Origin of the sequence: Verrucomicrobium sp. BvORR106 (assembly GCF_000739655.1) — a bacterium.
Classification (GTDB): domain Bacteria; phylum Verrucomicrobiota; class Verrucomicrobiia; order Verrucomicrobiales; family Verrucomicrobiaceae; genus Verrucomicrobium.
Genome location: NZ_BATR01000151.1, coordinates 1 through 40,374, shown reverse-complemented (window position 1 = coordinate 40,374; position 40,374 = coordinate 1). Strand labels below are relative to the sequence as shown.

The following is a 40,374-nucleotide window of genomic DNA, read 5'->3' as shown; positions in this document are numbered from 1 at the left end:
GGGTCGGCCGAGTGGAACGAGGACTACCCATGGTCACCGCAATAAGGAATTCTACCGCGGAGCGGTAGGCCGATCGGGTCCAAATGACGGACGGGGGGTATCGCGGGGATGGCGTCTGGGGTTCGGCAACACGATGGGCCTACCGCTCCGCGGTAGCACGTGAGCGGGTGACAACCACGGGTAGCCCTCGCTAGGCTCGGTCGACCCGTGGCTACGCATGGTGAACCCTCCGGGTTCGAAACTCTGATGGCAACCGATCGCTGTATGAACTTGGCTTAGTACCTCTGAACCCGCTACCTCACAGACGAAGGTCGATCAATCCTTGGTCGCCACTGAAGGGACCGTTGAATTTTGAACTTTGAATTTTGAAGTTTTTTCCCACCCTTCTACCTCGTCACCCCACAAGCCAGAGTCAGTTGCTCTGTCATTTCCTCGAGGTCGAAGAGGCCTTCGCCGAGGGGGACGCGTTCGGTGAGGAGTTTGAGCTCGCGCTCGATCCAGGCGTGGTCGGGCTGGAAGTCGTGCTGGGTGACTTCATGAAGATGCAATCGGGCGGCCTGGCGGAGCTGGGCGGGATCGCAGCGTGGGGTGCCGAGTTCACCCATGGCGACGGCTTCTTTCATGAACTCGGATTCCTCGGCGAGTCGCTCATGCTGCGCCTGGAGGAGATCGGGCAGGGCGGCCAGGGGCGAGGCGAATGTTTCTGCGAGATCCCGCTGGCAGAAGAGAGCCACCTCTTGGGCATACTTGCCGGGTTCGAAGGCGGGATCGATCTTGCCGCTGCCCTCTGCTGCGGCCTGCATTCCCCAAGGAGTGGGGGCGACCATGCCGTCGATGGTGCCTGCTTCCAGACCCTTTCGCAGAAGCTCCATGGGCAGGACCTTGAAAGCTGGGGGATCGAGGAGTTTCCCCGCGACCTGCAACTGCCAGGTGAGGATCTGATAGCGGGTGAGGGAGCAGCGGGCCTCAATGCCGAAAACCAGTCGCTTGGAGTCTGACGAGGCCTTGCGATTGCGCGGGGGATAGACGGTCTTCATGGCCTTGGGCGTGAGCACCAGTTCCATGGGGCAGGCATGCACGATGAGCGGCACCATCCACTGGCCTTTTTGACCAGGCTTGGTGACGAGCTCGGTGATGCCCAGTTCCCAGGGGATGAGTCCGGCGGCGAGTTCACCGGTGAGGAGGTGGCGGATGATCCGCCCGTAACTGGGGCAGGGGTGCATGCGCCAGGGGCTGCCGACGGCCCGGGTGGAAGCCAGGAGGGGAATCGCCTCCAGCGAGGGGACAAAGCCAGTGGAAAGGGTGAGAGGGGCGTTCATGAACGAGACCGTCTGGAGCTGGTTTGTGCGTGGTCATGGGCGTGGACTGTGAGTACGAGTCTGACCGTGAGACACGCGGGGACGGAGGACATGAGCTGCCGATCCTTTTGCCTGAAAAAGGCCGGTTGCTATGCGAGGGGGTTGTGAGGTGAGTGAGGTGCCTTGCGGTTGAGTATCAACTCCAAGTGCGCCGGGCAGGGAAGCAGGGGGCGTGCCGCGGAAACGTGACTCCCGTATCTGGTAGCGAGAATCCATGGCGGCATGGAGAAATATTGTGCCGTGAGGAAATCCAATGAACACGTTGGGCTGGTGATTTCCCCGTACCTATGGACAAAGACCGTCCTCTGGATGCGTAAGGGTGACAGGCGGGGCATCTCAGGCAGGCAGCCTGGGGACCTGGCGCCGCTCATACCCTCCCTTTGGTCGCGATGGCTCCTCAACGACGTGATTTCCTCCGTACCACGGCGACTGCTGCTGGCAGCATGGCAACCGCTTTGGTGACTTCCGCAGCGCCGGAGAAGACGACTGCGAAATCGGGGCTGAATCCCGTACAGGTGGAAAATGCCCGGGAGGGCGCGAGAGACTGGCAGTTGACCCGGGTGCGCCTGGACAGCGCCAAGGGCTTCCGGTCGCCGATGATCGAGGGGTACTGCTCCCGACAATCGGTGAAGCCGGGCGAGACGCTGGACATCATGGTGAGCACGAGGCCCGCGTGCCCTTTCAAGATCGAGATCTTCCGCACTGGCTACTATGGCGGACGCGGGGCGCGGTTAATGGCGACCTACGGCCCAATCGCGGGCAAAGTGCAGCCGGATCCTGAGGTGGGTCCGCGTCGGCTGCGCGAGTGTCGCTGGGAGCCCTCGCTCTCCGTGGCCATACCTGAGGATTGGCTGAGCGGGGTGTATCTGGGGCGATTGACGACGCTGCCGGAAGGCAAGGACCAGCCGTGGTGGCAGAGCTACGTGATCTTCGTTGTCAAAGACGATCGCAAGGCGGACCTGCTCTTCCAATGCAGTGACAACACGTGGCAGGCCTACAATCGCTGGCCAGACAACTACTCCCTCTACACGGATCCCCGGGCAGCTCATGCTTTTGACGTGGCAGTGAGCTTTGACCGTCCATATAGCAAGTACGCCCAGATCTTTGACGCGCCTCAGTCGGTCGGTTCAGGGGAGTACCTGCTCTGGGAGTATCCTGCTGCGTACTGGCTGGAGCAGCAGGGGTACGATGTGACCTATGGCTCCAATCTGGACACGATTTCGTCGGACCATCTCTCCCGTTGCCGGGCGTTTCTGAGCGTGGGGCACGACGAATACTGGGATGTAAAACAGTATGACGCGGTGGCGAAGGCCATCGCGGGAGGAGTCAGTGCCCTCTGGTTGTGCGGGAATTCCGTGTTTGCGGTCAGCCCGTTCGAGCCTTCGGCCAAGGGCGTGGCGGGGCGAATCATCAGCCGGGCCGGATTGTTTGCGGGCCTCACCGATGCGGAGATCGAAGCCGAGCGGAAGGTGTTCCCCAAGGAGTTGGTCCGTCTGGGGCCCGACGAGAGCCTGATCATGGGAGCGCGTTCCATTGTGCCATTCAACGGCGGTGGGGACTGGACCTGCACCAAGCCGGAGCACTGGGTGTTTGCCGGAACGGGGATGAAGGCGGGGGACAGCATCCCGGGGCTCGTGGGCTGGGAGCACCACGGGGCTCCGGCCAAGTTGCCGGGCCTGGAGGTGATCGCAGAGGGCACGTCCTGGCGCGGGGGGAGACTCCGGCGCACTGGTCGGCCACGGTCTTTCCTGGGCCGAAGGGGAACATCGTCTTCAATGCCGCGACGATCTACTGGCCTCAGGCGTTGAGCAGTCCGCCTGGGCACATGCTGCCGTGGTCGCACTGGAGTCGGCCCCATGGGGTGGACGACCGGGTGCAGCGGATCACGGAGAATGTGCTGGCCCGGGCGTTGGGACGGGAGAAGTGAGGGGGGCTCGGCTGCATCCCGGAAGGCGAGCTGGGTGGTGAGCGCCTCCTCGGTGATTCTTGCCAATCCCTCCGCTGCCAAACCGACGGGGACCGTCGGACTACTCCCGCAGCGTCGCGTCGGGTGTAGTCCGGACGTGCCGTCCGGCTCAGTCCCGGTGGGAATGCAGGTTTGCGGCGTCGATTGGTTGCCAGTGACTGCTTTGTTAGGTGGGATTGTGAGTGAAAATTAACATCTGGAGTGGGGAAACCGCCTCCAGGGCCGGGGTTGACTTTGGGCAATTGTCACGCAATCGTCACCCGGACCGTTTGAGATAGACTCCCGCCCCCCCAGATGAGCAAGACTGCGGCGCCCGCCGCCCCCCCAACCTCTCGAAAGGAGATCAGCCGCAAAACGGTTTTTCGTTTCGTCGTTCTGACGGTGTTGGCCACGCTGGTGGGCCTGTATGTGAACGCCTTGCTGACTTTCGCTGGCAACACCTACTCGTTTAACAACCGGTTCACGGAAGTGGCCATGGTGGACCACTGGTTTTACCTGCTGTGGAGCAACGTGGAGGTGCTCAAGGGCTACCTCCTGGTGGCTCTCGTCTACGTTCTGGTGATCTATCCGCTGGTCTTGGTGTGGAAGCGGTTCAAGACCTTTGGCCGTTGGGGGGTGGTCTGGCGCACGCTGCTGTTCTCGGGGGTGCTCTACGGGTTCTTCATCTTCCGGCTGATGATGAACAAGCCCTACTTCGGTGACTTCAGCTACTTCGACCAGGGTTACCGGAAGTTTGGAGAGTGGTTTGGCGGCGCCATCCAAGGGGGAGCCCAGTTCTTTGTGCTCTACATCTTCCCCACGGTGGCTCTGTCCGTGTGCGTGGTTTTTTATGCGCTGGAACTGCGGAAGGCGTGGAAGAAGAACCCGCGTTTCTTCCCGTGGCCGGTGATTGGGCCGATTGCGATTCTCGTGGCCTTTGTGGTCTCCGGTCATGGCTTTGTGAAAGACCCCCCGCCGGTGGAGGAAGTGGGTCCCCCCAAGCTGAAGCCCAAGAACATTCTGATCATCGCCTCGGACTCCCTGCGCGCTGACCGCCTGAGCTGCAATGGCTACTTCCGGCCTACATCACCCAGCATCGACAAGCTGGCTGCCGAAGGGGTGAACTTCTCAAAGTGCTTCACGCCCATCGCCTCCACGCTGGAAAGTCTGACGACGATGTTCTCGTCGCAGTATCCGCATACCCATGGCATCCAGCACATGTTCCCCAACAAGCAGCAGGTGGATGAGGCGAACGCCAAGATGCCGGCGCTGGCGGCCACACTGAAGGCCCAGGGCTATGACACGGCGGTGATCGGGGACTGGTGCGCCTGCGGGTTCAATGAACTGCCCATGGGGTTCAAGGACGTCATCGTGTCCGACTTTGACAACTTCAAGGTGTACATGAGCGAGGTGGTGTACCTGCACCACCAGATCCTGCCGCTGTTCTTTGACAACCGGGTGGGGCACTGGCTCTTCCCCAAGCTGAAGTCCTTTGCGAACTTCATGACGCCAGACGTGGTGACCAATCAGGTCATCGAGCGGCTGAAGAGCCGCGAGAAGGATGACAAGCCTTTTGTCATCTTTGCCTTCTACTCCTGCACGCACCTGCCCTACCGCACTCCGCGGGAGTACGCAGAGCTCTGGACGGATCCCAAGTACGAGGGCCCGCACAAGCACATGCTGGGGCTGAACGTGGACGAGTTCATCGGTGACGTGGACATCGGCAAGAAGTGGGAGAAGCTGCCCCAGAAAGAGGTGGACCAGATCAACGGCATCTATGACGGCTGTGTGCGCATGTTTGACGACTGCGTGGGCAACATCGTCCGGGCGCTTGATGCTACCAAGCTGAAGGACAACACGGTGGTGATGATCACAGGCGACCACGGGGATGACCTTTTCGAGCCCAACGTGACGTTTGGTCACGGTCTCACATTCAACGGCGGCGACCAGAGCAACAACATCCCTCTCGTGATACGCGTACCGGGTCTGGATCCCGCTCTGACCGGTCGTACGGTGGACAAGTTGGTGCGGACGGTGGACTTCGCCCCCACGCTGCTGGATCTGGTGGGACAGCCTGCTGAAGCCCGGTTCGAGGGCAAAAGCCTGGTGCCGTACCTGAATGATGCCAAGGCGGATCTCTCCCTGGCCTGGTATGGCGAGACCAGCTACCTCTTCTTCCGCCGGAAGATCCCGGGGGAAGAGCCGCTCTACATTCCGCCGATGGATGAGACGACCATGATCGATCCGGACTTCGACTTCCACTTTGTGCTGAAGGACAAGTACCAGGAAGACGTGCTGAAGACCAAGGAGCGGGCGCTGCGCACGGAGCGCTTCAAGCTGGTGATGACCCCTGGTGAGAATGGACCGATCTACCGGTTGTTCGACCTGAAGTCTGACAAGTTCTGTGAGCGGGATGTGAAGGCCAGCTTCCCGGATGTGTTCACGACGATGAAGGGGGCATTGGGGCGCTTCACCGAAGAAAAGGCGGAGATGACGATCAAGGACATCTTTGCCGGGCAGGATGAGAATGCCATTCAGCCTACGGTGAGGTTGTGAGCTGGAATTGGGGTGCGCAGGGAGTAGCTCTCTGCGACCCCTTCGAGGTCGGGGGCTCCTCTATCGAGTGGTGCGCCCGTCGTCGCGGCAGCGTATTTGAGTAGGGTGGCTCGACACCGTTTTCGCCAGCCGACGAGACGACCTGAGGAGGTGATTATTCCGCCTGCGGATGATGGGGGGAAGCGTTGGACTTCGCTCAGGCCACTGGTTGCAGTATGTCGGTCCCGGCTAGAAAACGGTGTCGAGCCACCGTACTCCAAGACGCTTCGCGTTTGTTGGAGGTGTTGGAGAGGTTGGAGCGGTGGGGAAGTTTGTTGCCTTTAACTTGATGCGTGCAGGTCGACTGCGCCGCTCTTCACTTGCACTCGGCGATGGTGCGCCTCATCGAGTGGGGCGTAGGTCGTCGCGGCAGCGTCTTGGAGTACGGTGGCTTGACACTGTTTTCGCCAGCCGACGCGACGACCGGAGGAGGTGATTTTTCCGCCTGCGGATGATGGGGGGGAGCGTTGGGCTTCGCTCAGGCAGACGGGTATGTAGTACGTCGGTCCCGGCTAGAAAACGGTGTCGAGCCACCGTACTCCAAGACGCTTCGCGTTTATTGGAGGTGGTGGGGAGGTTGGAGTGGTGGCGGAGGTTGTTGCCTTTGTTGACCGCCGCAACTCCTTCAGAGTAGGAGGTTCCGAATGAGGTATGCCCGACGTAGGCTCGCTGAAGCTTGCCAACGTCGGGCTTGTGGCTGAATCCTCTCGAGGAAGCGCTTCAACCGAGCATCCAGGCTGGGTAGGATTCCTGGTCGCCAGCCTGAGCGTGCGGTCGGTTTGTTCTCCTCAAGGATTCTCGGCAATGAAGGCCTTCAATCGGCTGAGGGCGGCGTACCATTGGCGGGATACGGCTTCGAGGTAGGTGCTGAGATCGCGCATGGGGCCGGCATCGAACTCGTACAGGCTCTCGCGGCCGGAGCGGACGCGGTGGAGGATGCCGGCGCTTTCCAGTACACCCAGATGTTTGGTGATGGCCTGACGGGTGAGGGGATAGCCTTCGCTCAGTTGGGCAATGGAACGCGGCTGGCCATCGGCCAGCCGGTTCACGAGCGAAAGGCGGGTGGCATCACCCAATGCGGCGAAGACGGAAGCCCGGAGCTGATCTGCGGCAACGGGGCGGTCAGGGGTGGGCGGCGACATGGCGATGGATGTTCTGCACCTGCTCTTCCCAGCCGCCCTCGTTCATGCGGAAGGCTTCCAGACGGCGGTGAGCGGGCACTTTGTCGAAGCCGGACTCCGTGACCGTCAGGCGTGTGCCGCTGGCAATTTCCTCGAGCCGGAACTCGACGAGGGTGGGAACTTCGTCCGAGTAGTCCACCTCTGGGTCGACGGCATAGGGATGCCAGGTGTAGGAGAAGAGGTGTTCGGGTTCGATCTGCTGTACCACCACCTCCATGATGACGTGCTCGTAGCCGGGATAGAGGATGTGACCTCGGGCGGTTTCGCTCACGGCGAAGGGGGCTTCCAGTTTTACCCGGAACCATTCGCCGAATTCACGGTGGTCCGTGAGGGCGCGCCAGACTCGGGAACGGGAAGCGGGGATATCGATTTGTTTTTTGATTTGGTCAGGCACAGGCAACCTTTCGGTTGCGTAATGGTCTAGGGTGGATCGATGTGCAACCCTTTAGTTGCCTATGGCGCCGGATTTCTATCTCGACCGTCCGCGAGGATGGCCAGAATCGTTGCCGTTGCTGCTGCCTGAATTGCTGTTGCTCGCATTGCTGCGCACTTGGGACAGTTCCGACTCCAGGCAGCGGATGCGGGCTTCCAACTGGCAGATGGTGGAGCGCAGTCCACTGATGCAGGAGTTCAAGTTCAGGACATCGGACAAGAGTTGATTGTTGCGGCTGCAGAGGTCGCGGTTTTGACCTTCCAGATGGGCCACACAAGACTGGGTGCGTTCCAGCTCCTGCTGGAGATTCCGGTTGTCTCCGGCCAGTTGGCGGGCGTTGGCTTCCCATTCTGCCGCGGTGTTTGCCAGGTTTTGATTCGCCTGGGAAAGTTGCGTGGTCTTGGTCTCCAGGGTGGTGAGTTGCTGGGTCGCTTCTTCGTGTTCAGAATCACGCAGTGCATTGGTCTGCTGCACAACGTTGGCCAGTTGATCGCCGTAGGCCGCCCAGGAGGCGACGGCTTTGGTCTTGTCTGCCACTTCCTGACCGACACGCAGACGCCAGTTGTCGGCATCATCGCGCAAGTCTTCCTGTTTGAGGATGGAGTGGCGCAGGGCAGTGATCATGGCACCCCGTTCTTCTTCGGCAACGCTGAGGCTGGCCTGGGTGCCTTCCAGCTTCTTAAGGTGGTCACCCAAGGTTGCCTTCAGGGAGGTGACTTCATGGGTGAGTGCCGCGGTCTGGGTTTGTGAGGCCTGGAGCTTCCAGGCAGTGGTCCCCAGCAAAGTGGCGGCGACTACCCACGCCGCGATGTTGCAGAGGGTGGCGGTGGCGGGTCTCTTGCGAGAAGGGCCACGTGGGATGTCGCGGTGAACCTTGCGGCGAATCGGCGGGAGAGGCTCGTCGTCGCGACTGGAAATGCGGTACACGGCATTCTCGGGCAGAGGATTCCAGGCGGTGACTTGGCCCCGGCCGGTGCGCGCAGTGGAAGAGAGGTCCATGCCGTTCAGACGAACGGCATGGCGCATTATTCAAGGAGCTGTGCGTGAAAATGCCGGGTCACTTTCTCCCTTACGCGGGCTCAGGTGGGGCACCTTGGGACTCGTCGAGGACCTTGGCACCCGAGGCATCGCGAGGCGGCGCCAGGAGCAGCCAGCTCCGGTATGCCAGCACCACGGCTGCCACACCCAGGCCCGCCGCGAGGCCGGTCCACATGCCTTCTGCACCCCAGCCGCACCGCAACCCGAGGAAATAACCCAGGGGCACGGCCACGATCCAGTAGGCAGCAAAGGCGATCCAGGCCGGGAGACGCACATCATTCACCCCACGGAGGGCAAAGGCGGAAACCACCTGGATGCCATCTACAAGCTGGAAGAAGCCTGCCACGATGAGCAAGCGTGCGGCGATGGCCTGCACCCCGGTGTTATCGCCAAAGAGGGCGGCAATTTCCCGGCCAAAGGTGAAGAACAGGATCATGGAGCAGGTCATGAACGCGGTGGAGAAGAACCAGCCACCGGCCAGGACGCGGTGAAGGCGGGCCTGCTGCCGGGCCCCCACGATCTCTCCCACACGCACCGTGATGGCCATGGCCACCCCGAGCGGGACCATGAAGGCGAAGCCTGCACAGTTGATGGCCACCTGGTGAGCGGCCAGGGGGACTGCGCCCAGGGTGCCAATCAAGATGGTGCACGCGGCGAAGGCACCGACCTCCGTCAGCAGTTGCAGGCTGGCGGGGAAGCCAATGGCCAGGAGGCTCTTGAACGTGGCCCGCTCACACCTCGCCCACCAGAGTCGGGGCGTCCAGGCATTGACCTTGGGCGAACGGCGCAGCCACTGGTAAAGACCGATGGTAGTGAGCACACGGGCGATCAGCGTAGAGATGGCGGCCCCTTCCATGCCGAGCGCGGGCATGCCCCAGTGCCCCCAGATGAGCAGCCAGTTCAGCCAGATGTCCAGAAACACCCCGCCGAGCATGATGTAGAAGGGTGGCCAGGGGTGATTCAGCGCATCCGCATGATTCTTCCACGCCATGGTGATGAAGGCGGGGATCAACGACGCGGCGATGATGACAAGGAAGGTAGGCGTGAGCTGGATCACCTCCGCAGGCTGGTTGAGCCAGCCTAGGAAGGGGATGATGGCGATGGCGCTCAGAAGCGTGAGCACGCCGAAGACGAGCGACATCCAGGTGCCATGGCGGACGGCGCGACGCGCGTCTTCCGGCCTGTTTGCACCGTGGGCCTGGGACACGCGGACCGAGATCGACGACAGGAGACCGATGCCCAGCACAAAGGGCACGATGACAAGGGTGTTCGCCAATGTTGCGGCACCCAGTTCATTCACGCCCAGGCGACCGATCATGACGGTATCTGAGATGCCGAGGAGCATCTGGCCCACCTGCCCGGCGATCATGGGGCTGGCCAGGGAGAACGTTGCCAGAAGCTCCTTGGCAAACGATGGCCAAGGCGGGCCAGGTTGCAGGCTGGTATGAGTTGATGAAGGGGAAGCGGGTAACATATGCGACTGCCGTGAAGTTTTTTTGAGAAGGGACTGGGGAGAAATGCCGACGGCAGGCACAAAAAAACCCACCGCCCTGTGATCTGGGGCCGGTGGGAGAGAAATCGCGAGACGACGAAATGCGCCAACTAGAACTCCCATCCAGGCTCCATGATGCCGACCGGCTTCGTGGCCGGGGAGCGATCATGACGGAGGCGGGAGGAGTTCATGGAGGTTTCTAGATACTCGCAGTGAAGTAGGGTGTCAAATACAACGCGCCTATCGGGAGTGGCGCGGGCCTTCATACAGGGGAGGAACGGCGGCGACGACGGAGCGTGAGGGCGGCGAGACCGCCGAACGTCAGCAGCATCCGTGAAGGCTCCGGAGCCACGTAGATGATCCCGTCGGAGATGAACTTGTCCGTTGCCCAGAAATTACCGTCAGACAGCGTCATACTAGAGAGGTCGAGACTGGCCAGGGTAAACGGTCCGGCGTTGTCGGGACCGTCGCCATTGAGGTTCAGGATTGTCCAGTCGAGGAGGTTGAAGACATCTCCCCATCCTGCGGTGTAGCCACTGCCATAAGTGACACGGATGAGAGTGTTGTCATTCAGCCCCAGCGTGCCGTTCACCTGGAGGGTGTCGTAGAGGCCACCAGAATCGGCAGTGGAGAAATAGGAGGCATTGCCGGCGGCGAGAGGATTGCCGAGGTTGCTGGTGGTGCCGCCGAGTTGCATCTCCAGGCGGGGCGTTCCCTGGGCGAAATAGGGGTGGATGATGACGTTCTCAAATGTTAACTCACCGAACCCTGCGCCCGCATCCGCTGCCGTGCCGCCTGCGCCTGTGCTGCCGGGGCGGATGACGCTGGTCCCGCGCACAATGAGTGTGCCCTCGACCCTGCCGGTGCCGGAGATCACCTTGTTGATCATCTCATAGTTTCCGCTGGTGCGGCCGGTCAGGCTGAGTGCTGCATTGGAGTCGATTTGCACCCAGGTACTGCCGTCGATGTTGCCCGTGCCGCTCAGGGCCAGGGTTCCGCCAGCGACTGTGGTCTTGCCCGTGTAGGAGTTGGTCAGGGCCTGCGGTTGGGTCTCCAGGGTGAGTTTGCCTGTTCCTGTCTTCACCAGGTTCAGGGATCCAGTGATCTCGCCGTAGTACACGCGGTCGGTGGTCTGGTTGACCGTGAGGGTGGCGACGTTGCCGGAGCTGTTGGTCACCGTTGTCTTAAAGGCAGAGTTGGAGGTGTTGCTCCTTTGCTCGCTGCTCAGTCCGCTCACCGTCTGATTAAATCCGGCCAAGTCGAACGCTGCCATGTCCGTCGTGAGGTCCGAGGAATGAACGTTGAGGACCGTACCGGTGGGCAGGGCATCGTGGCGACCGAGACGCAAAGTTCCCCGCACAACGCTGGTGGATCCGGCATAGGTATTGGCTCCTGAAAGGATGACAACGCCGTCTGTGGTGTGAGCGGAGATCCCGAGATTGTTGCCTAGACCACTCTTGATCGTGCCGCTGACAGTGAGTTGACCGTATTCGGCGGTGCCTAACCGCGCATTGTCATTGTTGATGGTGATGTCCCCGGCCCAAGTTGCACGAGTGACATTCTCCGTGGTGCCCGCCACGGTCTGTAGATTCCCATTGTTATTGCTTCCTGTACCTGAAATGGTGAGTGCTTCACTGGCGATCGTCACTCCGTTGGACAGGCGGAGGATGGCAGCGGAAGAAACAAACGTGCCTCCTTCGGTTGTACCCAGGGCCAGATTGTGGCCAGCAACGAGCGTGCCCACGCTTACATTTGTGATGCCAGCGTAAGTGTTGGCTCCATTCAGTGTCAATGTGCCGGTACCATCCTTTTGGATGGACCCAAGGCCGCTGATGATGCTGTTCACACTGGCGAGGAAATTCTGCGTGTCGAAGATGCTCTGGGCTTCCAGAAGCACGCCCCGATTTGCGGAGAGGGCGAACGATGCCCCCCACTGAAGTATCGCTGGGCCCGAACCCGCTGCTGGAGCACCCAGAACGATGTTTGCAGCGGCGGCGGAGACTGGCACCGCACCCAAACTGCCGTCTCCCATGATGCGGACCGTTCCAGAAGCGATCGTGGTGGTGCCGGAATAAGTATTGGTTGTGCTGGCAAGAACGAGCAGACCTCCATCCCGCTTGAAGACGGACACTTTTCCGGTGCCGTTGTCCACGATGTCTGAATTCACCGTGATGACCGACTTCGTTGAGGGGTCGGCAGCCGTGGTGCGGTTGATAAAGATCAGTTCGCCATCCGTGTCAGCTGCTCCGCCTGCCGTGAGCTGGCTGTGCTCCGTAGGGCTGGAGCCAATCGTGAGGTTGCCTGCATCAAGCGAGAGCATGATACCACCTGAAGCGCCCAACCGGAGGATTTTGTTTGCGGGCGAGCCTCCAAAGCTGATGGTCGCTGAATTGGTGGCAGTCTGGTACAGAGTGTTTATTTCAGTGATCCCCAGTGTGCCGGTGTCAGCCAGGGTAATGGCCCCGCCGGTTCCTCCGGCAATGATCTTTACATTGGCTCCCGCGTTGTCAGGCAAGGGGGCGAGAGCTCCTGCTCCAGAGCCGAAGTTGGTAATGTTCGTGTAGCCAGAGTAGGCGACGATATTGCCATTCGAGACGGTGGCCCAATCTCCTCCACTCACGGTTGCCCATGCTCCGAGGATGCCGTTGACGTTTGAGGACGTGGTGCGGTACCCGTTGGTGGCGGACTGGGTTCCGGAGGGCAAGACAAAGTTGATGGCACCTCCCGTACGGTTGATTGCGCCGAGATTGAGCAGATTGTTCTGCGGGCTTCCTGAGCTGGTTTGGAGCAAGATCTCCGAGGTGCCTTTTGTGACCTGCAGCCCGTTGAAGGTCTGGCTCACGGCATGGTCTGTGTTGCCATTGACGATCAAGAGACCTCCCGCCGCCACCAGGGTGGAACTGGCACTGATGATGTCAGAAACGGGGGCGCTCGCCGCACCAAATTGCAACTGCAGAGTGCCGCCCGCGAGGGTGGTGTCCCCAGTGTAAGTGTGCGCGGTATTGAGATTTTGCGTTCCAGATCCGAGCATCGTCAGGCCCAGTCGGCCTCCGGCCGCATTGTCACGAAGCAGCCCGCTGAACGTGGTTGAGACTGACCCCGTTCGGACCAGGGTGGCATTCTGACCGGAAGCGTTCTCCACGACGGACGCGCCTGTGCCGCCCAGAGTGCTAAGAGCCCCTACCCGAACGACCGGGTTGGCGATGACCACCGTCTTGTCACTAGCTGTCGCGGCAAAGGTGAGGGTGATGGCTGTTTTTGCGTTGAGGGCACTTTCGTGAGCCAGGATGAGGGTGCCGGCGCTGATCGCCACGCCGCCTGTGATGGCATTGTTGCCGCTCAGAGTCCAGGTGCCAGTGCCGAACTTGTTCAGGACAACGGTGTTGGAGATGACCCCGGAAATTTGCCCGGTGGACGCGCCATCGAGGCTGAAGGTGTGGTCGACCCCATCCACAGACGAGGCATTGACGTTGCCCGCGACCAGCAGATTTCCGCTGGTGGCCTCGAAAGTGAGGGTGGAGCCCACCGCGCCGCGCACGTTCCCCGTCCAGGTGTTGTTTCCTTCATTCCCGATCAAGTGGGGAACCGAAAGATTCTCGCCTGTAATCGTCACTCCACCACGCAGTTCCAGGTGTGCTCCTATCAGGACGTTCGTTTCTCCGGCAGTGGAGCCCAGCGCCTGGTTGTGACGTACGCTCAAGGTGCCTGCCGCAACGCGGATCTCTCCTGTAATGGTGTTGGCGCTATCCAGGGCGAGGGTGCCGGTACCTGCCTTTGTAAACACGCCCGAGCCGGAGATGGTTCCGCTGTAGATGCTGTTGTTTCCTGCGGTGTCGAGCGTGCCGCCTCCAGCTTGAATCAGCAACCCGCGATTGGCATGCAGGTTGATCGAGGTGGCCAGTTGCAGGGTGCCGCCATTGAAGGTGAGATTGCTCGCGGAAAAGGATGCCGGGGGGGCTCCCAGTGAGCCGTCTGCGGCGATTCGCAGCACCCCGCCGTTTAGGATGGTCCCTCCTGTGTAGGTGTTGGCTGTGCCAGTCAGGATCTGCCGTCCAGATCCTTCTTTCACAAGAGTCAATGCGGCGCTCGCCGCGCCATCTGTGATCACCCCTGCGTAGGTGAAGTCATTCGAAGGCAGAACGGTATTGATGGTGAGGCGCGCCGCCGTGGTGCTGGAATTCTGTACCGTGATGGTGCCGGTGCCGCCGCTGCTGGTGAGACCACCGGCAACCGTGTTGGTTCCGTTGAGGGCGAGTACTTTGCTGTTGGTGTTGTTGCTGAAGATCACCAGGTTGGGTGCACTGGAATTGAGGGCGCCCGTGCTGCCCATGCGCAGCGTGCCGGCCACAATCTCCACCCCGCCTGTAAAGGTGTTGTTTCCTGAGAGCACGACTGTGCCGGCAGTGTTGTTCGTGTTGATTTGCAAGGTGCGGCTGCCTCCGGATTCACCTATGTTGCCGGAGAGGGTGGCAACCACGCCGACGGACCCTGTCGAAATCCCGGTATTGCCAGCCAGAGTGATGGGGCCGCTGAGGGTACGGGACTGGTCCACGCGAACTGCACCGCGGGAACTGGTGCCGATCCCTGAGAGAGTGAGGGCAACGTTCAGGGGAGATGCGCTTCCGTAGTTGATGACGAGTGTGGCGGTATTTCCCACATTGATCGAAGACAGGGTGGAGACGCTCGCCAGGTTTTGGATGTCCACAAAGAACGAGCCTTCCAGGGATAGGGTGCCGGTCCAGGCGTTCGCGGCGCGGAACTGGATGAGTCCAAGATCCGTGGCCCCCACAGATCTGCGCAGGGTGATGTTGTTCCCGGTAATGGCGGAGTTTACATCAATCCGGTAGTTCGTGGCGGTGTTTGAGGCGCTTTGACCGACCTCAATGAATCCACCATTGGCGATCTGAATGGTGCCGCCCGAGAGCTGGTATGCATAGTCTGGAATGCCCGAAAGCTGAATCGCCCGGAAAGCCAATCCTGCGGTGGTGACTGTGCCGTCCACAGAGATGGTGCGCGTGCTGCTGCTCAATGCGCCACCGGCTCCAAAGATCGCGATGGTACTGCTGCCCGTAGGATCCTGCGGCCAGACTTGGTTGTCTGTGCTGGGGCTGGAGACGGTGGGCAGCCAGTTGATCCCTGTGCCAGCCTTCCACGTGCCGCCGCCATCTTGGGCAGCGTCTGCCGAGGTATTTGCATCCCAATACAGTGACTGGCCATGCAGGAAGGGAGCAAGTGTCCACGCCAACACCATTCCCGTGATGGAAAGCAGCGACGGCAGCCTGGCGAATGCGCCGCTGCAGGGAAATCGGTGCTGAGGTCGGAGAGTGTCTGGCGAGAGCTGAGACTGGGGGGGATTTGAGGGAAGAAGCTTAAGCACGAACCGGGGGCGGTAAGGGACAAAGAGAGAGGCGCGGCCGCTGTGAGAGCAGGGGGCGCTTAGTGGGGGAGCCCGACAGTCTATATGTCTCCAGTCCGATGTGGAAATGGCTCGAAATGCTTGTTTTTAGATAGGGTGTTGGATTATGTCTGTAGGTGTATTTACGAATTGGATTCCGCGAACATCGCCCTCCTTGGACGGAGGTATGAGGGCTACGGTTTCGGAGTCTTCACATCCAGGCACACCACATCCCCGGCATTGTTTTTGCACAGAAGGCGTCCTTGGCTGAGCACGGGCAGGACGTAGCCCTTGCCGGGCAGCACCTGGGCGCGCTGGAGGACGTCCAGCTTTTCGGGCAAGGGCTTGGCCAGCACGAGCTCGCCGGTGCTGGTCAGGATGATGAGGTGATCATCACTCAAGATGGCCGTGCCTTTGTCGATCTCCTCACAGATCCACTTGGGCTTGCCGGTGGCCATGTCCACGCAGCGGAGATCTTTGACGCCGCGCTTCTGGTCGTTGAAGACGATGAGATGCTTCTGCCAGGGGACGCCTGAATTGAACAACAGGCCGAGGTCTCGCTCATTCCACGTGGGGGTGAGGGTGTTGTTCTTGAAGTCCAGTCCGGTGCTGCCCTCAGCCCCGGTGTGGGAGACGAAGATGGTGTTGCCCTCCACAAACGGGGTGGCGCAGTTGCTGAAGTCACGGGTGGTCGTGGCGTGGCGGGCCAGCTCTTTCCCGGTGATCGGCTCCAGGACCACAAGGGCCTCTCCCTTGTACAAAAGCATGACGTCCTGATCGCCCAACTTGGTGAAGACGGGCATGGAGTAGCCAGCCTCTCCTTTGCCCTCCCACCAAAGGGGTTCACCTGTTTTCGCTTTCACGCAGACAGTGGACCCGGTGTCTCCTCCAGCATCGTAGAATGCGTATCCGCAGGTCACGAGTACGCTGCTGGCATAGCCATACACGGGACGCTTCCCGCCGAAATCCTTGAGCAGGTTCTTCTGCCATACCACTTTTCCCGTCTCGGCATTGAGGCACAAGGCATCTCCCTCACGGCTCAGGGTGTAAACCATGCCGCCCACCACGGTGGGGGTGGCAGCGGGACCGAAGGGGACGATGGGCATGAGGTGCGCCGCGGTTTTGCATGGGTATTGGTGCTTCCAGACCTCCTTGCCCGTCTCCAGATCGAGACACCAGACGGTGTCCGTATCGGCACCGTCATTGCCCGCGGTGTAGGCGCGGTTTCCCACGACGGCAAACGAGGCCAGACCGCGGCCGACGTTGAGCTTCCACAATGTGGCTGGCCCATCGGCAGGCCAGTCCTTGTTCCAACCAGTTTCTGGAGAGGTGTTGTTGTGGTTGGGACCATGAAACTGCGGCCAGTCTGACTCAGCAGCCCATGCAGGGAAGGCGGCCAGAAGAGAGAAAGCGAGGCCCGAGACGAGAGTGGGGAGCAGGCGCATGGCGATGGGGGTGAATGAAGCGGGGCCGCCGGGCAAACAATGCCGGGGCCCCGGGTGGGATAGCGGTGGGGGAATGATAGGGGATTACTTGGCCACCTTCAACAGCAGGGAGGCATTGTGGCTGACCGCATCATAGGCAGCGCCACCGGAGTATCCTTTGGTTTCTTCCCGCTGGTGTTTGCAATAGAGGAGGTAGTTGCCGGGCTTGGAGGCGTCGATCTTGAGTTTGCCTTCTTTGTCAGCGGTGAGCTCGGACTCCACGCCGCCAGGGGGCACCACATTGACCTTGGCTTCGGAGACGGGCTGGCCGCGGAAGAACACCTGCACCTCGCCCGCATTGGCGGTGGGGACGATGTCAAAGGTCAGTGCCGGAGTGGCGGCACCGGCCTTGGCGTGATGCCAGCGGGCGTAGAAGATGGGCTTGCGGGCGGGGGTGTCGCCACGCTTCATGACGGCAAAGGCGGCCTCGGCCTGGGCACCGTTCTCGGGCTTGGCATCCACCAGCAGGTAGTGGTCGGACTTCTTCTGCACCTCAAACGCCTTGGGCTTGCCGTCTTCACCGGCGGTCCAGGCTTCCGGAGTCTTCAGGGAGTCGAGGTGACCGGGGGACTTTTCGTATTCTTCGCCATACTCGGCAAAACGGACGACGAGTTTGCCATCGGTTGTGTCCTCGATCCATACTTCATGGGCGGGGAGGGATGCGGTGAGGGCGGCCAGGGCGAAGGTGAGGCTGTAGGGGAGGAGGAAGCGCATGGGGTGGGACAATTATGAATTATGAATTATGAATTATGAATTATGAATGCGGAATGCGGAATGCGGAATGCGGAATGCGGAATGCGGAATGCGGAATGCGGAATGCGGAATGCGGAATGCGGAATGCGGAATGTTGGGGGTGCTTTACCTCTAACCGGGGTTTAGTCTGCTTTGCCGACGGTTTTGGTGGGTTCGGGGATGGTGACGATTTCGACGGTGTTGAGAGGTTTGTCACCGGTGGTGCCGCCGAGGGCGATGACGCTGTGGTTCCAGGGTTCGAGCTGGTGGAAGAAGCGGGAGCCGGAGAGTTTGGCGACTTCGGACCAGGTGTTGTCGGTGCCCAGGGCAAAGATCTTGCCGCCGCGGGGGCTGGCGATGACCCGGCCATCCAGTGAACAGGCGGCGACGGCGAAGGATTTCACTTTGCCCTCAGCAGGCAGGTCCTGGATCTTGCTCCAGGACTTGGAGGCCACGTCGTAAACGTCCACCGCGTTGCTGAGCTCGTTCTTGGCATCCATCCCGCCGATGGCGTAGAGCTTCCCGCCATTGGGCACGAGCGCGAGGGCGCGACGCTCGAAGGGCTGGGGAAGACTCTGCCATCCACTGGAGGGATTGGCCAGATCCAGCACCAGCGCGGTGTTGTGGAACGCTCGGACCTCATGGCGGTCATCGGCTTCCTTGTCGGGGGCATCCTTGGAAGTGTCGAGCGGCCATCCGCCTACGACGTAGAGTTTGCCATCCAAGACGGCGATGTCGTGGCTGGAGCGGGCCGCGGGCAGTTTAGGAAGATCGGTCCAGGTCTTGGCAGCAGGATCGTAGACCAGGGCGTGATCCAATGACTTGAGGACGGCCGGTTTGCCCTTCTCATTCTGTGGCTGCATGCCGCCCACAAGGTAGATCTTACCATTGGCTTCGGTGAGGCCAGGGCTTTGGACCGGCGGGCCGCCGGGGAGCTCCACCCAGGTGGTCGGCTGCTGGAGATCCAGCGCACGGAGTTTGCCGCTGGTGGTCTCCAGCGACCAGGAGTGTGCGCCTGCGAGGTGCCCGCCATACGTGTAAAGTCGGCCTTGGGAGATCACCCCGCCAAAGCTGGTGACCGCATCTGGCAGGGGCGGGAGTTCTGCGGCAGGGGCGAGCGTAGCCGTGGCTGCGGCCAGCGCGCATAGGCGAAGGAGGAAGGACATGGAAAAAAATTGAAACGGATGGGGATGAAAAGGCAACCACGATGAAGTGGTTGCCCGTTTTTTGTGGATCGTATCTGGGAGGATACGTGCGGGTTGAGGGGGGGGGTAGCGGGGGTTTTTTTGACTGAGATTGCCGGGGACTAGTTCATCACTGATTTCGGGGCAGCGCGTCGGCGACGAAAGACCATGGTGATGAGCCCTCCCAAGAGAAGGACGGCCCGACCGGGTTCGGGGACGGCACCGGCGTAGTTCAGCACGAGGTTGTTCCCGCTCTGAGCAAGGCTGAAGGAGCCTCCGGTGTAGCTGTTGAGAAAGGCCGTCGTATCCAGATTGAAGTCGGTGGCTTCAAATCCGCTGATGCCGGTGGTGGTGGTGACGATGGTCCAGGAGTAGTCCGACATGAAGTCGAACCCATCCAACAGCCCAGACTGGCTGTCAGCGGTGAGCGAGGTGATGTCGATATCGAACGCACCGGCGGTGAGGGACGTGAGGTCCAGCGAGCCGTTGATGGCCAGAACGTCCCAACCCGGATCCTGTCCCATGTTGGAACCGCTGAGGCCTGTGGCATTGATCTCCCAGAGGAAGGTGCCGCCTGTGGTCCAGGTCTGGCTGCCCGTGGTGAGGGTGCCGGGACTGTTGCCAGGAGCCAGCACGGCGATCTTGCCTGCGCCAGAACCGATGGTGAAGGAGTTCTCCATGTTGCCGGAGCCGGTAAGTTTGCTCCCGGAGGCGAAGACCAGGTTGCCTGCGCCCCACATGAAGCCGTCGATCTGCAGCGTGCCACCCACTTCGATGGAGCCAACGATGTTCAAGTTGGCCCCTTTGCGCACGATCAGGTCTTCGCCGCCGGTGTGGCTGCCATTGAGATAGAGCGTACCTGCGTTGACGATGGTGTCTCCCGTGTAGTTGTTGTTGGCCGTGAGCGTGAGGCTGTTGCTGCCCGCCTTGACCAAGGACACCTCGCCAGTGCCGTTGTTGCTGATGGTGGCCGAGATTTCGGTGACGCCGTTGGCGACGACGATGAGTTCACCGTCAGTGTTGTTTCCTGTACCTGCGGTGAGGGTGCCCTGGCTGATGACCAGCTTGCGGGAGGTGTTGCCGCCACTGGTGAGGATGCCGCCGCTTTCCACACGGAGGGTCTGGTTCCCCAGATTGAGCGTGTTGGGCGTCGAGCCGGAGGTCGGGGCAACCATGTTCAGGGAGTTCACCTGCCGGGAGGCGGTGAGGGTGACGGTGGTGGCAGTGGTGTTGCTGAACTTCACGTTGTCCGCCGCTGTCCAGGTGGATTCACCGGTGGTGGTGTAGGAGGTGAGGGCGGTGACGCCATACGTGCCGTAGGTGGCCCACTCATTGCCCGCGGTGGCCCAGCCACCGAGGATGCCGTTGTCCAGGGTGGGGGCGCTGGCGAACTTGATCTGGTTACGGGAATCTACGCCGACACTGGTGCCGTTGAAGTTGACCGTGGCACCGCCGTCGCGGGTCAGTTGGTTGAGCATGAGCACCGCGGTGCTGCCGTCTGCGGCGCGACTCGTGGTGACCACGTTGGCTCCTCGTTCCAAGTCGAGCGTTCCGATGGTCTCGCTGAAGGCCTGGATCGTGCCGGTGGTGGCGTTGTTGAAGTTCAGGATGCTGCCGTTGAGCTGGACGGTGGCCGAGTCTTCTACGCGGTTTGAGTTGGCTGCGACCTCCGTGTTGGTGAGCTGGAAGGTGGCGCCTGCCGCGACTTCGACATCGCCTTTGACCGAGCCAGCCGAGCCAGCCAGGGCCAGCGTGCCTTCCTTGACGGTGGTGCCGCCGGTGTGGGTGTTGGCAGCGGTAGATTCCAGGGTACCCAGGCCGGTCTTTTCAAAACCGCCGCTTCCGCTGACAGCACCCGTGAGGCGGGCGTCGACGACGGCGCTGCCGTTGTTGACCTGGACGGTGCGTGTCGTTGAGCCGAGGGCGATCGGGTTCTCGAATTCCACGGTGTTGTCAGAGACGGTGGAGGACAAAACCAGTTTCAAGTTGTCTCCCAGGAATCCATTGGCCCCCCAGGTCACGTTGGCACCTGCGCCGCCGAGGTTGACCTTGCGCACGGCACCGTAGGCCGAGAAGCCGGTGTTGCCGGTGAGTTGAACTTGGCCAGCACCGGTTCCGAGTGAGCGGGTGAAGTTCCCGGCGGCGAGTTCCAACACGCCACCTGAGAGAAGCAGGCGGCTGGAGCTGGAGAGGGCGGTGGTGCTGCTGAGGCGCAGCACGCCTTCCTGCACGATGGTATCGCCCACGTAAGTGCTCACCCCACCCAGGACCTGGGTGCCAGAGCCCTTCTTCACAAAGGCCAACTGATTCTCGTTGGAGCCAGCGCCACCCAGGCTGCCCAGGTAGGTGAACAAGGAACTGCCCATGACGTTGGCCGTCAGCGTGGAGATGGCGGCATTGCCACCCGTGATGCTGGAACTGGAGACGGCGTCATTGGAGGTGGTGCTGGTCGCAGTCTGGAAGACGACTGTCGCCTCGGCGCTGATGCCGCCCACCGTTTGATCCACTTTCCCACTGGCGTCACCCAAGACAAGATGGCCGCTCTCTACAGTCACAATGGTGGCATCCGTCATCACCCGGCGGCTGACGAGATCCACACTGATGTTGGAACTCAGGCGATTGTCGCCGCCGATCAGGTGCACGATGCCTTTCTTGACCTCAAACTCCAGGGTGCCCGTTCCCGCGTAGGTATTGACACCGGACAGGTAAACTTCGCCACCGTTGACGATGACGCGGTTTTGGCTGTTTTGGAGCAGGGTGTTATTTCCTGAGAGTCGCAGTGTGCCGTCGCCGCTCTTGTAGAATCCAGGTGCGGTAAGGTTGCCGGTCACATTCAGCTCCAATCCAGCGTCCACTGAAATGATGTTGAGCTGTGAGGAGAACACCATGGGTGCGGAGATACTGTGAGTGGCCGGGGCGCTGCCCGTGACAGTGATGCCGGCTTCGCCCACCGTGAGCACGGCACCGCCCTGACTGGTGAGGGAGAAGGCGCCGGGGCTGTTGATGGTGACGCCTTGGACGGTTTGATTGGCGTCCAGGATGGCACTGGTGCCAGCAGAGAACTGGACTGCCTTGCCGGTCAGGGGCTTGGTATTGTTGTTCCAGTTGGCCGTGTCTGACCACACCATGCTGCTTCCTCCGGCATCCCAGGTGGAGGCGGTGGCGAAGACGCTGGTGGTGTATTTGTCGGTCGATTGATCCAGCTGCAGAGCATACAGCTGGGCATGCTGCACCCCGGTGAAGGAGAGTTGCAGGGAGGTGATCGTGTCCGTGATGCCGCTCACGTCGAATTGAAGGCCCCAGGTGTTGCGGTACAGGTCTTCGTAGCCGGTAGGCATCAAGATATCCCCCGTGTAGATCTGGAGCAGGAGCTGGGATTGGGCGGGATCCAGCGTGTAGAGGGTACTGCCACCGGCGAGGGTGGTGTACTGGAGGATGGGCAGTTTGTGATTGTAGAAGTCGTATCCCGTGGCCTCGCCGATATCCACCTGGAAGGCTACCGTCTTCACGCCGGTGAGAGGCGTGGTGTCCACCACGCCGAGTGTGCCACCGTTGACGTTGGCATTACCGGAGAAGCCACCAAAGTAGATGGAACCAGTCGCGGGATAGGGCCCTCCATCAGTGCCATTGCTGATCTTGTACAGGAGAGCATCCCCAGAGCCGACAGTATTGGAACCGATGGCACCCACGGCTGCCGCGCCGCCTGCACCATCGGGATCGTAGGATGTCCAGGCTCCTGTGGTAGGCCAGGCCCCGCTGCCGGGGAAGGTCATGCCACTGTAGGGAGGGTTGAACAGGTTGGCCCAGCCGTCATAGGAGATGGTGCCGGTGAGGTTCAGGGCATAAGGGGCCGCCTGGGTCACGGTGTGGGCAAGGAGGGTGATGGACGCCGCAAGGGAGGCCACGTGACGTCTGCGCAACAGCCGCGTCATGGCGGATGTTTTGGGTCGTTTCATAGAACTTAGAGAACCGATCAAGGATGGGAGTCTGGCCCGGCACTGGGCAGATGCCGGGTGGAGGGGGATGTCTGGATGGAAGATGGTGGACGCGGAACGCCGTTCACGCGCAGGGGAGACCGTCCAGTGAGGACTGGCTCCCACTGGCGGAGCGCCGTGGCTGGGGCCGCCGCCGGCGGAACAACAGCACGGCGGTGGCGGCGGTGAGGAGAAGGAATCGTCCGGGTTCAGGCACGGCACTGTAGTGGAGCACCAGGCTCGTGCTGCCATCTCCATTGAGCAGCTGGCTCAGGGAGAATCCTCCGGAGTAGGCGTTGGCGAAGGAGCCGAGATCGATGGTGAACTTGTCGGCGGAGAATCCGGTGATGCCGCTGGACGCTGTCAGCAGGACCCAGTCATACAGTCCGTTCACCCCGTCGAAGTCCTGCACCAGCCCGCTGTTTCCGGTGGAGGCAAGAGATTGCACGCTGATGAAAAAACGGTCCGAACTGGTGGCGGTAATGGTGAGGCTGCCCTGAACCGCCGTGTGGTCCCAGCCGGTGCCGATGCCGGCATCCACATCCTGGAGTTCCCATAAATAACCGCCGCCGCCGCCGAAGGTGATGCCCTGGGTGAAGGTGAGGGTGCCGGTGCTGTTCCCAGGGGCGAGGCGGTCCCCCTGGTCAAAGATGACGGCACGTTGGACGATGCCCTTGCCACTGAGGGTGCCTGCTTCCATATTCAGGGTCCCCGTGCCGCCCAACGTGCCATCAATCTGGAGCTTCGCCCCGGCTTTCACGGTATAGTTACCGTTGCCGGTGTGGGAGGTGCCCGCCGCGATGACGAGGCGTCCCTTCTCCACCACAGTGGCGTTGCTGTAAGTCTTGTTTGCACCGCCGTACACCACGGTGCCCAGGCCATCTAGCGTCACTGTCTTGGTGGTGGATCCGCCGGTGATGGCCCCGGTCAGATTCAGCACATCAGTGGCGCTTTGGGCCGTGAAAAAGACGCTTCCTGCGGCGGATGTAGGGCTGTCTGGATCCGCTGCGGTGGAGGTGAGGCTGATGCCACCGGAGATGACCGCGCCGGTACCGGTGGAATTGATTGCGCCCAGGCGCTTGCCGAAATCGCCAGCGGCCAAGGAGACGCCACGGGATAGCGTGCGGTTGCCATCCAGGATCAACTCGGCCAGGAGGGTGGAGCCTTCTGAGACATACTGAAAGAGGGAGGCATCCGCACCGAGGGCGATCGCCAGATTGTTGCTGCCCAGAGCCCCGGTCAGACCGGCATCAGCAGCCAGGATCATGCGTCCGTTGAGCACAGTGGTGGCTCCGGAGTAGGTGTTGTTTCCTGAGATTCGCAGCGTTCCTTCTTGCAGCGCGAGGAAGCCGGTGAAGGTGTTTCCGGTCGCCAGATGGAGGGTGCCCTGCCCGGTCTTGACCAGTCCGTAGGATCCGGCGATGGCCCCGTTCATGACGACGGTGCCCGCGTTGATCTCGAAGAAATTCAGCGCCCCCAGCTGCAGCCCGGTGTTGATCGTGTAGGTGCCGGTGGCAGTGGAGCGGGTCGTGATGCCAGTGTTGCTGGTGAGGCGGTAGTTCTGGCCCGCGGCGGAGTTGATGGTGACGTCCGCCGGGTTTTCAAAGATGAGCTCGCCGACGGTATGGTTGCCATCGTTGAGTGTGACAGTGGCGGTGCCGGTGTTTTGAAAACGAAGGTTTCCGTTGGCTTCCGGGAGGGTGAGGCCGCTGCCTTCTTTCAGTGACCAGTTGGCACTCTGCGTCCAGTTGCCAGTGGTGCCAGTCCAGATGGCGGCATGGGGGATGCCAGCATCATAGTCCTCCGTGACAATGAGGTCGGCCTTCTGGAAGGACATGCTGGAACTCTCGGAGTCCCACAGAATTTTGTAAGAGGTGACAGGGGCACCCAGAAGCGTCGTGAGATTGCTAAGGTCCCACTGTATCGCCACGCGGTTGCCATACCCGGAGCCCGCGCTCCAGTGGGTGCTGCCGCTCTCACCACTGCTGAATTCCCGCAGGTATTCGGCCTCGGTCGCGTAGATCACATGGTCCTGACTCCCGTCGTTCCACACCAGGCGGAGAGAGGAGAAATCGACGTTCGTGCCATCGGTTTGAAACTGGAAGATGACGCCGCCGATCTGGGTGAAGTTGGCCGAAGGGGAGCCACTGTCCGCCAGATTGTCACTGAGCACGTAGCTGGTCTTGCTCTGAAAGCTGTAGATGTTCCCGGTGACGTCGGGGCCAATGATGAAGGTGCTGGTGGTGCCGGTCTGCTTGATGGTCGGATTTCGCAGGTCCCAGTAGGCAAGCGCGCTGGCAGGATTGTACACAGGTGACCCTGGGAATGAGCTGGGCCGGTGTACGGGCTGCCAGCCGCCTCCCGGGGCCTCCTCTCCGCCCCAGGGGGCAAAGAGGTCTGGGTAGTTGCCTTCCGTATGGGGGGCGTAGAAGACGTCCCACGCACTGTACTCATAGTAGAGATTCTCGTAGTCTAGGGTAGGCGTATAGAACCCGTTGGCTGTCGGCGTGGTGGGGTTGTACAAGACGCCTGCGAACGAGCCGCTCACGCCAGCCAGCATGGCGCTGGCAGTCAGGGCGAGTCGGAGGGTGGTGGAGTACGGAAACTTCATCAACGACGCCCCCCTCTGCCACCACCGGTATTGCCACCGCCCACGCCTGTGCTGGCCACGGGGGCCACGGTGTAGTTGGCATTGTCCGCCTCCGCGGCACGAACGCTCCAGTAGCGCATGTCGCGCAGCTCATCGATGGTCATGAGTCGCACACTGCCATCCATGAAAGCGGTGACGGCCTTCCCGCCGTAGCGGGCATCGACATGGAGACTGCCGTCCCAAAGCTTGGACCGGAAGTACGGCGGCTCGACGCCGTAGCGGCCTTCAATGCGTTTGTCCCCAATCTCTGTGAAGGCGGAGGCGAAGACCAGCAGGGAGCCTGGCTTGCTGACCTGCATGAGGTTCGTGGCGCAATCCGTGGCACCGGCGATTTCGTTGTCCGCCTTGTAACCACCGACATAGTAGTAGTTGATGCCAAGGGCGGGGCAGAGGCTGGTGCCGTAGTGGAACTGGCTGCCTGGGAAGGCTTCGGCAATTTGATCTTTGTTGCGGTTCACCAGCAGGGTGCCCTCAATCTTGTCCTGCATGTAGGGGGCGAGGCGGAAGGGGTAGCGGTGCAATTCTGCGCTGCCCAGCGTGGTGCCGTCTGGCAGGGTGTAGTCCCGGGCATCAAGATCAGGGCTGGAGCCCTCGTAGTGCGCCACCATCAGCTCTCCGTTGTTGTCGCTGGGATAGAGGAGATAAGCGCTGATCAGGCTTTTGGCGGCGGCGATTTCTGCTGCCTTGCGGGCGTGGGTGGTGGCAGCATTGAAGGCTCCGAATGCCAGGGCGGAGAGGGCGGCAATGATGGCGGTGACCACCAGCAGCTCCATGAGGGTGAAACCGTGGTGGAGGCGGGTGGGGGCGGGGAAGGGTTTCATAGTCGGACTGGTAAGTTTTCGATCAGAAGGGTGATCGTTGTTTGCGGGTCAGGCCGTGCGCACTCGCCGTCTGCGGAAGGTGACGGTGCTCAGTGCGGCGGCGAGCAGCAGGCTTCTGCCGGGTTCAGGAGTCACCGCGATATAGGGGCGGTACTCTGTGTTGCCAGTGGTGGCGTCGTTGGAGATGAACTTCAGCTGGGCGGTATCCGGGGCCATGAGGCGGATGCCGTAGTTGGACGTGGGTCGTTTACCCACTGCTGGACGAGGGACGTGATATCGAAGCTGTACCAGATGCCTGCAGTCGAGACGGTGGCGTCGGTGAGAAAGCTGCCCACCGTGGGCTGGGTGTCCCAGGTGAACCCACCCACGGACCAGTCTGACGTGATGTCTTGAACCCGGATGGTGCCGCCCGCTGTGACCGCTGACGAGTAGAGCCATAGCTGTGCCGAAGTGACGGGCTGCCCCGCGGTGTAACCCAGGGAAGCGATGTCGAACTCAATGAAGCTCCGGAAGGTGTGCGGATTGGCAAACTCACTGGCGATGTCCAGATCTCCCGTGCTGCTGCTGGGGATGTTCAGGAACCGGTAGAAGTCGGTATCCTGGGTGGCCATGACGATGGCTCCGCTGAGGGCCGTAGGAGACAGGGAAGACGCGGCAAGCCCAAAGGCCAGGAAGGCGGACAGGGGGAGTTTCATCGATTTTTTGCCTGAAGGAAATAAACGATAATGATTCTCAGGTGCAATAGAGTCGACGCGTTCCTGATTTCTGCTTGCCTCGCTTTGCTCTGAAGGCGCTTTTGATTGCCGGTTCTAGGCAATTAGTTTAACCGCGTGCCGTGACGTCGGCTGTTCACGATGCAATGTGCGCAGAAACTTGGCAGGTGCTTGCCCTGGGTTGTGCAAGGATGCGCCAAGGTTGGGGAAGGTGGGCCTGGTGTCTGTGCTTCGGATGGTGATTGTTTACTCGTACCCAGCGATAGAGACCGCCGGAACTCCTTCGGAGTAGGGAGCTTCTATGCTCTACCCAACGTAGACTCGCCTGAGGCTCGTCAACGTTGGGCTTGTGGCCGGATCCTCTTCGAGGAAGAGCTTCGTCTGAAGGCGGAGGCGTTGCTGTGGGACTTTGCGATGGCCGCTGACTGAGGCTTGCAGGGTTGCAATGACGCCGCTTCGCGTTTCACGCCAAGGGCGTGGTACATGGTAGCCCAGGGTCAGGCGAGGCACGAGCCGCCACCCTGGGTATATGGGCAGGCGGAGAAGAACTCCGAAGCGAGTTCTACAAACCGTGACCCCATCCCTGAGGTGTCCGCCGCATGCGGGAGGATCGTCTCCGAGTGATCAGGACAGTTTGTAGAACTCCCTTGGAGTTCCATCGTTCTCCCGTCGATACCCGGGGTGGCGACCGCTTCGCGGTCTGACCCCGGGCTATTTTGTATCACGCCGTTGGCGTGGGGATTGCGCTGTGAAGTACGTGTCTACGTCGGATCCTCTACGAGGAAGGGATTCGATTGAGTGGGGAGGCGCGGGGCCTTTGGTTGTGACCATCTCAGAGGTAGACCACCTTCCATGTGTGAGATGGATGAGCGCAAAAAAGGCCGCAGGATTTGTCTCCCGCGGCCAAGTGAAATTCGCTGCTGGCCACCGCAGTGCGGCAACCAAGAACTAGGAACTAAGAACCAAGAACTTTCTCACGCCACCTGCCGGCAACGTTTCCTGTAACCGCTGGGGGTCACGCCGAATTCACGGACGAAGCCGCGGGTGAAGGCGCTGAAGCTCTCGTAGCCCACGCGCAGGGCGATGTTGCTGATGCTTTCGCGGCTGGTGCTGAGAAGTTTGGCCGCGAGTTCCATGCGGCGCTGGCGGAGCAACTCGGGAATGGTGCGGCCCATCTGGCTGGCGAAGAGACGACTGAGATAGAAGGGGCCGCAGCCCACCTCACGGGCCAGCATCTGTAGCGTGGGCGGATTTTCCAGGTCGCGCTCCAGGAGGAAGACGGCCTTGTCCACGCGTTCGCGGTTCACTTCCATGGTGCTGGTCTCGCCCGGCTGCATCACGGGCTTGAAGAGCGTGAGCGAGGCGAGCTCGGTGACTTTGGCCTGGTACCAGACGGGGAGGCAGGCGGTGTGCGTAGGCGGCGTGGCCAGTTGCTGGGCCAGGCTTAGCACGCTGGCTGGCACGGTGAATTCTTTCGGTTCGAGGAAGAGGGGGTGGTTCAGGGCTTCCTCCGAGACCGGCGTGGCGTGGTCGCCCATGCCACGGAGGCGGACGAGCATCTTCTCACCCAGCTCTACCAGCACCATGCGGTGGTTGCGGCCGCCACTGGCTGTCCAGTACAGGCCGGACTGCGGCTGCAGGATGGCGCCGTGGTCTGCCGTGACCTCAAGCCGCGTGTTACGGAACACCAAGGACTGATGCCCGGAGAACACCACCGCCAGGGCAAGCGTGTTCGGGCTCAAGTACTGGCTGAGGGACTCATCGCGACCGGCAAAGAAGCGAATCTGCTGCACCCGGAAGCCGTCCTGAGCCAGGGAACCGTGAAGCCATTCGGATTTGGGAGGGGGAGTACGCACGGGGCGTTTATGGCGCTATCGAGACTCAGTTGCAAGTATTTTGTCTCGATTTGTGCGAGTCGGCGGGGCGTTTTCGTCACGCTGAAGCTGGGTGTTGGAGCGTGCCGCAGGGATTTTGGCATTGGAATCCCTGAAGCATGTCGGGGCCGCAGTCGGTGCAATCACTTCCGTCTGCGGCCCCGGTGCTGTGTTTTGGGACTGGCAAGGTTGCCCGAGCCACCCGGCCGGGTTTGCCAGCCCCGTTGATTCGCACCTTGGGCGCAAAGTGGCCGGAATCTTCTTAAAGGGTGTTCATTTGTCCCGAAGGCGAAAGGGCAGGGATTGGCGTATGGAGTAACCTTTTTTTAGAATCCAGACGCCGAATGTCTTGGGCGGCCGCGATGGTTCGTCATCCTCATTGAAGGGAGCGAAAGCTGCCAGACATCCAACCTCAGTTCCACACCACCATGAAAATTGCACCGTGTCTCTGGTTCGACGGTCAGGCTGAACAAGCCGCCAACTTCTATATCAACATCTTCAAGAACTCCAAGATCACAGACATTGCCTACTATGGTGAGGCAGGCCAGGAGCAGCACGGGCAGCAGGCGGGCTCGGTGATGACGGTCGTATTTGAACTGGATGGTCTGAAGTTCACCGGTCTTAACGGGGGGCCCACTTTCAAGTTTAACGAGGCCATCTCCTTTCAGATCGAATGCGAAACGCAGGCAGAGGTGGATCACTACTGGAATCACCTGGCCGAAGGGGGACCGCCCGAGGCACAGATCTGCGGCTGGGTGAAGGACAAGTTTGGTGTCTCCTGGCAGGTGGTTCCCAAGATCCTGCCGGTGTTACTGATGGATGAGGACAAGGTGAAGGCCGCGCGTGCCATGACCGCGATGATGGGCATGAAGAAAATGGACATCGCCGCGTTGCAGCGTGCGTTTGATGGGGAGGGATGAGGGTGGGGTGATTGGGTTGGTGGGGCGAATGCTCTTCGAGGAAGAGCTTCGGCTGGAGGACTAGGGCGGAGCAAAGTAGTACAGAGCTTTAGCTCGTCAGTCGCGCTGCCCACGTCTTCCAATACCGAGCTAAAGCTCTGCACTACTTTCAGCTGCCGCGTTCTGGCGCTGTTCAATGCTTCAATCTCACGACGTGTGGGGTCTTCTCCTCGTTGCCAACAGCGTCGTTGCTTTTCGCTGTGATGCTATTGGCCGCGGGGACGAGGGCTTCCCAATCGGCATAATTTGTCCGCAGGGGGCGGGCGGGGAGGTTGTTGACGGTGACGTTGGTGACTTCACCGTTGTCGAGCGTGACACCGCGAACCCGGAGTTTGCCGCCGGGTGCAGGCTCGCAGGAGGTGATGACCGTTGACGGCGGAAAGTCATCCACGGCTTCGACGGAGTCGAGATCACCGGGTTTCTGGAAGCGACTGGCGCGGGGGTGGAAGAAGGAGGCGGCCACGACGTCGGAGATCTCCAGGCGGCTGTGATCTTGCAGGTGGGAGTTGATGCGCCAGATGCCGTAGAGCACGCGATGAATGCGCATACGGTCATTGACCACGGAGGGGCTGCCGGCGTGATAGGCCCAGTCGCAATCCCAGAGGAGGGTGTTGCGCAGGATGAAGGGGTGAGTCCGGTCGGGGCCCACGCCATCCACGTCTTTGAAGGCCTGATCATCGGGCAGGCCGAGGATGGACAGACCGTTGAACCCACCGAGATTGATGCCAAACCGACGCTGGGTGTGGGCCTCGTTGTCTTCAAAGCGGATGAAGGGCAGGGTGCGGATGTCCACGGGTTTCCGTGAACCGTCTGGGTGGAGTACGGAGAGTACGGGGTTGAATTTGTCTGAGGCCACGACTTCAAAACGGTAGCCGTGCTGATCACACTCCACGGCGACGTTGCGGGTGAAGGCGTTCAGAGAGTTCGACCACCAGAAAGCGGCGCCGTCATTCTGATCAAAGGAAAGTGCCTGCTCTGGAAGCGGTTTCCCCCGCAGGGCGAGCACGCCCAGGTTGCGATCCAGGAGATTGCGGGTCTCGGTGCCGTCCTCCAGGAAGAAGGCATGGCCCACGCTTTGATAACCAATGCAGTCACGCACCACGAGGTAGTCGGTGCCGTGGATGGTGATGCAGCGGTTGTGACTGTCCCAGATGCTCATGCCCACCACGCTGGTGCCCCGCATGGTGGCTCCACATTGGTGGAAGTGGATGGGGTAGCGTCCCAGAACGTCTTTTTTGCCCAGATGACGAAACTCCGCGTAGCTCAGCCCGCCGCTGCTGCCGCGGTGGTACATGGTGTGACCGCGGGCACCGTTGGGGTCGGCTGACTCTACGACGACATTGCGGGAGAGATTGGCCACTTCTGCGGAGAAGAGTCCGCCGCCCTCGTGTTCATGGGAGGGAGGTTGATCTGCGGAAGTGATGATGGTGCGGCCGCGCTCCTCCCGGAGTTCACCGATCTTCAAGGTCTCGCTTTGGGGCCGCTCGGAGACGCTCGTCGTGAAGTTATAGGGATGCCCGGGGAACTGGCGACGGGTGCCGGTGATGAGGACGGTGTCGCCCTTTTGCCAGTCGGGCACACGCTCCGCCAGCTCCAGGTCAAACTCGGCGGAGTTCTTGTTGGTGCGGCCCAGTTTCACCCAGGTCTTCTGCAAATGGGCACCGTGGATATCGAGTCGTCCGCCGCAGGTGATGATGGCTGGGCAGGAGTTTGGATCGAGCCCTTCCACGAGGGTGAGTCGGATGAGGGCGGTGAAAGGGCGGGAGATGGGGTGGCTGGCAGTGCCCACCTCCAGGGCGGCGTCGGGGCCAACGGTGTCGACGGGCCCGGCCGGAGCGTGACAGTCAAAACCCTCTTCCCGTGTGTCCGCGTTGGGTTGCACCTTGATGAGACCCACGCAGAGCTTGGTGTTGCGGTCTCGCGCAAAGGTCAGCGTCCCACCGATGTGGATGGAGCGGATGACCGCATCACTGGCCACGTCATAGGTGATGGTGTGGCCGGGGAGGATATGCACCTTTTGCCCTGAGTTGGGCAGTTGCCCGCCCTCCCAGGTGGACGTGGTGGACCAGGGGCCGCTGCTGGCAGTGCGGACCGTGGTCGGGTCTGCGGCGGGGAGTTGTCCCGTGAAATGCAGAACGAAGGTGGTAAGGACGAGGAGACTCTGCGCAAGAGAGCGACAGCGCACGCCTGAGGAAGCGAGGGAGGAGGGGATCATGACCAAAGCAGATGACTCTGCCGAGAGCAGGCTTTCGGCCTGCGGCAGCAAGATGGAGTGGAGCGGCGAACTTTGATCCCCGTGAGCACCTCGCTTCGCCTGCGCGGTGCCACGTCGCGGTTATAGGAGGGGCAGGAGGGGATGTCAATCGCTTGTGACTGAATGGGAGAGCGGGGCCTGCGGGATCTCCAGACCGCCGCAACTCCTTCGGAGTAGAGATTCATCATTCACCAACCCAACGTAGACTCGCTGGAAGCTCGCCAACGTTGGGCTTGTAGCCGCATCCTCTTCGAGGAAGAGCTTTGATCGAGAGACAAAATGCAGAAACCGAAAAAATGGTATGGAGGTGTTTGGCGGGATTTTCGTCAGCGAGGGGTGACAGCCTGTTCCCGGGTTCATTCCCCGTGGCTCGTGAGCGGCTGTTGGCTCTCCCTCAACAACCGAACATGAATCACGGAATCCTCTCCTCCCGACTCCTGCGAATCTCCCTGGCGATGCAGTGCCTTCCCGGCGTGCTGCTGCCGCTGGCGGCGCAGGCCCAGACCGCGCAGAATAGCGAAACTCTTCCCGAAGTGGTGGTCACAGCTGATGCTGAGCGCAGCTTCGCCGTTACGGAAGCCACTACGGCTACCAAGCTGGACACCCCGCTGCGCGATATTCCCCAGGCGATCAACGTCATCCCCAAGCAGGTCTTGGAAGACCGCGGCGTGACCCGGGTGCAGGAAGTAGCAGACAACGTGCCCGGGGTGCAGTACTCCAGCGGCTACGGCGGTCTCTCCAGCGGCTCGTTCTTCATCCGCGGTTTTGATTCCAGCGGCACCTATCGCGATGGATTCAAGGACTTCGGTTTCCTCTCACCCGTGGATGTGGTGGCGCTGGAGCGAGTGGAGTTCCTGAAAGGTCCTGCGTCTGTGCTCTATGGGCAGAACAATCCCGGCGGCATTGTAAACTACGTCTCCAAGCGTCCGGTGCCGTACTCGCTGAATGAGCTGGGTTTCACGTACGGGAGCTATGATCTCTACCGTGCGACGGGTGACTTCGGCGGCACCTTGATCAGCAGGGATGTGCCCGGAACTCCGGGACCCGTGAGCGCCAAGAACCCGAAGGCCGTGGCTCCTGTGAATGGCCCCACGAGCGAGCCGGTACTGACGTATCGCCTCACAGGTTCCTATGAGGACGCCGGCAGCCACCGGGACTACAACGAGTCCGAGAGTTATTACATCGGGCCCTCGGTCACCTGGAACATCACGCCCGACACCACCCTGACGGTGTTTGGCGAGTTCCAGCGCTATGACTATGTGTTTGACCGCGGTCTCCTGCCGGTGAAGCAGACCTTCCAGGTGCCCACGAGCCGCTTCCTCGGTGAGCCATCGAGCTATGCGGAGACGGAATCCTGGCGGGCTGGGTACGAGTTCATCCACAATTTCAGCGACAATCTGCAATTCCGCAGTGCCTTTGCCGCGATCCAGAGCGAGCAGCACAGCCACTTCGCCCAGGCAAGCGAGCTTGCCGCAGACGGGCGGACGGTGTTGCGGGGCAGCACCCGTCGCTATGAGAAGTCTGAGAACTACACGTTGCAGAACGAGTTGAGCGGACGTTTCAACACGGGCTCGGTGGAGCATCACGCTCTGGTGGGCGTGGAGCTGGCCCGCTACTCCTTTGGCTACAATATCGGGTCCGGGCCGCTGGCATCGATTGACCTCTTCAATCCGAAGTACGGTGCCAGCCTTGGCAAGGTGTCGTTTGATCCCTGGGAGGAATACGGAGCGGATGCGCTGGGCATCTACGTGCAGGATCAGGTCACGCTGACCAGCCAGCTCAAGCTGCTGGCCGGCCTGCGCTATGACTATGTGGAGTCGCAATATGGCGGTGCCATGCCGGAGCAGACCGACAAGGCACTGAGCCCTCGCGTGGGGATCGTGTATCAACCCTGGGAGCCGGTGTCCATCTTCGCCGGATGGTCCACCGCTTTCAGTCCGAACATCTTCGCCTTGAGCCAGAGTGGGAGCGCTTTCGACCCCGAGGAGTCGGAGCAGTTCGAGGCTGGCGTGAAGGTGGAGTGGGTGAAGAACAAGCTCGCGAGTACGATCGCGTTCTATGACATTACCAAGGAGAATGTCCTCACGACCGATCCCAAGAACCCTGACTACAGCATCCTGACTGGCGAGCAGAAGAGCCGCGGTGCGGAGTTCGACCTCCTGGGCAGCCCCATTCCGGGCTGGAACGTCGTGGCCAGCTACTCCTATACGGACGCCTATGTGAGCGAGGACACCACCATCCCGAACGGGACCAAGCTGGCGGCGGTGCCGGAACATCAGGCCGGGCTCTGGTCCAGCTATGAGATCCAGGACGGCGCGCTCAAGGGTTTCGGCGTGGGGGCAGGGGCCTTCTACGTGGGAGCCCGTCCTGCGACCATGCCGGGGAACGGGGTGGATCTGCCCAGCTACTGGCGCTTTGATGCCTCGGTGTTCTACAAGAAGGACAACTGGTCTGCCCAGGTGAACTTCAAGAACATCAGCGACGAGAACATCTACCAGAGCCAGGGTTATCTCATCTATCCGGATGCGCCGTTCAACGTGCAGGCCTCGGTGACGTTCAAGTTCTGACGCAAGCATGCGCAAACGTCTCTGGATGCTCCATTCGTGGATGGGGCTGGTTTCGGGACTCGGTCTGCTCCTCATCGGGCTGACCGGGTCCCTTCTCGTCTTCCGCACAGAGCTGGAGGTCCTGCTCAAGGCCCCGGCAGCGGAGGAGAAGGTCGTGGTGAATCCGGACGTTCGCGCCCGGCTGGACTACGATACGCTGTTTCAAAAAGTACGGCAGCAGTTGGCGGGCCGGGAGGTGGTGGCCTGGGATACGATCATGTTTGGCAAAGGCGTGGATGCCGCCGCCGTAACCAAGCAGGATAATCCCCAGGAGTGGGACTGGATCCGGGTGGCGGCGAGTACAGGACAGGTGCTGCCGGATGAACCGGAGAGCTGGGCCTCACCTTACCTCGAATGGGCGCTGAGGCTTCACTACAGCCTCCTGCTGGGGGATTGGGGCATCTTCTTCGCCGGGGTGCTGGCGCTGTTGCTTTGCCTACTGGGCATTTCAGGCATCTACCTTTACAGGGGATTTTGGAAGACGCTCTTCACCCTGCGCTGGCGCAGCAGTGCGCGCATCTTCTTCTCGGATCTCCACAAGATGGTGGGCATCAGTTCGGTCGTCTTCAATCTGATCCTGGGCCTGACCGGAGCCTGGTGGAACCTCCCGGTCTTCAAGGAACTTGTTTTGGGGAAGTATGGTTCGAGCCAACAAGAGACGGAGGGAGAGAAGGAAGCGGTGGCCCGACCCAGGATGTACAACCAACAGCTCTCCATCAACGAACTGGTGCAAGAGGCTGCGCGACTGCTGCCCGGGCTGGACCCCAATCGCGTGTACCTGAGCCTGCCGCCGCGGAATGAACACATGCGACTGATTGGCTCCGTCGTGCCGGGCAACCGGCTGGTGGGGGACTACAACAGCACGATCCATTTTCACGCGGAGACAGGCAGTCTGGTGGAACTCACGGACTACCGCCATGCCTCCTGGTGGGGCAAGTTTGAGGTCATGATGGGGCCGCTGCATTTTGGCACCTTTGGCGGGCTGCCCATCAAGATCCTCTGGTGCGTGCTCGGGCTGTCTCCCGGTGTGCTGGCGTGGACGGGTGTGATGATGTACTGGAAACGAAGCCGGACAATTCGGGGCAAATCGAGTCAGCGAATCTCGCGCAAGGAGGTTGATCAACGTGGGACGGCAAGCAGGCTGTGAGTCCCATTTTTGATTCATGAGAATAGCCCCAAGTCCATGCCAAGCTACCCGTCTGGGGGTTGCTGGCAGAGGCATGGGGCGTACCGCGCGGCGTCGGCGTGCGGTGGCTGGGTTGGTTCTGCTGTTTTGCCTGGGGAGTGTGTCTGCGCTTCGGGCGGAGTATGAGGGGACTTACGTCTTTTCACAATCCCCCGGAGATCTGGCGGATGCGCTGGAATCCTACTCCCGTGCGACCAAGGTGGACGTGGTAGCTCGCGGTGAGGTGCTGGCGGGCCGTAAGGCTCCTGGCTTGCAGGGAACGATGACTGCAGAGGAGGCGCTGAAGCGTCTGCTTCAGGATGCGGGTCTGAGTGCCCGGAGAACAGGGGTGAGCGCCGTGGCGGTGGTGCCTGCGACCGAGTGGGAAGGCACGCGAGATGCGGATGATGCCGCACGTCATGAGGTGAACGAGGTGCTGGTCGTGGACTATGCAGACCGGGGGTACGCGGTGGAGAGTGCCACCACGGCGACTCGGCTGGATGTGCCGCTGCGGGATGTGCCCCAGACGGTGAATGTGGTGCCGCGTGAGCTGCTGGAGGACAGGGCCATGCTGCGGCCCGCGGAGGTGGCAGATGTGGTGCCCGGTGTGCAGGCGTTCACCGGCTACGGCGGTATCACCAGCGGAGATTTCTTCATTCGTGGTTTCGGCACAGACACCACTTACCGGAATGGCTTCAAGGACTTTTCCTTTCTCTCACCGGTGGAACTGGCCGGGATCGAGCGGGTGGAGTTTCTCAAGGGGCCGGGTTCCGTCTTGTATGGAGGAGGACAGCCGGGTGGGATGGTCAACTATCTCTCGAAACGGCCGGTGCCCCAGCGCATCCGTGAACTGACTCTCACGGGTGGGTCTGAAAACCTGTACCGGGCTTCCCTGGATCTGGGAGGGACCCTGGTCGAGCCCCAAGAGCAGGATCAAGCCGCGCCGCTGACGTATCGGCTAAACGCGTCCGTCGAAGATGCGGACAGCCATCGGGACTATGTCGGAGCGGAGTCCCTGTTTCTGGCCCCGGCGGTGACGTGGCAGATTGGCCCCGACACCTCCCTCACGGTTCTAGGTGAGTACCATCGCTATGACTATGTGTTTGACCGCGGCCTGCTGGCCGTGCCTCAAGCTCTGAAGGTGCCAGAGAGCCGTTTCCTGGGAGAGCCTGGGAATCATGCGGAGACCAATGCGTGGCGGGCAGCCTATGAACTGAAACACAGGCTGGGTGAGGCCTGGGAGTTCCGGAGTGGCTTTGCGGCCATTGTCAGTGACCAGGAGAGCCACTTTGCCCAACCCTACGCGGTGGCGGCAGATGATCGCACGGTGTTGCGTCAGGCCACCGCCCGCCATGAGCGGTCTGAGAACTACACTCTGCAGAATGAGGTGAGCGGCGCCTTCCATACGGGCGGCCTGGCGCATGAGCTGTTGGCAGGAGTGGAGCTGGCCCGCTATGAATTCCGCTATGAAATGGGGTTCATGGCGATGGACTCCATCGACTTCCTCTCGCCCGTGTATGGAGCGCCGCTATCCCGTCCGGCGTTTGCTCCGCTGGATGGCTATAGCACGGACTCCGTGGGGCTCTTTGTGCAGGATCTCATTACGCTTTCCCCTCAATGGAAAATGCTGGCGGGACTGCGGCATGACTGCTTCCGCACGCGCGAGCTCTTGCTGGGCCGGACGCTGGAGCATGAGGCCTGGAGCCCGCGGGTGGGGCTGATCTACCAGCCGTGGGAGCTGTTGTCCCTGTTCGCCGGATGGTCCCACGCCTTCTCGCCCAATTTTGGGGTGAATCGCGACAAGGTGGCGCTCCCTCCGGAGAAGGGTGAGCAACTGGAAGCCGGGGTGAAGCTTGACCTTCTGGAGAAGAAGCTGGCGGCGACGCTTTCGGTCTATGAAATCACAAAAGCCAATGTGCTGGTGACCGACCCGGTCAATCCGGAATACGTGACCACGGCAGGGGAGCAAAAGAGCCGTGGGCTGGAGCTGGATGTGACGGGTGCCCTGCGGCCGGGCTGGAATGTGAGAGTGAACTACGGCTACACCGATGCCCGGGTGAGCGAAGATCCGGACATCCCGGCAGGAACGCCGCTGGCTGGTGTGCCCGAGCATGAAGGCGCGCTCTGGACCACGTACGAGTGGCAGTCGGGGCCGCTCAAGGGCTTTGGTTTGGGCACTGGGCTGGCCTATGCTGGCACCAGTCCAGCCACCCTGCAGGAGAAGTCCGTCATCCTCCCCTCCGCCTGGCGCTGGGATGCGGCGGTGTACTACCGCCGGGAGCGCTGGCAGGCTCAGGTGAATTTCAAAAACCTGACAAGCGAGCGGGGATACCAGAGCCAGGGAGCACTGATCTACCCTGAGCCTCCGCTGCAGGTGCAGGCCAGTGTGGTGATCCGGTTCTAGGAATCCGCGGATGCGGGAGTCAACGCCGGGTGATGCGCACTTCTCCGCCACCGGCGGAGTCGAACTGTACGGGGAGGGCTTGCTCCAGGGTGGCGAAGGCCTGCTTCAGATCTCTGGTGGAGATGGTCCCTGTGACCGTCATTTGACCGAGTTCCGGATCCGCCAGCACCAGGCGGCCGGGGTGATAGCGTTGCAGATCAGCGAGCACGTGGGTGAGCGGTTGATTGCGATAGCGGAGACGGCCTTCCCTCCAGGGGGCAAAGTCCACCCGCTCCGGAGCGCGACCCCTGGCAGCGGGCTGGGCCCCGCTGGAGTTCCAGGTGGTTTCCTCGCCCGCCAGCAGTCTGACCGGAGGGGTTTCGGGATGGCGGGTGGAGGCGAGTTCCACCTCACCCTCGGCCACGCTGACTTCCAGCGCTGTATCCGTGGGACCGCTGCGGAGCTGGACTTGGAAAGTGGTGCCGATATCTCGCACGGTCCAGGAGCCGGTCGTGATGAGGAAGGGCGAGTGATTGGGGGCGACTTCGAAGACAGCCGTGCCCTGGTCCAGCTGCACGTTGCGACCTGATGCGGAGGCGCTGTAGCGCAGAGATGACTGCGCATCCAGATACACTGTGGTGCCATCGGGCAGGGTGACCTGCCTCGTCTCGGCGAGCCCGGTGGAATAGGTCTTCTGCTGGGAGAGGGCGATCCAGGCTCCCGTGGCGGCCACACCGATGGCGGCCGCTGCGGCCAGGCCGACCCAGCGGCGGCGTGATGCGGAAGATGTTGCGGGAGCGGACGGGCGATTCAACACCCGGGCGACCTCATCCGCTGAGAACGCCCCAGGCTGGCTCATGAGAGAGAGCGCGGCCTGGGCGGCGAGGTACTCGTTGTGGTGCTCAGGGCGGAGGGTCAGCCATTGCTGGAGGTTTTTTTCGTCCTCGGCCGTCCATTCTGCGGGGTTCAGCTTTCGCACCAGCCAGTGCATGGCCAGATCACGCACCGCCTTGGTCCCATGGCCAGATGGCGCGGGAACGTGAGGTGAGTGGGGGCGACGGGAATCCATGCGTATCGTTCAACTTATAAGACGCACTGGTTTCTGTTCACCTCCAGCGCAAAATCAAGGCGTAGGACAAAAAGTGTCCACCTATGCCTGAGGGCCGTCATCCATGGTGGCCCGGCAGGCCGCCAAAGCGCGGATCATGTGCTTCTCTACCGTACTGGGAGCGATGCCGAGACGGTCCGCGATTTCCGGGTAGGAGAGGCCACCAAAGCGATTGAGGATGAAGACTTCACGGCAACGCTCGGGCAGGGCTGCCACGGCTGTTTGCACCTTCCGGAGCTGTTCCCGCGCCGCGAAATGCTGATCCGGCGGGGCGATCGTGCTGGCTGTCTCAGCGAGGCGCTCCTGCGTGAGAGGCACCTGCACCTGCTGCGTCCTCGCGTGGGAGCGGGAGCGGTCGATCAGCAGATTGCGGGCGATGCGGAACAGGAGGCTGCGAGGCTGAGTGACCTGGGCCTTGGGCTGCCAGGAGAGCACCCGGGTAAAGGTCTCCTGGGTGAGATCCTGCGCCTCATGTTGGCAACCCACCTGACCGTGGAAGAAAGACTGCAGCCTGTCATAATCGGGCAGGACCTCCTGAATGATGGGGGGATGACCGGCTTCTGGCATGAGGATCGCAATATTTAGACTGCCTCATGCTGGGGTAAATGCGACTCAGTCGCAAGGGGAAATTGGGGTGAGGATGCTTGAATGCATGGGTGGGGCAGGTCGAGGGGGGATTGGCGGGGGAGAGGGCGAGCAAGGTTCTTTTATGTTGGAGATGAAAAGGAGGCGGATCGGTCGAATAACTGCTGACCTCATCCCGGGTGAGTGGATGCAATCGTCCAAGGGCTTCCTTGGCTCCGTTCGCCCGCGGGGTTGGAAACCCCGCCTCCTTTTTCTGGTTGGCGTTGCGTTGGGAAGGTAGAAGAGCCGTCCCGGCTCTTTGGGGGTGTTGGGTGGTTGGGAGAACAAGAACCGAGACGGTTCTTCTACACTGGTGACGAAAGGGGGAGTCGGAGTTGAGGTGGCGCAGTCGATCGTCCTTACAACACCAGTCATCTCCCTCCGCTTACGTCTTACGGTTCAAGCA

General features: G+C 61.3%; 24 protein-coding genes. 6 read left to right on the top strand and 18 right to left on the bottom strand.

Annotated features, from left to right (window positions below):
• Window positions 1–386 precede the first annotated feature (386 nt).
• Entirely contained in the window at window positions 387–1,319 is a 933-nt protein-coding gene (locus BV106_RS27025) for an ABC transporter substrate-binding protein (RefSeq protein ID WP_038169976.1), read from the bottom strand.
• A 428-nt stretch (window positions 1,320–1,747) separates the two neighbouring features.
• Between BV106_RS27025 and BV106_RS27020 the strand changes: the two genes are divergently transcribed.
• Window positions 1,748–3,166 carry a N,N-dimethylformamidase beta subunit family domain-containing protein gene (locus tag BV106_RS27020; protein WP_265596107.1) on the top strand — a complete coding sequence of 473 codons (1,419 nt, stop codon included), beginning with the start codon at window positions 1,748–1,750 and terminating at the stop codon, window positions 3,164–3,166.
• A gap of 452 nt (window positions 3,167–3,618) precedes the next feature.
• A complete protein-coding gene (locus BV106_RS27015) occupies window positions 3,619–5,859 on the top strand; it encodes a sulfatase (RefSeq protein WP_038169974.1) in 2,241 nt (746 codons plus the stop codon).
• A gap of 827 nt (window positions 5,860–6,686) precedes the next feature.
• On the opposite strand, the gene BV106_RS27010 is transcribed toward BV106_RS27015, so the two are convergent.
• From BV106_RS27010 to BV106_RS26950, 14 genes are all read right to left on the bottom strand, one after another.
• Window positions 6,687–7,040 (bottom strand): metalloregulator ArsR/SmtB family transcription factor, encoded by a 354-nt coding sequence (locus BV106_RS27010; protein WP_038169972.1) that lies wholly within the window; start codon window positions 7,038–7,040, stop codon window positions 6,687–6,689.
• Window positions 7,021–7,473, bottom strand: coding sequence for an SRPBCC family protein (locus tag BV106_RS27005; RefSeq protein WP_038169969.1), 453 nt, complete (start codon window positions 7,471–7,473; stop codon window positions 7,021–7,023). The genes BV106_RS27010 and BV106_RS27005 overlap by 20 nt, the downstream gene beginning before the upstream one ends.
• Before the next feature lie 75 nt (window positions 7,474–7,548).
• The gene (locus BV106_RS27000; RefSeq protein ID WP_038169968.1) at window positions 7,549–8,538 is read right to left on the bottom strand and encodes a hypothetical protein; all 990 of its coding nucleotides are present in this window, start codon (window positions 8,536–8,538) and stop codon (window positions 7,549–7,551) included.
• A gap of 43 nt (window positions 8,539–8,581) precedes the next feature.
• A complete protein-coding gene (locus BV106_RS26995; RefSeq protein WP_265596106.1) occupies window positions 8,582–10,024 on the bottom strand; it encodes an MATE family efflux transporter in 1,443 nt (480 codons plus the stop codon).
• 280 nt (window positions 10,025–10,304) lie between these two features.
• Window positions 10,305–15,293 carry an autotransporter-associated beta strand repeat-containing protein gene (locus BV106_RS26990; RefSeq protein WP_038169967.1) on the bottom strand — a complete coding sequence of 1,663 codons (4,989 nt, stop codon included), beginning with the start codon at window positions 15,291–15,293 and terminating at the stop codon, window positions 10,305–10,307.
• Window positions 15,294–15,631: 338 nt separating this feature from the next.
• The gene (locus BV106_RS26985; protein ID WP_038169966.1) at window positions 15,632–16,882 is read right to left on the bottom strand and encodes a PQQ-binding-like beta-propeller repeat protein; all 1,251 of its coding nucleotides are present in this window, start codon (window positions 16,880–16,882) and stop codon (window positions 15,632–15,634) included.
• An 84-nt stretch (window positions 16,883–16,966) separates the two neighbouring features.
• Complete coding sequence (locus BV106_RS26980; protein ID WP_038169964.1) at window positions 16,967–17,635, bottom strand: hypothetical protein; 669 nt, start codon at window positions 17,633–17,635, stop codon at window positions 16,967–16,969.
• A 161-nt stretch (window positions 17,636–17,796) separates the two neighbouring features.
• Window positions 17,797–18,819 (bottom strand): kelch repeat-containing protein, encoded by a 1,023-nt coding sequence (locus BV106_RS26975; protein ID WP_038169963.1) that lies wholly within the window; start codon window positions 18,817–18,819, stop codon window positions 17,797–17,799.
• 140 nt (window positions 18,820–18,959) lie between these two features.
• Entirely contained in the window at window positions 18,960–22,793 is a 3,834-nt protein-coding gene (locus tag BV106_RS36315; protein WP_051946385.1) for an autotransporter-associated beta strand repeat-containing protein, read from the bottom strand.
• A 103-nt stretch (window positions 22,794–22,896) separates the two neighbouring features.
• Window positions 22,897–25,422 (bottom strand): autotransporter-associated beta strand repeat-containing protein, encoded by a 2,526-nt coding sequence (locus BV106_RS26965; protein ID WP_038169962.1) that lies wholly within the window; start codon window positions 25,420–25,422, stop codon window positions 22,897–22,899.
• Window positions 25,422–26,282, bottom strand: a complete 861-nt coding sequence (locus BV106_RS26960; protein WP_038169961.1) for a prepilin-type N-terminal cleavage/methylation domain-containing protein — start codon at window positions 26,280–26,282, stop codon at window positions 25,422–25,424. Before BV106_RS26960 ends, BV106_RS26965 begins: the two co-directional genes overlap by 1 nt.
• 48 nt (window positions 26,283–26,330) lie before the next feature.
• Window positions 26,331–26,498: a PEP-CTERM sorting domain-containing protein gene (locus tag BV106_RS38885; protein WP_265596105.1), complete on the bottom strand. Its 168-nt coding sequence runs from the start codon at window positions 26,496–26,498 to the stop codon at window positions 26,331–26,333.
• Window positions 26,474–26,977 carry a DNRLRE domain-containing protein gene (locus BV106_RS26955; protein WP_038169960.1) on the bottom strand — a complete coding sequence of 168 codons (504 nt, stop codon included), beginning with the start codon at window positions 26,975–26,977 and terminating at the stop codon, window positions 26,474–26,476. Before BV106_RS26955 ends, BV106_RS38885 begins: the two co-directional genes overlap by 25 nt.
• 992 nt (window positions 26,978–27,969) lie before the next feature.
• A complete protein-coding gene (locus tag BV106_RS26950; protein WP_038169959.1) occupies window positions 27,970–28,851 on the bottom strand; it encodes an AraC family transcriptional regulator in 882 nt (293 codons plus the stop codon).
• Between the two features lie 446 nt (window positions 28,852–29,297).
• Here BV106_RS26950 and BV106_RS26945 point away from each other — a divergent pair, with 446 nt between their 5' ends.
• Window positions 29,298–29,789, top strand: coding sequence for a VOC family protein (locus BV106_RS26945; protein WP_038169956.1), 492 nt, complete (start codon window positions 29,298–29,300; stop codon window positions 29,787–29,789).
• Between the two features lie 172 nt (window positions 29,790–29,961).
• Here BV106_RS26945 and BV106_RS26940 read toward each other — a convergent pair whose 3' ends face one another.
• A complete protein-coding gene (locus BV106_RS26940; RefSeq protein ID WP_081892330.1) occupies window positions 29,962–32,043 on the bottom strand; it encodes a G8 domain-containing protein in 2,082 nt (693 codons plus the stop codon).
• A 446-nt stretch (window positions 32,044–32,489) separates the two neighbouring features.
• Here BV106_RS26940 and BV106_RS26935 point away from each other — a divergent pair, with 446 nt between their 5' ends.
• From BV106_RS26935 to BV106_RS26925, 3 genes are all read left to right on the top strand, one after another.
• The gene (locus BV106_RS26935) at window positions 32,490–34,649 is read left to right on the top strand and encodes a TonB-dependent siderophore receptor (protein WP_051946384.1); all 2,160 of its coding nucleotides are present in this window, start codon (window positions 32,490–32,492) and stop codon (window positions 34,647–34,649) included.
• A 7-nt stretch (window positions 34,650–34,656) separates the two neighbouring features.
• Window positions 34,657–35,835: a PepSY-associated TM helix domain-containing protein gene (locus BV106_RS26930; protein ID WP_038169953.1), complete on the top strand. Its 1,179-nt coding sequence runs from the start codon at window positions 34,657–34,659 to the stop codon at window positions 35,833–35,835.
• Window positions 35,836–35,974: 139 nt separating this feature from the next.
• Window positions 35,975–38,257 (top strand): TonB-dependent receptor, encoded by a 2,283-nt coding sequence (locus BV106_RS26925; protein WP_051946383.1) that lies wholly within the window; start codon window positions 35,975–35,977, stop codon window positions 38,255–38,257.
• Window positions 38,258–38,276: 19 nt separating this feature from the next.
• On the opposite strand, the gene BV106_RS26920 is transcribed toward BV106_RS26925, so the two are convergent.
• On the bottom strand, window positions 38,277–39,305 hold the full coding sequence (locus BV106_RS26920; RefSeq protein ID WP_038169951.1) for a FecR domain-containing protein: 1,029 nt from the start codon (window positions 39,303–39,305) through the stop codon (window positions 38,277–38,279).
• 81 nt (window positions 39,306–39,386) lie between these two features.
• Complete coding sequence (locus tag BV106_RS26915) at window positions 39,387–39,911, bottom strand: sigma-70 family RNA polymerase sigma factor (protein WP_051946382.1); 525 nt, start codon at window positions 39,909–39,911, stop codon at window positions 39,387–39,389.
• Window positions 39,912–40,374: the final 463 nt, after the last annotated feature.

What these genes read in the sequence shown, in the direction of transcription:
- BV106_RS26960 (WP_038169961.1), bottom strand. Translation starts at nt 26,282, where the DNA reads ATGAAACCCTTCCCCGCCCCCACCCGCCTCCACCACGGTTTCACCCTC.
- BV106_RS26915 (WP_051946382.1), bottom strand. Translation starts at nt 39,911, where the DNA reads ATGCCAGAAGCCGGTCATCCCCCCATCATTCAGGAGGTCCTGCCCGAT.
- BV106_RS27000 (WP_038169968.1), bottom strand. Translation starts at nt 8,538, where the DNA reads ATGCGCCATGCCGTTCGTCTGAACGGCATGGACCTCTCTTCCACTGCG.
- BV106_RS36315 (WP_051946385.1), bottom strand. Translation starts at nt 22,793, where the DNA reads ATGAAACGACCCAAAACATCCGCCATGACGCGGCTGTTGCGCAGACGT.
- BV106_RS26985 (WP_038169966.1), bottom strand. Translation starts at nt 16,882, where the DNA reads ATGCGCCTGCTCCCCACTCTCGTCTCGGGCCTCGCTTTCTCTCTTCTG.
- BV106_RS27015 (WP_038169974.1), top strand. Translation starts at nt 3,619, where the DNA reads ATGAGCAAGACTGCGGCGCCCGCCGCCCCCCCAACCTCTCGAAAGGAG.
- BV106_RS27010 (WP_038169972.1), bottom strand. Translation starts at nt 7,040, where the DNA reads ATGTCGCCGCCCACCCCTGACCGCCCCGTTGCCGCAGATCAGCTCCGG.
- BV106_RS26930 (WP_038169953.1), top strand. Translation starts at nt 34,657, where the DNA reads ATGCGCAAACGTCTCTGGATGCTCCATTCGTGGATGGGGCTGGTTTCG.
- BV106_RS27020 (WP_265596107.1), top strand. Translation starts at nt 1,748, where the DNA reads ATGGCTCCTCAACGACGTGATTTCCTCCGTACCACGGCGACTGCTGCT.
- BV106_RS26945 (WP_038169956.1), top strand. Translation starts at nt 29,298, where the DNA reads ATGAAAATTGCACCGTGTCTCTGGTTCGACGGTCAGGCTGAACAAGCC.
- BV106_RS26940 (WP_081892330.1), bottom strand. Translation starts at nt 32,043, where the DNA reads ATGATCCCCTCCTCCCTCGCTTCCTCAGGCGTGCGCTGTCGCTCTCTT.
- BV106_RS26975 (WP_038169963.1), bottom strand. Translation starts at nt 18,819, where the DNA reads ATGTCCTTCCTCCTTCGCCTATGCGCGCTGGCCGCAGCCACGGCTACG.
- BV106_RS26955 (WP_038169960.1), bottom strand. Translation starts at nt 26,977, where the DNA reads ATGAAACTCCCCCTGTCCGCCTTCCTGGCCTTTGGGCTTGCCGCGTCT.
- BV106_RS26980 (WP_038169964.1), bottom strand. Translation starts at nt 17,635, where the DNA reads ATGCGCTTCCTCCTCCCCTACAGCCTCACCTTCGCCCTGGCCGCCCTC.
- BV106_RS26990 (WP_038169967.1), bottom strand. Translation starts at nt 15,293, where the DNA reads ATGGTGTTGGCGTGGACACTTGCTCCCTTCCTGCATGGCCAGTCACTG.
- BV106_RS26965 (WP_038169962.1), bottom strand. Translation starts at nt 25,422, where the DNA reads ATGAAGTTTCCGTACTCCACCACCCTCCGACTCGCCCTGACTGCCAGC.
- BV106_RS26995 (WP_265596106.1), bottom strand. Translation starts at nt 10,024, where the DNA reads ATGTTACCCGCTTCCCCTTCATCAACTCATACCAGCCTGCAACCTGGC.
- BV106_RS26935 (WP_051946384.1), top strand. Translation starts at nt 32,490, where the DNA reads ATGAATCACGGAATCCTCTCCTCCCGACTCCTGCGAATCTCCCTGGCG.
- BV106_RS38885 (WP_265596105.1), bottom strand. Translation starts at nt 26,498, where the DNA reads ATGGCCCCGGATACCGCCCAGCTGAAGTTCATCTCCAACGACGCCACC.
- BV106_RS26920 (WP_038169951.1), bottom strand. Translation starts at nt 39,305, where the DNA reads ATGGATTCCCGTCGCCCCCACTCACCTCACGTTCCCGCGCCATCTGGC.
- BV106_RS27025 (WP_038169976.1), bottom strand. Translation starts at nt 1,319, where the DNA reads ATGAACGCCCCTCTCACCCTTTCCACTGGCTTTGTCCCCTCGCTGGAG.